Below are 54,849 nucleotides of genomic sequence, written 5' to 3' on the forward strand. Positions count from 1 at the left end.
GACGTTCAAGCAGATGCCGATGATCTTCGAGAAGCGGCAGGCCGGTGGCGTCATCGGCTGGACCGCGGCCATCGCCGCCTTCGGGCCCTTCTTCTTCGGGATCGGTGTCACGACGCTCGGACCGACCACGTTCTACGCCATCGGGATCGCGTGGGCCGTCATGTGCGTGGCCATCACCTGGGTCCGCTACGCACGCAAGGGCGCGCCGAAGCCCGGGTGACGTCGGGCTGCGTCAGCCCGGGAATGCCTCGGCGTACATCGCCTCGAGCTCGGGTGTCGTCTCGGACGTGAAGCCGCAGAGGGTGACCCGGTCGCCGTCGGCGCTGACGAGGTAGGTCCTGCCCTCCTGGAAGTCGACGGCCAGCAGCAGGTCCTCGAGGACCTTGCTGGGCGCCTCGACCGTGACCGTCGACGCCTCGTCGCCGGCGTACCAGCGGTCGACGTCGAGCGTGACCGTGCCGTCGTCGATCGACGTCACCGTGCCCTCGAAGGCGGTGTCGAAGGTCGCGAGGACCTCTGCGGACGGCATCGCGCACCTGGCGGTGGTCGAGCCGTCGGCGGTCAGGGCGAGCGTCTGCTCGCCGGCCGGGCCGGAGCTCTCGCTCGTGGCCGTAGGTTGCGGGGCGGCGGTCTCCTCGTCGGCGCCGCATCCGGAGACGACGAGGGCGAGGCTCGCGGCGAGGGCGGGCAGCACCCGGGCGGACAGGGGTCGGATCAGGTGACGGCTCATGGCTGGAGTCCTTCCACGGTCGGCGTACGTCAGTGGGACGGCCCGGAGGCCGGACCGGTTCCCGGGCGGGAGGTCACCTCACCGTCTCCTCGGTGGCGTCCTCGCCCTCCTCCTCGTCGATGCGGCGCTTGATCCGCCCCAGCCCGGGGACCTTGGCGAGCATGTCGTTGAGCTCGCGGGCGACCGTCAGGAGGTCGTGCATGTCGGGCGCCACCGTGCCCAGCGTCGTCAGGACCGGCAGGACGTCGCCCTCGACGCGCGCGGTGAGCTCGGGCAGGTGGTCGACGAGCTGCACCAGCGCCTTCACCTCGTCGGGGTGGGTGGTCTCGGCGAGCGTCTCCAGCGTCGGCTGCAGCCGGAGGAGCGACGGCTCGGTCGCGTCGAGGAGCGACGTCACCCGGGTGACCTGGGTGTCGGCGTCCTCGACGACCGCGCCGGCACGGACGACGACGACGTTGGCCGCCTCGGTGACCTCACGGACGCGGTCGATCGCGGCCGACGCGCGGACCAGGAGCCGCTCGGCGTCGTCGAGCAGCGCCAGCGTCCGCGGGACCGCGCCGAGGAGGGCCTCGACCTGGTCACCGCCTCGCTCGAGGGCGGAGATCACGTCGCGGGGGCCGGGGACGGGTAGGCGCATGGGGCATTCCTACCAGCGCCTCCCCTGCCGAGCCGCCCGGAACGGCACAGGGCCCCCGCCGGAGCGGGGGCCCTGCTGGTGGTGCTGGTGGAGCGGTGGACGATCCAGGGATCAGAAGTCCATGCCGCCCATGCCGCCCATGTCGCCACCGGGCATGGCCGGCGCCTTCTCGGGCTTGTCGGCCACGACGGCCTCGGTGGTGAGGAACAGCGCGGCGATCGACGCGGCGTTCTGCAGCGCGGAGCGGGTGACCTTCGCCGGGTCGATGATGCCCTCGGCGATCATGTCGACGTACTCGCCGGTCGCGGCGTTGAGGCCGTGACCCGCGTCGAGGTTGGCGACCTTCTCCGCCACGACGCCGCCCTCGAGGCCGGCGTTGACCGCGATCTGCTTGAGCGGGGCCGAGGTGGCGACGCGCACGATGTTGGCGCCGGTGGCCTCGTCGCCCGAGAGCTCGAGCTTGTCGAACGCGGTGGCAGCCGCCTGGACGAGCGCCACGCCGCCGCCGGCGACGATGCCCTCCTCGACCGCAGCCTTGGCGTTGCGGACGGCGTCCTCGATGCGGTGCTTGCGCTCCTTGAGCTCGACCTCGGTGGCCGCGCCGACCTTGATGACGGCCACGCCGCCGGCCAGCTTGGCGAGGCGCTCCTGGAGCTTCTCGCGGTCGTAGTCGGAGTCCGACTTCTCGATCTCGGCGCGGATCTGGTTGACCCGGCCCTCGATCTGGCCCTGGTCGCCCGCGCCCTCGACGATGGTGGTCTCGTCCTTGGTGATGACGACCTTGCGCGCCTGGCCGAGCAGCTCCAGACCGGCGGACTCGAGCTTGAGGCCGACCTCCTCGGAGATGACCTGGCCACCGGTGAGGATGGCGATGTCCTGCAGCATGGCCTTGCGGCGGTCACCGAAGCCCGGGGCCTTGACGGCGACGGACTTGAAGGTGCCCTTGATCTTGTTGACCACCAGGGTCGACAGCGCCTCGCCGTCGACGTCCTCGGCGATGATCAGCAGCGGCTTGCCGGACTGCATGACCTTCTCCAGCAGCGGGAGCAGGTCCTTGACCGTCGACACCTTGGAGTTGACGATGAGGACGTAGGGGTCCTCCAGCACGGCCTCCATGCGCTCGAGGTCGGTGGCGAAGTAGGCCGAGATGTAGCCCTTGTCGAACCGCATGCCCTCGGTCAGCTCGAGGTCCAGCCCGAAGGTGTTGGACTCCTCGACGGTGATGACGCCTTCCTTGCCGACCTTGTCCATCGCCTCGGCGATGATCTCGCCGACGGTGGTGTCAGCGGCGGAGATGGAGGCGGTGGAGGCGATCTGCTCCTTGGTCTCGACGTCCTTGGCCATCGCGAGCAGCTGCTCGGACACGGCGGCGACGGCGGCCTCGATGCCGCGCTTGAGACCCATCGGGTTGGCGCCGGCCGCGACGTTGCGCAGGCCCTCGCGCACCATGGCCTGGGCCAGGACGGTGGCCGTCGTCGTGCCGTCACCGGCGACGTCGTCGGTCTTCTTGGCGACCTCCTTGACCAGCTCGGCGCCGATCTTCTCGTAGGGGTCCTCCAGCTCGATCTCCTTCGCGATCGAGACACCGTCGTTGGTGATCGTGGGGGCGCCCCACTTCTTCTCCAGGACGACGTTGCGGCCCTTGGGGCCCAGGGTGACCTTGACCGCGTCGGCGAGGGTGTTCATACCCCGCTCGAGGCCGCGGCGGGCCTCCTCGTTGAAAGCAATCAGCTTCGGCATAACTCTTCGCGATTCCTGTCGACGTGAGTTCTGTGGGTACGACTCCCGGCGGGCTGCCCGCGACGGACGACCCGCTCCGCCGACGATCCATTCCCGTCGGCTTCTGCGGACCTCAGCATCACCTGGGTCGTTGTCACTCTCATGACGAGAGTGCCAACGTCATGTTTAGCACTCGCCCCTTGAGAGTGCAAACGCATCGGCACCGTCACAGACGCGCGAGCCGGGCCTCGAGCAGGTCGGCGAAGGGCCGGGCGTTGGCCGGCGAGACGTCGAGGTAGAGCCCGGGCTCGATCAGCTCGAGCTCGCTGACCGCCCATCCGCCCTCCCACTGCAAGAGGTCGACGCGCAGGTAGTCGACCGGTCGTCCGAAGCGCTCCGCCAGCGCGTCGTACGCCTGCAACGCCAGGTCGCCCACGTCGCCGGTCGCCGCGGCCCGCACCCGGCCGCCGAACTCCTCGTTGACGCGGACGTCGCCCGCACCGGGCAGCTTGTCGAAGCGCTGGCCGACACGCCCGTCGATGACGTAGACCGACGCCTCGCCGTGGGTGCGGATCGACTCGACCAGCGGCTGGACCACCCAGGGGCCGCCGACCTCGGGGTAGTCGGGGTGGCTCCGGACCGGGCGGCCCAGGCGCGGGTCGTCGGGGTCGGTGACCACGAGCAGCCCCGCGCCGCCGGCGCCGACGCGCGGCTTGACCACGGCGGTGCCGAAACGGCGTACGCCCGCGGCGAGCCCGGCGCGGTCGTCGGCCAGCACCGTCGGGACGACCGGCAGCCCGTCCAGCTCGGTGAGGTAGCGCTTGTCGTGGTTCCAGGCGAAGACGTCCGCGCCGTTGAGCAGCCGGGACTGGTCCAGCGAGGCGGCCCACGCGAGGAACTCCGCGTGGCGGGTGACGTAGTCCCACGTCGACCGGACGGCGACGAGCTCGGCCGCTGCCCAGTCCACGGTCGGGTCGTCCCACCGCGCCCACCCGGCGTCGACTCCCCGCTCGCGCAGGACCGCGTCGAGCGCGACCGCGCCGGGCTCGCCCCGGGGCAGGTCGCCGCTCGTGGCGAGCAGGACCGTCATGCCCGGTGGGGCTCCGCGGGCAGCTCGGAGGACCCGTAGAGCTCGTGCGCGACGTCGTCGCGGTTGGTGCCCTCGCGGTTGTCGCCCTTCTCGATGATCACGAGGTTGTGGTAGCAGTGCACGGCCCGCACCCACTGGTCGGTGTAGGTGGGCTCGTAGCCCTCGACGAGGAACTCCTCGTGGTTGAGGCCGTCGACGAGGTCCTTGACCAGGTCCATCGACGTGCCGGGGGCGCGCGGGTCGAGCTGGCCGCCCCACGCCGGCCAGTAGGAGGTCTGCGTGTCCTCGATGCAGTAGATCGCTCCATCGGGGAGCAGCGGGAACAGGATCCGGAACGACTCGCGCACGTGGGCCGGGATGTGGCTGCCGTCGTCGATCACCACCAGCGGGGCGCCCTGCTCGTCGATGATCCGCTTCAGGACCTCCGGGTCCGTCTGGTCGCCGTGGTAGGCGTGGATGTGGCCCCGCGTGAGCCAGGTCTTGTCCTCGATGTCCAGGCCGACGATCCGTGCCTTGGGGAAGAACCAGCGCCACATCTTCATCGAGGCCCCGCTGCGACGGCGCTTCTTGTAGCCGCCGATCCCGAGCTCGAGCAGCGTGAAGGACTCCCCGCGCAGGTGCTCGAGGTGGCGCTCGTAGTGCGGGGTGTACTTGTGGACGCCCCACTTGTCCGTGCGGAACTCGACTGCGAGCTCGGTCAGGTTGCTGGCCAGCAGCCTCCGGCGGCGCTCGGCCTTGGGATCGGCCGGACGCTCGGCCGCCTCGGGCTCGGCGGATGCCTGCATCCGACCGGCCTTGCGGGCCGCCTTCTTGACGGCCTGGCCGGCTCGTCGAGCAGTGGTGCGCACCCCGGAACCCTAGCCTGACCCGCCGCCCCCCGGCGCGTGGTGCCCGAAGGGCACGTCCTCGACGACGCCGAGTGCGGCCAGGACCGAGGGCAGCATCGCCTTGGCGGTGCGCTTGTAGCCGTGAGCACTGGGGTGGAACCGGTCCAGGCTGAACATCTCGTCGGGATTCGTGATGAAGAACGGCCCGACGACGTGCGCGAGTGACACCACGCGCGCGCCGTGCTCGAGTGCGGCGGCGCGCTGGGCGTCCGCGAGCTGGCGGGAGGCCCGCGAGCCCAGCGCCCGCAGCGGCTGGGGAACGGGTCGCAGCGCCCCCAGGTCGGGGCAGGTGCCGACCACGACCTCCGCCCCTCGCGCACGCAGGTCGTCGATCGCCGCTGCGAGGTGGCGCACCGACTCCGCCACCGGCACCCGGTGGGTGACGTCGTTGCCGCCGACGACGATGACGGCGACGTCCGGGCGGTACGTCGGTGGCAGCGAGGCGAGCTGGGCGGCGAGCATGCTGCTCTCCGAGCCGACCACCGCCGCGGTCCGCAGCCGCACCGAGCGCTCGGCGCCCGCGGCGATCCCGCGCGCGAGCCGCCCGCCGAGCGTGTGCTTGGGCTTCTCCGCCCCGAGTCCCGCCGCGACCGAGTCGCCGAGCAGGAGCAGGTCCACGGGAGCGCCGTACCTCTTCCTCCAGTGTCGGTCGGCGGCCGGCGCCTGCTCGCCGAGCGGCTTGCCGATCGCGCGTCTGGCCTGTGCCGCCTGGCGCCGCAGGAGCTCACGGGCGGCGTACGTCGTGCCTCCCGCGGCACCGGCGAGGAAGACCAGCGCGATGCCGGTCCGGGTCAGGTGCTTGCTCGCCACGACCCCTGTTGGACCACGGCGACCTGAACGCCCGCACAAGCGGGCGTGTCCGGTGGCCCAACGGCACCCGCACATGGGTCGATGTACTCAGGACAAACCCTCCTCACGGCGTCACGCTGAGGGCATGAACGACACCCCCGCACCGGGTTCGGCGACCGCCGTCGCCACCCGCCCCGTCGCGCCGCGCCAGCTCGACTGGCTGCGCACCGAGCTGGCCGACTGGACCTCGCAGGGCATCATCAGCGAGGACCAGGCCACGCGCATCTCGACCCGGGTCGCGACCCGGTACCCCGCCGAGCACCACGCCCGCCTCGGGATGGGCCGCGTCTTCCTCTACCTCGGCGCCGCCTTCGTCGGCGTCGGGCTCATCTGGCTGGTCGCCGCCAACCTCGACGACCTGTCGCCCCTCGCGCGGTTCCTGACCATCGCGGCGTTGTGGCTGGCCTTCCTCGTCGGCGGCGAGGTGCTCGCCTCGCGCCGTGCATCCGCGCCCGTGGTGGGTGCCGTACGGCTGCTGGCCGCCCTCGGCGCCGGTGCCGTGATCTTCCAGGCCGCGCAGTCGCTCCAGGTCCCGGCCTACGAGCCCCGCCTCGTCGGCCTGTGGGCCGTCGGGACGCTGCTGCACGCCTACGTGACCCGGGCGGTCATGCCGTTCCTCGTCGGCGTCGGCACCGGTGTCACGTGGTGGTTCATGCAGCCCCTGTGGGACGCGCCCAACGGCCTCACGGTCGTGATGCTCATGGGGGCGGGGGCGGTCCTGGCCGCCGCGCTGGCGGTGCTGCACGACCGGTGGATCGAGGCCTTCGCCTGGACCTGGCGCACCGTCGCGGGCGGCATGGCGCTGCTGGCGCTGTTCGTCGCCGCCATCCCGGACGTCGGCAGCGACGGGATCTCCTGGAGCACCTGGCTGGTGGTCGCGCTGGTCCTCGCCGGCGTCGCCACGCTCGCGGCAGCGCTCGTACGTCCCGGCGCGCGCATCCTGGAGCCGCTGGGCGCGGTGGTGGTCCTGGTGGCAGCGACCTTGATCGGTCTCTGGACCACTGGCACAGACACCTCCGACATCGACGCTGCCGACTGGGCGCACGCTGCGATCTCGGTCCTCGCCTACGTCGTCCTGGCTGTGGGCCTGGTGGCCCTCGGCACGCTGCGTGACCACCCGCCGCTCACCTGGATGGCGATGATCGGGCTCGTCGGGTTCACGACCTTCCAGAGCTTCGCCGTCTTCGCCCCCATCGTCACGGGGGCCTGGCTCTTCGTCGTCCTGGGCACGGTCTTCCTCGGCACCGGCTTCCTCTTCGACCGGGCGCGCCGCGAGCTCGCCTCAGCCCTCGAGCCCGGCTCCGACGCGGGCCCCGGCTCGCGCCCCACCTCACCGAAGGGAACCGAGCGATGAACCGCACCGTGACCACCGGCCTCGTCGCCGTGAGCCAGCTCGTCCTGGTCGGGCTGGGCGTCGCGCCGCAGCTGTCCGCCCGGGTGGCGGGCGACTCCTACCTCGTACGGGTGGCGCCGCTGGACCCGATCGACCCGTTCCGGGGGGCGTACGTCGCGCTCGACTACCCGGACCTGCGCCACGACGACTCGCAGTCCATGGTCGAGCCCGGGCTCGGCGCCCTGGACGACGGGGAGTCCGGCGACCTCTACATCAGCCTCGCCGAGGCCGACGGCGTCTGGAAGGCCTCGGACTGGTCGCGCGAGCGCCCCGAGGACGGCCCCTACCTGGCCTGCGACGACCGCTCGTGGCAGATCCGGTGCGGCATCGAGAGCTTCTTCCTGCCGCAGGACCAGGCGCGCGAGACCGAGGACCTGCTGCGCGACGGCGCCGTCGCGGAGCTCCGCGTCGACGGACGCGGCAACGCAGCCGTGGTGGACGTGCGCGAGCCCTGAGCCGCCGTCACGACCTCAGCCGCCGGCGACCGCCGGGATCACCGAGACCTGCACGCCGTCGGGCGTCGCGGTCTGCAGCTCGTCGAGGAAGCGCACGTCGTCGTTGCCGACGTAGACGTTGACGAAGCGCCGCAGCTGGCCCGCCTCGTCGAGGATCCTGCCCTTGATCCCGGCATAGCGGGCGTCGAGGTCGTCGAGCACGGCGGCGAGCGTGTCACCCTCCGCGGCGACCTCGGACTCGCCCCCGGTGTAGGTGCGGAGGATGGTGGGGATCCGTACGGAGACGCTCATGACTGGGGTCCTGCCTCTCGGAGGATGCCGGACGCCACGAAGGCGTCGTAGCTCGGGGCGATGGTGGCGGCGGCGCCGACCCGGTCGGACACCGCGTCGAGGGTCTTGAGGCCGTGGCCGGTGTTGATCACGACCGTCTCGAGGGAGGTGTCGAGCTGGCCGGTCTCCACGAGCTTCTTGAGCACGCCGACGGTGGTGCCGCCGGCGGTCTCGGTGAAGATGCCTTCCGTACGGGCCAGCAGCACGATCGCGTCGCGGACCTCGTCGTCGGTGATGTCCTCGACCGCCCCGCCCGTGCGGCGGCAGATGTCGAGGACGTAGATGCCGTCCGCGGGGTTGCCGATCGCCAGGCTCTTGGCGATGGTGTCGGGCTTGACCGGGCGGATCGCGTCGGTCTCGGCCTTGTAGGCCACGGACACCGGCGAGCAGCCGGTCGCCTGCGCGCCGAACACCTTGTAGGGCTTGTCCTCGACGAGGCCGAGGGCGATGAGCTCCTGGAACGCCTTGTCGACCTTGGTCAGCTGCGAGCCCGAGGCGACCGGGATGACGATCTGGTCGGGCAAGCGCCAGCCGAGCTGCTCGGCGATCTCGTAGCCGAGGGTCTTGGAGCCCTCGGCGTAGAACGGGCGCACGTTGACGTTGACGAACGCCCAGCCCTCCTCCTCGCCGGCGATCTCGGAGGCGAGCTTGTTGACGTCGTCGTAGTTGCCGTCGACTGCGACGAGCTTCTCGGTGAAGACCGCCGAGTTGACCTTCTTCGGCGTCTCGAGGTTGCTCGGGATGAAGACCACGGTGGGGATCCCGGCGCGGGCACCCGCCGCGGCGACGGCGTTGGCGAGGTTGCCGGTCGAGGGGCAGGCGAAGACCTTCGCGTCGAGCTCGCGGGCGGCGCTCAGGGCGCACGCGACCACGCGGTCCTTGAACGAGTTGGTCGGGTTGGTCGAGTCGTCCTTGACCCACAGCTTCTCGAGGCCGAGCTCGCGGGCGAGGTTCTTCGCCTCGAGCAGACGCGTGAACCCGGGCTCGGTGTTGGGGCTCTGCTCGATGTCGGTGGGCACCGGCAGCAGCGCCTTGTAGCGCCAGATGTTGCGGGGTCCGGCGGCGATCTCCTCGCGGGTCACCGTCGGGAAGTCGTAGGCCACCTCCAGTGGCCCGAAACACTCGGGACAGGCGTACGACGGGCCCAGCTCGACCTCGTGGCCGCACTCCCGGCAGGCCAGGGAGCGGGCGTTGCCGAAGGCACCCTCCCGGAGTCCGTGGCGCCGGGTCGTGCTCGTGGTCTCGTCCAGCAGGGTGCTCATGAAGTCCTCCTTCTCATCTGTCCCCGCGACTCTCGCGTGGGCCGGATTTGGCACCTGCTCCCGCGACTGCCGGACGATTCCGGACAGGAGGCTCGCGAGTGGTTGCCGGGACTTCGACGGGCCGTTCCCTCAGTCCCTCATGATGAGCAGGCTCAGCCTAGGCGCGTCGTCTCACGATGCGCACATCGAGTCCAGCATGTGGTCGCCGCACCATGGCGCCGCCGCCCCGGGCGACGGGTCAGCGGCGGCGGGCGAGGTCGCCCAACAGCTCGACCACGCCGGGCGGACCGTCGACGACGACGTCGGCGAGGCGTACGAGGTCGGGCTGCTCCTGCGAGGCCGAGCACACCACCAGTCCCGGCAGCCCGTCGGCGCGCAGCGCGCGGACGGCCTCGAAGGCCTCGACGTCGCCGAGGTCGTCCCCACCGAAGACCACCCCGACCGCCTCCTGCTCGGCGACGAAGGCGCGCAGGGCCTGGCCCTTGTGCATGTCTCCCGAGCGCACCTCGATGACGTTGCGGCCGGGCTCGATGGTGAGGCGGTGACGCTCGGCCAGGGCCGCGATCGGCTTCACGAGGCGCTCGAAGGCTCCGGCGGGGTCGTCCATCCGCCGGGTGTGCACCGCGACGGCGAGCCCCTTCTCCTCGACGTAGGCCTCGGCAGCGCCGGCGCTGCGGAGCACCTGGGGCAGCTCGCGCTCGAAGCTCGCCAGCCCCGCCGGCGGGCGCGGCGAGCGGATCCGCTGCTCGGTGGCCGACCACCTCTCGTTGCCGTACTGGCCGAACACGAAGAGCTCGGCCCCCCGGTCGAGCATGGCGTCGCCGAGGGCGTCGAGGTCGCCCATCGCGATCGCCTGGCGGGCCGGACGACCGGTGATCACCGCGACGGCACGCACCGCCTCCGCGAGCTCGAGGAGGGCACCGGGCGCACCGGGGTGCAGGCGCGCCGCCTCCGGGTCGTCCACCACCGGTGAGAGGGTGCCGTCGAAGTCGAGGCCGACGACCACTCCGTCCAGGACGTCGCGCACGGCGTCGTAGTGGGCGCGCGCGTCGTCGGAGGTGAACTCCATGGACTCACCCAACCACGCGGGGCCCGCGCACGCCGAACCGTCCCGGCGACCGGGCGCCTCAGCGGGGCGCGTCGGCGGTGAGGATGACCGTCAGCCGGTCGCGCTTCATCACGCCCACGGCGGGTGCCGTGCGCTTGATGCCGAGGTCGAGGGCGAGCTGCTTGCCGGCCGCCTCGAGCCGCGGCGGGAAGTAGACGGTGCTGGTCGGGATGAGCCCCTGCCAGTTGTCCTCACCCACGACCGACCAGCCGACGCCGGTGGCCCGGGCGGCAGTGGCGGCCGCGAGGCCCTTGATGCCGGAGTTGTTGTAGACCTCGACGTAGACCTCGCCGCGCTGGACCCGCGGCTTGGGCTTGGCGGCCTTGGTCTCGGTCGGGGTCGCCTCGGGCTCGACCGAGGGCGACTGCTCGGCGCTGGCGATCGTGGCGGTGTCGACCCGACGCTCGGTCGGCGCCTGGTCGCGTGTGGCGATGAAGGTGATCGACGCCATGGCGACGGCCAGGACGGAGAGCATCACGAGCGGCGACGGGAACGCCACGCCGCGCTCGTCGCGAGCGCGGCGGTGCGGGGAACGGCCGGGACTGGGGAAGGAGGCCATGGGGAAGGTGACCAATCGTGAGTGGGTGGGTCTTCGCGTGGGTCAGATCTCGAAGCCGAGGCGGCGCGCGGAGCGCTGCCGCTGGCGCGACGCGCGGAGCCGGCGCAGTCGACGCACGAGGAGCGGGTCGGCCTCGAGGGCCTCGGGACGGTCGATGAGGGCGTTGAGGACCTGGTAGTAGCGGGTCGAGGACATGTCGAACTTGTCGCGGACGGCCTGCTCCTTGGCGCCGGCGTACTTCCACCAGTGGCGCTCGAACTCGAGGATGTCGCGGTCGCGCTGGCTCAGCCCGGCAGCAGTCTCCTGCTCGGTTGGGACGTGCTTCGCTGCGTCCATGCGTGTGCTCCTCCTCGACCCCACGTCCGCCCGTGGCCGGGTGGACTGGGTCCAGTCTAGGCGACGAACCACAACGATGTCATTCGCCTCCGGCGAGTCGTCTGGACAAACCGGAGCCCGTCCACGAGGGACACCGCGGGGTGGTCTCGGTGTCACCACGCGTCGATAGGGTGGCGACGTGAGCCAAGCGCCCCAGGCAGACCTCGTGATCGTGGCCAACCGCCTGCCCGTGGACCGGGTGCGCCAGCCGGACGGCACCGATTCCTGGCGTCGCTCCCCCGGCGGCCTGGTCACCGCGCTCGAGCCGGTGCTGCGCGCCAACGACGGCGCGTGGATCGGCTGGCCCGGATCCGCCGACGACGACGACTTCGAGCCGTTCGTCGAGGACGGGCTCTCCCTGGTGCCGGTGTCTCTGAGCGCGCAGGAGGTCGAGGAGTTCTACGAGGGGTTCTCCAACGGCACCCTCTGGCCGCTCTACCACGACGTCGTCGCCAAGCCCGAGTTCCACCGGGAGTGGTGGGACTCCTACGTCACGGTCAACCAGCGATTCGCCGACCGGGCCGCCGAGGTGGCGGCCGAGGGGGCGACGGTCTGGGTGCAGGACTACCAGCTCCAGCTGGTGCCGCAGATGCTGCGGGCCCGCCGCCCCGACCTGAGGATCGGCTTCTACCTCCACATCCCGTTCCCGCCGGCCGAGCTGTTCTCCCAGCTCCCGTGGCGCCGCCAGATCCTCGAGGGCCTCCTCGGGGCGGACCTCATCGGCTTCCAGCTGCCCGGCGCGGCGGCCAACTTCGTACGCCTCGTGCGCAGCCGCGTCGGTCACAAGACCCACCGCGACACCATCTACCTGCCCGACGGGCGGCCCGTGAAGGCGACCGCCTTCCCCATCTCGATCGACACCGCGGGCTTCGAGGAGCTCGCCCGGTCCGAGGACGTCGAGAAGCGCGCGGCCGAGATCCGTGATGCCCTGGGCAATCCCCGCCGGATCTTCCTCGGCGTCGACCGCCTCGACTACACCAAGGGCATCCACTCGCGCCTGCGCGCCTTCGGCGAGCTGGTCCGCGACGGCCAGCTCGACGTCGAGGACGCCGTGTTCGTCCAGGTCGCCACGCCCTCGCGCGAGCGCGTCGAGCAGTACCGCGTCCTCCGCGACGAGATCGAGCTCCTCGTGGGCCGGATCAACGGCGACCACGGCCGCATCGGCCGCCCGGCCATCTCCTACATGCACTCCTCCTACCCCCGCGAGGAGATGGCCGCCCTCTACCGGGCCGCCGACGTGATGGTGGTGACGCCCTTCCGTGACGGCATGAACCTCGTCGCCAAGGAGTACGTCGCCTGCCGGTTCGAGGACGACGGCGCGCTGGTGCTCTCGGAGTTCGCCGGTGCGGCCCAGGAGCTGCGCCAGGCCTGGCTGGTCAACCCCTACGACATCGACGGGATGAAGTCCGCGCTGCTCGAGGCCTACGCGGCCGACGCGAAGGAGACCGCGCGGCGCATGCGTGCGATGCGCAAGACCGTCGTGGCCAACGACGTCGCCAAGTGGGCGGCCGACTTCCTGCGCGAGCTCGAGGCACTGCCCGACCACCACGACAAGACGGTGCGCCAGTCGCGCGTGCGCTGAGCCCGTACGCGCCGGTCAGGCGCGCTCGCTCGTCCCGACGCCGGCGCCGTGGGTGGCGTCCTGGGCCACCATGATCGACTCGATCTCCTCCGCCAGGTGCGGGCCGAGGCGCCGCCAGGACGGGTCGTAGCCGTAGATCGAGCCGAGGCCGACGGCCGAACGGGTGCCGTCGAGGAGGTCGACGTCCGCCGGAGCGATGAGTCCCGGGTGCACGACCCCGACGGCCTCGGCGACCTTGAGCAGGTCGCGGCGGAAGGAACGGATGTAGTTCGCGGCCCGCACGCTCTTGAGGCCGACGTCGAGACCGCGCGTGTAGCGCGGGTTCTGGGTGGCCACGCCCACCGGGCAGTGGTCGGTGTGGCACTTCTGCGCCTGGATGCAGCCGATGGCCATCATGGCCTCCCGGCCGACGTTGACCATGTCGGCGCCCAGGGCGAACGCGACCACCGCGTTCTCCGGGATGCCGAGCTTGCCGGCGCCGACGAAGACCACGTCGTCGCTCAGCCCCGCGGCGGCGAAGCGCCGGTAGACCTCGGCGAAGGCGATGCGGAAGGGGTAGGCGACGGAGTCGGCGAAGATCATCGGCGCGGCACCGGTGCCGCCCTCACCGCCGTCGATGTTGACGAAGTCCACCCCGCGCCCGCCGCGCGCCATCTCCTCGGTCAGCTCGTCCCACATCGTGAGGTTGCCGACGGCCGACTTGATGCCGACGGGCAGGCCGGTGGCCTCGGCGACCGTCTCCACGAAGTCGAGCATCGAGTCGACGTCGGAGAAGACCTCGTGCCGGCTCGGCGAGGCGCAGTCGCGGCCCTCGGGGATGCCGCGGATCTCGGCGATCTCCCGGCTGACCTTCTCCCCGGGCAACATGCCGCCGAGCCCGGGCTTGGCGCCCTGGCTCAGCTTGATCTCGATGGCCCGCACCGGAGCGGAGTGCACGAGGTCGACGAGCCGGGCCAGGTCGAAGCGACCGCGCTCGTCGCGGCAACCGAAGTAGGCGGTGCCGACCTGGAAGACGATGTCGCCGCCGTGGCGGTGGTGTGCCGACAGCGCACCCTCGCCGGTGTTCTGCAGGCAGTCGGTCATCGCAGCGCCCTTGTTGAGCGCCTCGATCGCCTTGCCCGACAGCGAGCCGAAGCTCATGCCGGAGATGTTGACCACCGATCCGGGACGGAAGGCGTGCCTGCGTCCCCGGGCGGCCCCCATCACCTTGGCGCACGGGAGCGCGATCTCCTCCTGCGCGTGCGGCATCGTCGCCGCCCCCGGTCCGGCGAAGGTGCGGTGCTTGATGATCGGGTAGCCCTCGACGCGCTCCACGTCGTTGTCGGTGCCGAAGCCGAAGTAGTTGTTCTCCAGCTTGGAGCTGGCATAGACCCAGCGCCGCTGGTCGCGGCTGAACGGGCGCTCCTCGTCGTTGCTCGTGACGATGTACTGGCGCAGCTCGGGACCGAACCGCTCCACGAGGAACCTGCCGTGCCCCACGACGGGGAAGTTGCGCAGGATCGCGTGCTTGCGCTGGACCAGGTCGTGGACCGTGGTCGCCGCGGCCGCGGCCGCGGTGCCGCCCAGGATCGCGTACCTCCACCTCATGGGGTCGTTCCTAGCCGCCCCCGGCCGCGATGTCGAGGAAGCCCACCCCTGCGGGCCGGTCGGGCGGGGTCAGGCGAGCTCGCCCCGCGCCAGGCTGACGCCGGAGTGCGTGGGGTCGCCGTCGTCGGGCTCGACGGAGATGTCGACGATCCGGTAGCCCTGGTCGACCAGCTCCATGGGGACGTCGAACTCTCCCTCGGTGCCAGAGGCGAGGAGCCCGATCGAGATCATCCGTACGCCGTCGACGTTGATCAGCCACACCTCGTGCACGCCCGGCGCGTCGCCGAGCTCGGTGGCGCTCACCCGGATGGTGAAGGTGTCCTCCGAGCGCACCGCGCTCGCCCGGCCGCGGTCGGCGTCGCTGTCGAGCGCGGTGAGGGTGGCCGCAGCCACGACCGTGCCGGTGTCGACCGGGGGGGCGACCGCCTCGGGCGTCTCGGTGTCCGCGCCCCACCGGCCGAGGCCGAGGCCGGCGACCAGCGCCAGTGCCGCCGCGACCGCGGCGAGCCAGACAGGGACGCCGCGCCGGGACGCACGCGTCTCCACGGACGGGGAGGACACCATGGCGACGTCGCCTGCCCGCACCTGGGCCAGCACCTGGGCCCGCACGTGCTCGGGCGGTGCGACGAGCGCATCGGCGCCCGCGCGCCGGCGTACGCCGGTGAACGAGGCCACCAGCCCGGCGCACTCGGGGCACGTCGCGGCGTGCTCTCGGACGTCCTCGGAGGCGTCGGCGGGGTCGAGCGCGAGCCCGGCCAGCCGGTCGGGATCAACGTGATCCATGGCGCACCCCCTCGAGCTGCTGGTGGAGCTTCATGAGGCCACGACGGACGTGGCTCTTGACGGTGCCGAGTGGCAGGCCGACGGTCTCGGCGATCTCGGCGTGGCTGCGCTCCTCCCAGAAGGCGAGGAACAAGATGGTGCGGCGCGGGTCAGGCATCTCGTCGACTGCCTGCCGTACGACAAGTCGTTCGGCGACGTCCTCGTCGACGGATGGGTCGACGCCGTCGTGGGCGCCGGGCAAGGACACGACGGCCGCCAGGCGATCGGCGTCCCGGGCCCGTGCCGCCCGTACGTCGGAGACCTTGTGCCGGGCGATTCCGAGCAGCCAGGCGGGCAGTGCGGACGGGCTGGGGGTCAGGGTGTGGCGACTGCGCCAGGCTGCGACGAAGACCTGCTGGGTCACGTCCTCGGCGTCGTGCTGGTCGTGCAGCGCCCGCAGCGCATAGGTGTGGACCAGCGCCGACCACCGGTCGTAGATCGACTCGAGGGCTCCCTCGTCCCCGGCGACGAGCCGCGCGGCGAGCGCGCGGACCCCGTCGTCCTGCTCGTCGGCGAACGTCAGTGCCTCGGTGACCACGCGGTCACCGTACCGGCGGGGCGAGCGGGCGGGGAACGGGATGATGGTCATCGCCGCTCCCCGCCCGTCAGGCCTCGCGTCGCCGTCGGTGGATCAGAGGTCGATCGGGCGCAGGACGCGGTCGATGCCGTGCGCGACCTGCTTGTTGCCCTTGTTGAGGTCGAGGGCCTTCAGCACGACGCGCGGGTCGCGGTCGTTGCGGTCCTTGTCCTTGAGCGTGATGCGCAGGGACGGCTTCATGCGGACCTTGACCTTGACCGTCTCGCCCGCGGCCGTCATCAGCTTCGCGTTGTTGGCCTTGAGCACCTTCTTGCTCGTGAGCGTCTTGCCCGGCACCACGTGGTAGAGCAGGACGGTCTCGATGGTGTCGACGCCGGCGAGCTCGACCAGCGCGTCGAAGATCTTCTTCTCGCTCTTGATGGTCTGGCCGGTGAGGTCCTTGACGAGCAGGCGGAAGGCCTGGTCGGTGGGAGCGAAGACGGTGGCGCGCTTCGTGCCGTCGGCCAGGATGGCGACCGGCGACTCCGGCTTGGCGCCGACGATGGCGAGAGCGGCCTCGGTGACGATGTCGAAGTCGTTCTTGTTCTTGTCGAAGTTGTTGCCGTCCGAGGTGAGCAGGCCGGCGAGGCTGTCCTCGCCGACCGCCTTGGCGCTGGCGGCCGGAGCGGCGGCCATGGTGCCGAGGGCGAGCGCCGAGGCGGCGAGGATGGCGGGTACGCGACGAGCCATGGGAAGTCCTTCCGTCAGGGGCGCCCGGTGGCGCCCGTCACCCCCTTCTCCGGCCGAGGGCGCCCGGTGGATGCACCCGGCCCGTAGATTTCTTCCATGGACCTGATCCCCACACCCGAACAGGTGGTCGCCGCAGCCGGGAACGTGGCGCACACGCTGCTCTACGGCGGGCTGGCCGACCTGCGTCCCATGCCCCGCACGTTGATCGACGACGGGGAGCTGCGCGAGGTCTACCACTACCGCCCGGCCAAGGACGTGCCTGCGAAGGGCGACCCGGTGCTGCTGGTCACACCGCTGGCCGCCCCGTCGCTGTGCTTCGACCTGCGCCGCGGGTGCTCGCTGGTCGAGCACCTCGTCACGGAGGGCCGCCCGACCTACCTCCTGGAGTACGGGCAGGTGTCCTTCCGCAACCGGTCGCTGGGCATGGAGCACTGGGTGGACGAGGTGGTCCCCGAGGCCGTCCGGGCCGTGCACGAGCACTCCGGCGGTCGCGGCGTGCACCTCGTCGGATGGAGCCTCGGCGGCATCTTCACGCTGCTCGTCGCCGCCGACCGGCAGGACCTGCCCATCGCATCCATCACGGTTGTCGGTTCGCCGGTCGACGTCACCAAGGTCCCCCTCGTCGCGCCCGTACGCCCCCTGCTCAACCTGACCCAGGGCCGCGGCGCCATCACCCGGGCCTACCGCGCGCTGGGCGGGATCCCCCAGCCGTTCGTCAACTGGGCGTTCACCGCGGCCTCCGCCCAGAAGGTCGTCACCAAGCCGCTGGCGGTGCTGACGCACCTCGACGACACCGACTACCTCGCCCAGCTCGAGGCGGTGGACCGGTTCCGCGCCAACATGTTCGCCTATCCCGGCCGGACGTTCGGGCAGCTCTACCACCGCTTCGTCAAGGGCAACTCCCTCGCGGGCGGCACCATGGAGATCGGCGACCGGACCGTCGACCTGGCGGAGGTCTCGGTCCCGACGCTCGTCTTCGCCGGCAACACCGACGGCATCGCGCCGCTCCCCGCCGTACGCGCGGTGGTGCCGCTGCTGACCGGTGCCTCGCAGGTGCGCTTCGAGGTCGTGCCGGGCGGCCACCTCGGCATGCTCACGGGCCGGGCCGCGCGCGGGACGACGTGGACGGTCATCGACGAGTGGGTCGACGAGTGGTCGGGCGCAGCCCCGGCGACAGCGCCGACCGCCGCGCGCACCGCTCGCACGGCGGCCGCGCGGAAGGCACCCGCGAAGAAGGCACCGGTGAAGAAGGCACCCGCGAAGAAGGCGCCCGCGGCGAAGAAGCCATCCGCCGACACGATCGGCTCCAACCCGTCCCGGCGCTACGGGTCGGCGGGCTCGCGGGCCCTGGGCCAGCGATGACCAGCCCGATGGGCGCGCTCGCCGGGCTCGTCGACAAGGGACTGGTGGCCGAGGACTGGGCCGAGGCGCTGGCACCGGTCGACGAGCAGATCGCGGGCATGGGCCGATTCCTGCGCGAGGAGCTGGCGTCCGGCCGGGACTACCAGCCGGCGGGCGACCGCGTCTTCCGAGCGTTCGAGCGCCCGCTGGCCGACGTACGAATCCTGGTCGTGGGCCAGGACCCCTACCCCAACCCCGACCACCCGATCGGGCTGAGCTTCGCCGTCGAACGGCACGTCCGCCCCCTGCCGCCGAGCCTGCGGAACATCTACGCCGAGCTGCGCGACGACCTCGGGATCGGACCACCCGGCCACGGCGACCTGTCGGCCTGGTCCGACCAGGGGGTCATGCTGCTCAACCGGGTCCTCACCGTGCGTCCGGGGGACTCCAACTCCCACCAGGGCAAGGGCTGGGAAGCCGTCACCGAGCGGGCGGTCGTCGCGCTGGCGGAGCGGGGTGGGCCCTGCGCGGCGATCCTGTGGGGGCGGCACGCCCAGTCACTCAAGCCCCTGCTCGGTTCGATGCCGGCGGTGGAGTCGGCACACCCGTCGCCGCTCAGCGCGCGCCGCGGATTCTTCGGGTCGAAGCCTTTCAGCGCGGTCAACCGGTTGCTCGAGGAGCAGGGCGCGGACCCGGTCGACTGGGCCCTTCCGGAATATAATTGAAGACTGCACTATTGGGGTTGTCATGAACGCACGCATGCCTGCCCTCTACATCGGCCACGGCGCACCGCCCCTGCTCGACGACCCCACCTGGTCCGGACAGCTGGCCGCCTGGGCGGGCGACCTGCCGCGCCCGAAGGCGATTCTCATCGTCTCCGCGCACTGGGAGTCGGCGCCCGTCAGCCTGTCCGCGAGCGGCGCCCCGCTGGTCTACGACTTCGGCGGGTTCGCGCCGAAGTACTACCGGATGACCTACGAGACGCCGGACGCCTCGGCGCTGGCCCAGCGGGTCGCGGCGATGATGCCGACCGGCGAGCCCGTGCACCAGCACACCTCGCGCGGGCTCGACCACGGCGCGTGGGTGCCGCTCAAGATCATGTACCCCGAGGCCGACGTGCCGGTGCTCCAGATGTCGCTGCCGACCGACGACCCGCACCGGCTGATGAAGCTCGGCGAGCGGCTGCGCCCCCTGCGCGACGAGGGCGTGCTGATCATCGGCTCCGGCTTCTTGACCCACGGGCTGCCCTTCCTCACCGAGTGGCGGATCGACGCCGCCGTCCCCGGCTGGTCGCGCGACTTCGACCTGTGGGCCGCCGACGCCCTGACCCGCGGCGACGTCGACACGCTCTCCGACTACCGGGCCAAGGCGCCCGGCATGCCGTACGCCCACCCGACCGTCGAGCACTACACACCGCTGTTCGTGACGCTGGGCGCCGCGACGACCCCCGACGACCCCGGCGCCCAGGTCATCGACGGCTACTGGATGGGGCTGTCCAAGCGGTCCCTCCAGGTCGCCTGACCCACGCCGCGAGCTCCTTCGTCGCTCGCAGCTAGAGTCGTGACGTGCGCGTCCTCTCCATCCAGTCCCACGTCGCCTACGGCCACGTCGGCAACTCAGCGGCCGTCTTCCCCCTCCAGCGGCTCGGCCACGAGGTGTGGCCGGTGCTGACGGTCAACTTCTCCAACCACACCGGCTACGGAGCATGGCGGGGACCGCTGATCGCGGCCGAGGACGTCGCCGCGGTGATCGCCGGCATCGGCGAGCGCGGCGCCTTCGAGACCTGCGACGCGATCCTCTCGGGCTACCAGGGCTCGCCGGAGATCGCCGACGTGATCGTCGACGCCGTCGCGCAGGTCAAGGCTGCCAACCCGCGCGCGACGTACACCTGCGACCCGGTCATGGGCAACGCGACCTCGGGCTGCTTCGTGAACCCGGCGATCCCGCCGAAGTACCGCGAGACCGTCATCCCGGTCGCCGACGTGCTGACCCCCAACCAGTTCGAGCTCGGGTTCATCACCGACCGTGACGCGCTGAGCGGGCCGTCGTCGCTCGGCGACGTCCTGGCCGCGGTCGAGGAGGTGCGTGAGCTGGGTCCGGCGACGGTGCTCGTGACCTCCGTCGACCGCGAGGGCGCGGCCGACGACGCCATCGAGATGCTCGCCGTCACCGGCGAGGGCGCCTGGCTCGTGACCACCCCGCGCCTGCCGATGAAGGCCAACGGCTCCGGCGACATCACCGCAGCCCTGTTCACCGCGCACCTCGAGGCGTCCGGCTCCCCCGCCGACGCGCTCGCCCGTACGGCTTCGTCCGTCTTCGCCGTGCTGAAGGAGACCCTGGACTCCGGCGAGCGCGAGCTGCGGCTGATCGCGGCCCAGGAGGCCATCGCGTCCCCCGCGTGCGAGTTCGAGGTCGAGCAGGTCCGCTGACCTCCGCCGCGCAGCACCAGGAAGGCAGTTCGCCCGATCACCGCGGCGTTCCACGCTCGGGACCGGGTCGCAGGACGCCAACTGCCTTCATGGTGCAGAGCCGGTGACAGGAATCGAACCCGCGACATCATTATTACAAGTAATGCGCTCTACCAACTGAGCTACACCGGCGTGCGCCCGAGGGCGCGGCGGCCATCCTAGGTGAGGGAGGATGGGGTCCGTGCGCCTCCTCCACCTCCCCCACCACGACGGCTCGCCGCTGCACGTCTCCGACGGAGCGCCGGCCCTGGGCGACACCGTCACGGTCCGCGTGCGCACGCACGTGGACGACGCCCCGGTGGAGGGCATGTGGCTGCGCACGACGTACGACGCCGAGCCGGTCTACGTCGAGATGCGCCCGAGCGCGGCGGGGACCACCACCTGGTGGGAGGCGGGCCTGCTGGTGCACAACCCGGTGACCCACTACCGGTTCCTCCTCCAGCGGGCCGACGGGTCGCAGGACTGGCTGACCGGCGCCGGCCTGGTCGGGCACGACGTGCCCGACGCCTCCGACTTCCGGCTCACCGCCCACGCTCCCGCGCCCGACTGGGGGCGCGACGCCGTGGTCTACCAGGTCTTCCCCGACCGCTTCGCCCGCTCGGCCGCGGCCGACGCGCGTGAGACGCCGGACTGGGCACTGGCGGCCGAGTGGGACGACGAGGTGGCCTTCGAGCCCGACGACCCGCGCACGCCGATGCAGCTCTTCGGCGGCGACCTCGACGGCATCACCGAGCACCTCGACCACGTGGCGGCGGTCGGCGCCGACGTCCTCTACACGACCCCCGTCTTCCCGGGGGAGAGCAACCACCGCTACAACGCCACCACGTTCACGGAGGTCGACCCGCTGCTCGGCGGCGACGAGGCGTACGCCCGGCTCAGCGCAGCCGTGCACGAGCGGGGCTGGCGGATCCTGGGCGACCTGACGACCAACCACACCGGCGACACCCACGAGTGGTTCCTCGCCGCGATCGACGACCCCGAGGACCCGCACCGCTCGTTCTACCACTTCGACGACGACGGCACCTACGCCTGCTGGATGGGTCACGGCACGCTGCCCAAGATCAACCACGCGGACCGCGACGTGCGCCACGCGATGGTCGAGGGGCCGGACTCCGTGGTCGGCCGCTGGCTCCAGCCGCCCTTCGACGTGGACGGCTGGCGCATCGACGTCGCCAACATGACGGGCCGCCTCGGCGCCACGGACGTCAACCACGAGGTCGCCCGCGCCGTGCGCGCCACCTCGGAGGCGCTCCGCGCGGACGCGTGGGTCATCGGGGAGCACAACCACGACGCCACCGGCGACGTCGACGGCGACGGCTGGCACGGCACGATGAACTACTCCGGCTTCTCGTGGCCCGTGTGGTCGTGGCTGCGCGACCCCGCCACCCCGGCGCGCGCCTTCGGCCGGCCGGTGCAGGTCGCGCGCCGCGACGGACCTGCGGTGCTCGACACCTTCCGGGCCTGGCAGGGCACGCTCGGCTGGCGGGCGACGGAGTCGAGCTGGAACATCCTGGGTTCGCACGACTCGGCCCGCATCCGGACGATCGTCGGCGACCCGGCCGTGCACCGGGTGGCGGCCGGGCTGCAGTTCACGATGCCCGGGGTGCCGATGGTCTTCGCCGGCGACGAGATCGGCCTCGAGGGCGTGACCGGCGAGGACGCCCGCCGCACCATGCCGTGGCACCGCCGCGACGAGTGGGACACGACCACCCTCGCGGCCTACGCCGACCTGGCCTCCCTGCGGCGCAGCCGGGTCGCGCTGCGCCGCGGCGGGCTGCGCTGGGCCCACGTGGACACCGACGTCCTCGCCTACCTGCGCGAGCACCCCGCGGGCAGCGTCCTGGTGGTGGCACGGCGCGGCCCCGGCGACGCGTTCCCGCTCCCCGTGGGCCCCGGACGGCACCTGTTCGGCTCCGAGCCCGGCGGAGCGGACCTGGTCGCCGACGAAGGTCGGGCGGGGGGCGAGGTCGAGGTCCCGGCCTGCGGCGGCCCCCGGTTCGACGTGTGGGAGCTCGACGCCCCGTAGCCGCTAGGGTCTCCTCCATGGCCATGCGGATCGTCGCCAGCCGGCCCGACCCGGCGATCCTCACGCTGCCGTGGGACCTGCCGCTCGAGGAGTGGCCCGACGACGTCGTCGTCCCGCTGCCCCGCGGCCTGTCGCGCCACGTCGTACGGATCGTCCGCCTCGGCAGCAACGTCTACGCCGTGAAGGAGACCAACGACGACATCGCCTTCCGCGAGTACCGGATGCTGCGTGACCTGCAGCGCATGGGGATGCCCTCGGTGGTGCCACAGGGCGTCGTGACGGGGCGCGAGGGCAGGGACGGCGAGGAGCTGCCGGCGGCGCTGATCACCCGCCACCTCCAGTTCTCGCTGCCCTACCGCAGCCTCTTCAGCCGCGGCATGGACGCCGAGCACGTCCCCACACTGATCGACGCGATCGTGGTGCTCCTCGTGCGACTGCACCTGGCCGGCTTCTACTGGGGGGACGTCTCGCTGTCCAACGTGCTCTTCCGGCGCGACGCGGGCGCCCTCGCGGCCTACCTGGTCGACGCCGAGACCGGTGAGCTGCACGAGACGGTGGGCGACCGGCTCCGCGAGTACGACATCACGGTCGGCTGCGAGAACATCTTCGCCGAGCTGATGGACCTCAGCGCGAGCGGCGCGGTGAAGCGGCCGATCGACGGCTTCGAGATCATCGAGCACCTCCGCTCCCGCTACGAGACGCTGTGGCGCGAGCTCACCGACCTCGAGGAGTTCGGCGCCGACGAGATGTGGCGCATCGAGCAACGGGTCGAGCGGCTCAACGACCTCGGCTTCGACGTCGACGAGCTCGACATCGTCACCGACCTCGGCGGCGACACCATCCGGATCCAGCCCAAGGTCGTCGACCTCGGCCACCACACGCGCGAGCTGCGCGACCTCACCGGGATGTCCGTCGAGGACAACCAGGCCCGCCGCATCCTCAACGACCTCGCCTCGTTCACCGCGCACCACGACCTGGGCCGCGAGGACCGGCACCTGGTGGCGAGCCGCTGGATGCACGAGATCTTCGAGCCGATCATGGCGATGGTCCCGCCCGACGCCACCGGCAAGCTGGAGCCGGCCGAGGTGTTCCACGAGATCCTCGAGCACCGGTGGTACCTCTCCGAGCAGGCGGGGCACGAGATCGACATCCACGCGACCGCCCGCGACTACATCGACCGCTTCCTCACCGCCAAGCCGGACGAGGCGATCACGGGGCAGGAGTGACCGGGCTCCACTCGCCGACCCGCCAGGACCCGTCGGTGCGCAGCCGCACCCACTGCAGGCCCACCGGCCGCCCCTCGGCATAGGTCACCAGGCTCACCTCGGCGTCGCGCCGCGGCTTGCTGCCCAGCGCGATGGCGTACGCCGCCCCGCCCGTCGTGCCGGTGGTCCAGGTGTAGCCGATGGCGCCGTCCTCGCCCTCGACGGGATCGGGCCCGGACTGCACGTGGGTGTGCCCGCCCACGACGAGGTCGACGCACCCGCGCGCGAGGGCCTCGCGCCCGAGGTTGGCGTCGTGGACGAGCACGGTGCTGATCCGCTCGTCGTCCTCGGCGGCCGCGCAGGCGTCGTCGGCCAGCCGGTCCCCGACCTCGGAGAAGCTGAGCCCGGTCTCGTCGCGCCAGTTGCCCAGACCGCTGCTGCGGGGGTCGTCGACCCCGAGGACCGTGCCGCCCCACGGGGCGTCGACCGCCTCGCCGTCGAGCATCGTCCAGCCCTGGTCGGCGAGGTAGGTGCTGACGAAGGTGCCGTGGTCGTGGTTGCCTGCGACGCCGAAGCGCTCCCAGTCGGCGAAGGCCGACTGCACCGAGTCGAGGCTGAACGCCTCCCACGGCTGGCCGGTGGAGGTGTCGTCGCCGGCGTTGAGCACCACCGTCGCCCCCGCGGCCTCGCCGATGGCCCGCGCGACGCGGTCCATGCCGATGTTGTCGTGCCGGTCGCTGACGAGGAGCGCGACGGTCTCACCGTCCTCCGGCTCGCGCAGGCCGAGGTCGACCAGCCCTGCCGCCCCCTCGGCGGCCGCGGAGTAGAACTCGCGGCTGCGGTCGTAGGTGTCGATCGCGCTCAGCACGAGCCGACGGCTCTGCGTCGTCACCGGGCCGGTGCGGACCTCGATGTCGCGCACCTCCTCGGGGAGCACGACGTCGTCGCCGGCGAGCTCGGCCAGGGTCTGCCAGCTGCCCTGGTCCTCCTGGGTCTCCTCATCGGACTCCCACGGCTGCCAGACCAGGACCGGCAGCACCAGCAGCAGGGCCAGCGCGACCACGCCCTGCCGCGTCCGTACGCCCCGGAACAGCTCGCCGCGACGGTGCCGGCCGAGCAGCAGGAAGAACGCGACCGGGACGAGGCCGACCCCCACTCCGCGCAGCGCGGCGGAGAGCGCCATGTCGAGGACGACGTCCTGCACCTTCTCGATCGGCGCGCGGGGGTCACCGGCGATGAGGGCGTAGCGCTCGACCAGCTCCTCGATCGAGCCGACCTCGGTCTTGCCGAGGCTGAGGGTGACGCCCAGCGGGCCGACGTCGCGGAAGCGGAAGTCCGGCAGCAGCGGACCGGTCTCGACGACCGCGTCCTTCGCCAGCGTGGGGCGCACGACGGTGTCGTGGCCCACGAGCACCACGGTGCGGCTGCTGGTGAGGAACAGCGACACCGCCACGACCAGCCCCAGCGCCACGCTGACCGACGCCAGGGCGGCGCCGACGAGCAACCGCCGGGGGACGGGCCTCACGCCGTACGGGCCTGCGAGATCGCGTAGAGGGCGACCGAGGCGGCCACTCCGGCGTTGAGCGACTCCAGCTGCCCGGCCATCGGGATCGACACGATCTGGTCGCAGGTCTCCGCGACGAGCCGGCCCAGGCCCTTGCCCTCGGAGCCGACCACGACGACCAGGGGTCCCTCGGCGAGCCCGCCGGGCGCGACCAGCTCGGGCAGGGACAGGTCGCCGTCGGCCGCGAGGCCGACGACCATGCAGCCCGCCTCCTGGTAGGCCTTGAGCTGGCGGACGAGGTTCACCGTCTGGGCGACGGGGACCCGGGCGGCCGCCCCGGCGCTGGTCTTCCACGCCGAGGCCGTCATGCCGGCGGCACGCCGCTCGGGGATGAGCACGCCGTGGGCACCGAAGCCGGCGGCCGACCGGATCACCGCGCCGAGGTTGCGCGGGTCGGTGACAGAGTCGAGCGCGACGACGAGTGCCGGCTCCTTGGCCTCGTCGGCCCGCTCGAGCAGGTCGTCGGCGTGGGCGTACTCGTAGGCCGGGAGACGCGCGGCGAGGCCCTGGTGCACGGCTCCGCCGGTCATCCGGTCCATCTCGTTGCGGGTGACCTCGAGCAGGGTCAGGCCCTGCTCGGCGGCCAGCTTGAACGCCTCGCGCATGCGGCCGTCACGCTCGGCACCCTCGGCGACGTAGATCCCGGTGACCGGCACGCCGGCCTGGAGCAGCTCCACGACCGAGTTGCGCCCCGCGGCCCACTCGGCGTCCGCGGTCGTGCGGCGCTTGGGACGGGTCTCGCGCGCCTTCTCGGCGCGCTTCGCGGCCTTGTGGGCCTGGTGGTAGGGGCGGTCCTTCGCCTTGGGCGTCGGCCCGCGGCCCTCGAGCCCGCGCCTGACCCGGCCGCCGGAGCCGGCGGTGGGGTTGCCCTTGCCGGTCTTCTTGATGGCGCCCTTGCGCTTCGAGTTCCCTGCCATGTCTCACACGCTCCACTTCGGGCCGGCAGGGGTGTCCTCCACCTCGACGCCGGCCGCCTTGATCCGGTCACGGATGGCGTCGGCGCGGACCCAGTCCTTCGCCTCGCGCGCCGCCGTCCTCTCCTCGAGCAGTCCCCTCACCAGGGCGTCGACGACCTCGGTCAGCCGGTCGTCGGAGCCGCGGCCCGCCCACGCCGGGTCGGCCGGGTCGAGGCCGAGCACGCCGAGCATCGCGCGCACCTGGGCAGCGATCCCCGCGGCGGCGGAGTCCCCCGTCGACAGCGCTGAGTTGCCCTGACGCACGAGGTCGTGGACGACCGCCACGGCAGCCGGCGTGCCGAGGTCGTCGTCCATCGCGGCGGCGAACGCCGCTGGGACCTCCGACGCCACGGCCGAGACACCGGCGCGGTCGAGGAAGTCCTCGATGCGGCGGAACGCCTTGGCCGCCTCCTCGAGCGCCTCGAAGCTGAACTCGACGTGCGAGCGGTAGTGGGCTGCGACGATGTAGTAGCGCAGCTCGATGCCGCGCACCCGCTCGAGCACCGACGGGATGAGCATCGAGTTGCCCAGGGACTTGCTCATCTTCTCGCCGGCGGTGGTGATCCAGGCGTTGTGCAGCCAGTAGGACGCGAAGGGGCGCCCGGCCGCGCGCGACTGGGCCTGCTCGTTCTCGTGGTGCGGGAAGCGGAGGTCCACGCCACCGCCGTGGATGTCGAAGGCGGGGCCGAGGTACTTGCCGGCCATCGCGGAGCACTCGATGTGCCAGCCGGGACGACCGGGACCCCAGGGCGACGGCCACGCGGCGGTCGCGGGCTCGGTCTCCGACTTGTGGCCCTTCCAGAGCGCGAAGTCGCGCGGGTCGCGCTTGCCGCGCGGGTCGGCGTCGCCGGCGGGCTCCATGTCCTCGACCCGCTGACGCGTCAGCTCGCCGTAGGACGGCCACGACCGGACGTCGAAGTAGACGTCGCCGCTGCCGTCCTCGGCGGCGTACGCGTGGCCGCGGGCCACGAGCTGCTCGATGAGCTCGACGATCTCCGGGACGTGGCCGGTGGCGCCCGGCTCGTACGTCGGGGGCAGCACGTTGATCGAGGCGAGGGCGGCGTCGAGCTCGCGCTTCATCGCGGCGGCGAGGGCGTACCAGTGGACGCCCTGCTCGGCCGACTTGGCCAGGATCTTGTCGTCGATGTCGGTGACGTTGCGGATGAAGTCGACCTCGTGGCCGGTGGCGGTCAGCCAGCGGCGCAGCACGTCGAAGTTCACCGCGGACCGCACGTGGCCGACGTGGGGCTCGGACTGGACGGTGAGGCCGCACACGTAGATCCCCGCCCGGCCGGGGGTGAGCGGGACGAAGTCGCGGGTCTCGCGCGTCGCGGTGTCGTGGAGCCTCAGGGTCACCGGGCAAGTCTAGGGGCGGAGGACCGATCCACCGGCTTCGGCGGGCAGCCCCGCGGGACGAGGGCTGTGACTCCTGAGACGTGTGGGACTTCTCGGGTTATCGTCGAGCGGTGCTCCGACGTGCCGCCACCCTCGCCCTTGCCCTGCTCCTCGCCACTGCGCTCGTGCCCCCGGCGGGCGCGACGCCACAGGCGGAGACGCGCAAGCGCGCCACCCCGCAGGTCCAGCTGACCTCCTGGAGCAGCTACGCCGAGCTCAAGACCGGCGCCCGCAGGGGCCTCAAGATGGGCCGCGGACACGTCGCGCTGCGCAAGGCCAAGCCGCGCACGGTCGCGGGCAAGGCGTACGAGGCCGGCACCTGGACCTCGCCGTGGGCGACACCCGGCTTCGGCGCGACGTCGCTCGTCCCGAGCTGGGAGGCCACCACACCGGGCCGGAGCCTGGTCCGCGTCGAGGTCCGGGCGCGCGACGCGAGCGGAGGCACCGGCACCTGGGACACGGTCGCCGACTGGAGCCTGCGCAACCGCCCGGTGGCGCGCCGGACGTACACCGGCCAGACCGACGACCTCGGTCGGGTCAGCGCCGACACGTGGGTCGCCGCAGGCTCCGTCACGTCGTGGCAGGTGCGGGTCACGCTGATGCGGCCCCGCGGCTCGAGCCTCGCCGTCAGCCTCGAGCGCGTCGGCGCCGTGGCCTCGGCCGACGCCAGCGCCCCCCGGCCGACCTCGAGGCCGGGCCCGGGCGCCGGCACAGTGCTGGCCGTCCCGACCTACTCCCAGATGACGCACACCGGCCACTACCCGCAGTGGGGCAACGGCGGCGAGGCGTGGTGCTCGCCGACCTCCACCGCGATGGTGCTGGCCTGGTACGGCATCTCCCCGACCCCGCGGGGCATCACGGCCGGCCACGCCGACGCGGTGGTGGACCACACCGCGAAGATGGTCTACGACCACGGCTACCGCGGCACCGGCAACTGGGCGTTCAACACCGCGTACGCCGCCACGCTCGTCGGCGGCGACTCCTACGTCACCCGGATGCGCGACCTCCGTGAGCTCGAGGACCACATCGTCGCCGGGGTGCCGGTCATCGTCTCGGTGGCCTTCGGGCGCAACCAGCTCACCGGTGCCCCGATCTCGGCCAGCAACGGCCACCTGCTGGTGGTCGTCGGGTTCGAGGCCGACGGCGACGTCGTGGTCAACGACCCGGCCGGGGCGACCAACGCCGAGGTGCGACGCGTCTACGACCGCGCGCAGTTCGAGCGGATCTGGATCGCGGCCTCCGGCGGCACGGCGTACGTCATCCGCAACTCCTGACCCGCGGGGTCACACCGCGCTGAACCGGACCGTGTGCCAGCCCGTGGCGCCGTCGGGGTCAGGCGCTCGCAGGACGCTCGTCTGGGTCTCGCCGTCCTTGCCGGTGGCACGCACGCGGACCTCGTGGTCGCCCGCCGGTACGTCGAGGGTGACGGCCCACTGGACCCACGTGTCCACCGACGGCACCACGCCCAGCTCGGCGCGGGCCCACGCGCCGCCGTCGACCTGGACCTCCACCGCCTCGATGCCGGTGTGCTGGTGCCACGCGACGCCTCCGAAGGAGACCGGCCCGGCGGGCACCTCGTCCCCGCCGCGCGGGACGTCGACGCGCGAGGCGATCTTGACCGGGCCCTCCGCCGACCAGCCCCGCGTCGTCCAGTAGCCGGTGGACTCGGCGAAGGTGCTGACCTGCAGGTCGACGACCCACTTCGTGGCCGAGACGTAGCCGTAGAGGCCGGGCACGATGGTGCGCACCGGGAAGCCGTGCTCGATGGGCAGCGGGCGACCGTTCATCGCGACCGCGAGCATGGCGTCGCGGTCGTCGGTCAGGGCCGCGAGCGGGGTGGCGCAGGTCCAGCCGTCGTGCGAGGTCTGCAGCACGCAGTCCGCCTCGTCGGACACGCCGAGCTCGGCGAGGATGTCGGCGATCCGTACGCCGCTCCAGCGGGCGTTGCCGACCAGCCCCCCGCCGACCTCGTTGCTGACGCAGCTGAGGGTGACCCACGACTCGGTCATCCGGCGCCTGACCAGGTCGGAGTAGCTGAGCGTCAGCTCCCGATCGACCAGCCCGTGGATGCGCAGCGACCAGTCGTCGGGCTCGATGGCGGGCTTCGCGATGGTCGTGTCGATCAGGTAGAAGTCGTCGGTGGGGGTCTGCCACGGTGAGACCCCGGCCAGGCCGACGGACGTGTCGGCCGGCGGCTGGCGCCGTGTGACGCCCGGGATCCGGAGGAGCCGTCGGCTGACCTCGACGTGCCGGCGGCCTGCTCCCACCAGCCGGCCGGCGACGGCGATGCCCACCGCGGCGACCGACACCACGCCCGCCACCACGAGGAAGACCCGCCGCTCGTGGGACTCCAGGTCCGGCCTGCTCAGCCCCCGGTGCAGCGCGTCGGTGAGCGCCGAGTGGAGCGTGACCCACGTGACCAGGCCGACGGCGACCGGCAGGACGTCCACCGGTCCTGCCCCTCGCTGCAGCAGCACCGCGGTGAGGCCCACACCTGCGAGCGGCACCCACACCAGCAGCGGCGCCCACCAGCTGCGCCGCGCCAGCATCCCGGCCGTGGCGAAGCACGCCAGCAGCACGAGCAGGATGACCCCGACGAGGAAGGGCTTGTCGAAGAGGCCAAGGACCGAGATCGCGCTCTCGACCACCGGCCCCGGCGTGAGCCTGATGACCAGCTCCGCCACGGCCACGACGGGCGCCTCGCGGATGGTCAGGACCATCGCGGTGGCATAGCTGGTGGCCAGGCCGGCGAGCCCGGCCAGGACTCCGGCCAGCACCCAGGGCGGACGACGTGTGGTCACGCTCCCATTGTGACGGGCGTCGGGCATGATGCCGACGTGACCTCTCCCTCCCCCGTCCCGCGGATCGGCATCGGCACCGACGTGCACCGACTGGTCCCGGGCGTGCCGATGCACCTCGGCGGCCTCGCATGGCCGGACGAGCCCGCCGGGCTCGAGGGCCACTCCGACGCCGACGTCGCCGCCCACGCCGCGTGCGACGCGCTCTTCTCGGCAGCCGGCCTCGGCGACCTCGGCAGCCACTTCGGCACCGCCGAGCCGCAGTGGGCGGGCGCCTCCGGCGCCACCCTCCTCGCGGAGACCGCGCGGCGCGTGCGAGCCGCCGGGTGGGAGATCGGCAACGTCGCCGTGCAGGTCATCGGCAACGTGCCCCGGCTCGGGCCGCGGCGCGACGAGGCAGTGGCCGCGCTGACGGCGGCAGTAGGTGCGCCAGTGAGCCTGTCGGCCACGACCACGGACGGCCTGGGCCTCACCGGTCGCGGAGAGGGCGTGGCGGCGATCGCCACCGCGCTGGTCACGCGCTGATGGAGGTCGTGCCGACGGCCGTGGTGATCCTGGCCGCGGGATCGGGGAGCCGGGTCGGCGCCGAGGTCAACAAGGTCCTGCTCCCGCTGCGCGGGGTCCCCGTCCTGGTGTGGTCGCTGCGTGACGCGCTCGCCCTGCCCGGCGTACGCCGCGTCGTGCTGGTCGTGCGCCCCGAGGACCGCGAGGCCGTGGGCGAGGCGGTCGCTCCCCACCTCGGCGACCGCGAGGTGCTCCTCGTCGACGGCGGCTCGTCCCGGCACGCCTCGGAGTGGGCCGCGCTGCAGGTGCTCGCCGCGGACGTCGAGGCGGGCGAGGTCGAGGTCGTCGCGGTCCACGACGGCGCCCGCCCGCTGGCCGGCCCGGCACTGTGGCGCGCGGTCGTCGCGGCCGCCCACGAGTCAGGCGGGGCGGTGCCGGTGGTGCCGGTGGCCGCGCTGGTGCACGACGACCTCACGGCGGTCACCGAGACGGTGGGCGGCGTCCAGACCCCGCAGGCCTTCCGCGCCGGCCTCCTGCTCGCGGCCTACCGCGCCGCGGCACGAGACGGCTTCGAGGGCACGGACACCTCGGCCTGCGTGGCGGCCCACGGGGAGGTGAACGTCACCGCGGTGCCCGGCAGCGTCCTGAACCTCAAGGTCACCTTCCCCGAGGACGTCGCCCTGGCCGAGGAGCTCAGCCCGCCCCGCCCAGCGGCTGGGTGAGCGCCTCGAGGAGGCGTACGTCGTCCTCGCCCGACACCCGCCGGGCCTCCGGGGGCGCCTGGAGGGTCTCGGCGGAGTGGCCGGCCGCGGCCAGGGCGGCCACGGCTCGCGCCAGGTCCCCGGGCGGGCAGTGCGCGAGGGTCACCAGGACGGCCGCCGGGAGGACCAGTGGCGACGCGACCGCGAGGAGCCGGTCGCGGTCGAGGGTCGCCCCGAGGTGGCCGTCGGTCACCACCTTGACCGTGTCGGTCACCGGGCGTACGCCGACGACCGGGCGTCCGGTCTCCCGGGCACGCTCGAGACAGACGGCGATGAACGACGGCGGGGTCATCGGGCACAGCGAGTCGTGGAGGACGAGGTCCTCCCCCGACTCGACGATCCCGGCCCACGGCACGGTGGCGTCGACCAGGTCGACGCCGGACTCCCCGAGCGCCCACGCCGCGCAGGCCACGAGGGCCTCACCGTGGAGCAGGGCGTAGGGCAGCGACCCGCGGCCCTCGTCCAGAACGAGACCGAGGCCCCGGGGAGCATCGTCCCAGGGGCCTCGGTCTGCGTGGACCACGCTCAGGAGGCGAGCACCTCGTCGAGCATGGCCTCTGCCTTGTCCTCGTTGGTCTTCTCCGCCAGGGCCAGCTCGGAGACCAGGATCTGGCGCGCCTTGGCCAGCATCCGCTTCTCGCCGGCCGAGAGACCGCGGTCACGCTCGCGGCGCCACAGGTCGCGCACGACCTCCGACACCTTCATCACGTCACCGGAGTGCAGCTTCTCGAGGTTGGCCTTGTAGCGCCGCGACCAGTTGGTCGGCTCCTCGACGTGGGCCGCGCGCAGCACGTCGAAGACGCGGTCGAGGCCCTCCTTGTCGACGACGTCGCGGACGCCGACGAGGTCGAGGTTGCAGGCCGGCACGCGAACGACCAGGTCCTGCTGTGCGACGATCCTGAGGACGAGGTACTGCCGGTCCTCTCCCTTGATCGTCCGCATCTCGATGTCCTCGATGACCGCGGCCCCGTGATTGGGATAGACGACCGTTTCGCCAACGGTGAAAGTCATATGTTCAGTTCCCCTTCCTAGGTGACCATTCTAACACGGGTTCGAACCTGCTCCCGACGCGTTTGTGCAGGTCAGAGGCCCTGTCCGGGCTTGACAGAACCCGGGGTCATGTGGTCCGCACCCGTGTCGGAACGGTGAAGCGGCCCCGCCGCGGGCCATACTCCGTCCCATGTCCCGGGCCCTGTCGACGCTCCCGTCGCTGCTCCTCGTCCGGTCGGCCCATCCCCGGCAGGCCGTGGTGACCGCTGCGGCACTCGCCGCGGCGGCGGCCGTCGCCGGGAGGCCGCTTCGTGAGGTCGGGCTGGTCGCCGCGACGGTGCTCGTGGGCCAGTGCGTCCTCGGTTGGGCCGACGACCTCGCTGACCGCGGGCGCGACGCGCGGCTCCGCCCCGACAAGCCGCTGGCGAGCGGGCGGCTCGACCCCTGCACCGTCTGGTTCGCCCTCACCTGCGCCGTCCTCCTGGTCGTGCCGCTCGCGATGGCGCACGGGCGACGGGCCGGCGCGACGTACCTGGCGCTCCTCGCGGTGTCCGCGGTCGGCGACCGGTTCCTCCACGCCCGGCCCCTCTCGTTCGTCCCGTGGGTGGTCAGCTTCGCGCTCTACCCGGCGTTCCTGGCGTACGGCGGGTGGGGCGGCATCGGCGCCCCGACGCCCCCGGAGGTGGCCATGGTGGCGCTCACGGCGGCGCTCGGCCTGGGCGTGCACGTGCTCGTCGCGCTCCCCGGCCTTGTGGACGACCACGCGGAGGGTGAGCGGTCCCTCCCGATGCTGCTGGCGCTGCGCACGGGCACCCCGCGCCTGCTCGTCCTGGCCGGCGCCTGCACCGCCGTCGTCGTCGTCGCGATCCTGATCGCAGGCCGGTCCGTCGGGCTGACCTGAGCCGACGCTAGGCTGTGCGCCATGCGACTCCGACCCCTCGCGACCGCCGCCGCGGTCATCGCGCTCGCCGCACCGCTGACCTCCTGTGGCTTCGACTACGCCACCGAGCGCGACTACACCCCCGGCAGCGGCTCCAACTCGCGTGAGGGCGAGGTCGACGTGCTCTCCGCGGTGGTCGTGTCGGCCGCCGAGGGGTCGGGCACCTTCATCGCCTCGCTGTCCAACAACGACCAGTCCGAGGAGCAGTCCTTCACCGGCATCTCGGGCGCCGAGGGGACGACGGTCGAGGTCCCCGAGTTCGAGCCCGTCACCGTCCCGGCCGGCGGCCTGGTCAACCTCGCCGACCCGCCCGCCGAGATCGTCGTGACCGGCGACTTCACCGCGGGCGACTTCGTCCCGCTGTCCTTCGACTTCGGCAACGGCGAGCGCGTGCAGCTCAACGTCCCGGTCGTCCCCGACGACACCGGCTACTGGGAAGGCATGGACGCCTCGTGACCCACACCCTGGTCCTGCTCCGCCACGGCGAGAGCGAGTGGAACGCCAAGAACCTCTTCACCGGCTGGGTCGACGTCGCGCTGACCGACAAGGGCGTGCGCGAGGCCGTGCGCGGCGGTGAGCTGATGCGCGAGGCCGGGCTCCACCCCGACGTGGTGCACACCTCGCTCCAGCGCCGCGCGATCAACACCGCGTGCCTGGCCCTCGACGCCGCCGACCGCCACTGGATCCCGGTCAAGCGGTCGTGGCGCCTCAACGAGCGCCACTACGGCGCGCTGCAGGGCAAGGACAAGAAGCAGACCCTGGAGCAGTACGGCGAGGAGCAGTTCATGCTCTGGCGCCGCTCCTTCGACACCCCGCCGCCGCCCATCGAGGACGGCGACGAGTGGTCACAGGCCGGCGACCCACGCTACGCCGACCTCGGCGAGGAGATGCCGCGCACCGAGTGCCTCAAGGACGTCATCGCGCGCTTCCTGCCCTACTGGGAGGGCGACATCGTCCCCGACCTGCGGGCCGGCAAGGTCGTGCTGGTGGCCGCCCACGGCAACAGCCTCCGCGCCCTGGTCAAGCACCTCGACCAGATCAGCGACGAGGACATCGCCGGTCTCAACATCCCGACCGGCATGCCGCTGGTCTACCGCCTCGACGAGGACCTGCGTCCCACCGTCGCGGGCGGCGAGTACCTCGACCCCGAGGCCGCTGCCGCAGCGGCAGCGGCCGTCGCCAACCAGGGTCGCTGAGGCCTGCCCCCCTCGGGCGGTGAGTGACACAGGTTCCCGGGTCGCGGAACCTGCGTCACGCACCGCCGCCCCCGACAGCGGTGGGTGACGCAGGTTCTCCACGCCCGGAACATGACTCACGCACCGCTCGACGGAGCGCGAGAGACGGAGCCCGGCGTACGTCAGTCGCGCGCCGGGACCTGGCCGGTCACCACGAAGACCACCCGGTTGGCGACCGACACCGCGTGGTCGGCGATGCGCTCGTAGTAGCGCCCGAGCAGGGCGATGTCGACCGCGGCCTCGACCCCGTGCTGCCAGTCGGTGGAGAGCAGCTCGGTGAAGCTGCGCCGACGCAGCCGGTCCATCACCTCGTCGTCGCGACCGAGCTCGATGGCGGCCTCGACGTCGCGGTCGATGATGATGCTGCGGACCCGACGCACCATGTCCTCCGCGGTGGCGGCCATCTGCTCCATCGTCGGGCGCAGCTCGTCCGGCACGGCGACCGACGGCACGCGCAGGCGCGCGATCTTGGCGACGTGGACCGACAGGTCGCCCATCCGCTCGAGCTCGCTGACCATCCGCAGCGCCGAGACGATGACCCGCAGGTCGCCGGCGACCGGCTGCTGGAGCGACAGCAGCGCGAACGCGGTGTCGTCGACCCGCTCGCGGGCCGCGTCGATCGTCTTGTCGTTGCCGATCACCTGGTCGGCGGTGTGCACGTCGCCGGTCATCAGCGCCTTGGTGGCCTCGCGTACGGCGACCTCGACCTGGCCGCAGATCTCGGACAGGTCGGCGAAGATGCCGTCGAGCTGGTCATGGAAAGCCTCACGCATGACCGGCACTCTAGGCAGCCGAAGCGAACAGTTGTGCGCGCTCGATGAACGAGGGGTGAACTCTGCGTGCCGGGCTCGGGGCCGGGCGTCCAACCGGGCCGGTCGCGGCTGCGCGGTGCGTACGATGTGAGCGTGGATCCGACGATGCAGGCCGCCCTCGCGGCGGTCATCGGGGCCGTCGTCGCAGGAGGCGCGGTGCTCGCGTGGCACATCAGCGACCGCCAGCGCCACCAGCTGCCGGAGGTCGAGGAGCCCGTCGTGCAGGCGGGCGTCGCCGCCGTGCTGAGCATCCTGCGCTCCAGCGCGGTCGTCGTCGACGAGTCCGACCACGTGCGCAAGGCCTCCGCCCCGGCGTACGCCTTCGGGCTGGTGCGCGGCGACACGGTGCTCGTGCAGGAGCTTCTCGACCTGATCGCCCAGGTCCGTCGCGACGGCCAGATCCGCGAGAGCGACATCGACATGCCCGCGACCGACGGCGGGCCCAGCCGTACGCTCACCGCGCGCGTCGCACCGCTGGGTGCGCGGCTGGTCCTGGCGCTGGTCGAGGACCGCACCCGCGAGCGTCGCGTCGAGGCGGTGCGGCGCGACTTCGTCGCGAACGTCAGCCACGAGCTGAAGACCCCGGTCGGCGCCATCCGGCTGCTCGCCGAGGCCGTCACCGACGCAGCCGACGACCCCGAGGCCGTGCAGCGCTTCGCCGGCCGGATGCGCACCGAGAGCGACCGGCTGTCCAAGCTCGTGCAGCAGATCATCGAGCTGTCCCGGCTGCAGGGCCACGACCCGCTCGAGACCCCGGTGATGGTCGACGTCGACGCCGCCGTCGCCACCGCAGTCGACACCAGCGCCATGGAGGCGGCCGCCAAGGACATCGTGGTCGAGTCGCGCGGCGAGCCCGGACTGGAGGTCTTCGGCTCGCAGGAGCAGATCGGGGCGGCGATCAGCAACCTCGTCGCCAACGCCGTCGCCTACTCCAACGAGGGATCGCGGGTGATCGTCACGACCCGCGCCGAGGGCGACAAGGTGCAGATCTCGGTCGTCGACCAGGGCATCGGCATCCCGGCCGAGGACATCGACCGGATCTTCGAGCGGTTCTACCGCGTCGACCCCGCCCGGCACCGCTCGACCGGTGGCACCGGTCTGGGCCTGTCGATCGTCAAGCACGTCGCGGCCACCCACGGCGGCGACATCTCCGTCTGGTCGGTGCAGGGCCAGGGCTCCACCTTCACCCTCACCCTCCCCCACCACGCCGAGCCCGGCCAGGGCTCGGGCCAGTCGACCACCCCGGTCGAGGTCGTCGCGCCCGCGCGGCCCGAGAGCACCTCCGCACCCACCCCGCCCCGCAGAGCACAGCAGGAGACCAGAAGATGACCCGCGTACTCGTCGTCGAGGACGAAGAGAGCTACAGCGACGCCCTCGCCTACATGCTCCGCAAGGAGGGGTACGAGGTGGCGATCGCCGCCGACGGCAACACAGCCCTCGCCGAGTTCGACCGGTTCGGCCCCGACATCGTGCTGCTCGACCTGATGCTCCCCGGCGTGCCGGGCACCGAGGTGTGCCGCCAGATCCGTCAGTCGTCCTCCGTGCCGGTCATCATGGTCAGCGCCAAGGACGACGAGGTCGACAAGGTCGTGGGCCTCGAGCTCGGGGCCGACGACTACGTCACCAAGCCCTACTCCCCCCGCGAGCTCGTCGCGCGGATCCGCGCGGTGCTGCGGCGCGGCTCCGAGCCCGAGCTGATGCCCGACACGCTGGAGGCGGGCCCGGTCCGGATGGACGTCGAGCGCCACGTCGTCACCGTCGACGGCACCGAGCAGCGGCTGCCGCTCAAGGAGTTCGAGCTGCTCGAGATGTTCCTGCGCAACCCCGGCCGGGTCCTCACCCGCGGCCAGCTCATCGACCGCGTGTGGGGCTCTGACTACGTCGGTGACACCAAGACCCTCGACGTGCACGTCAAGCGGCTGCGCGCCAAGCTCGAGCCGGACCCGAGCGAGCCGAAGTACCTCGTGACGGTCCGCGGGCTCGGCTACAAGCTCGACCTCTGAGGGCCCGCTCGTCCCGGGCGGGATCACCGGTCAACCGGTGGTTCATGAACTTCTAGCCCCGTTGCAACCGGTGATAACCCGACGAACCACCGGGTAACCGGTGGTCGCGACGGCGGGATCTCGGCGTACGCCGTCCGAAATGCGCTGGCGCTCCGTCATGACCGTACCTAGTGTTGACTCGTGACCACTGCCCACGAGACCACGCCGGACGCCGCCACCGCCGGGGGCACCACGCCGGCGCCCTGGCTGCCGGTCGCCGCCGGCGCGGTGACGCTGGTGATGTGGGCCTCGGCGTTCGTCGTGATCCGCCACGTCGCCCACGACGTCAGCCCGGGGGCCCTCGGCTCCGGCCGGCTGCTGGTCGCGGCCCTGGTGGTGCTGCCGCTGGTCCTGCGTCGCGGCTGGGTACGACCCACGCGCCGCGAGTGGACGCTGCTGACGGTCGGCGGCATCGGCTGGTTCGGCATCTACAACCTCGCCCTCAACGCCGGCGAGCGGCACGTCGACGCCGGCACCGCGGCGATGATCATCCAGATCGGCCCCGTCATCGTGGCGCTGCTCGCGGTGCCGCTGTTCGGCGAGCGAATGCACGCGTGGCTGCTCGGCGGCATGGTGGTCGGCTTCGCCGGCGTCGCGGTGATCGCGCGCGGGTCGTCCACGTCGGCCGACGCGAGCCTGCTCGGCGTCCTGCTCGTCGTCGTCGCGGCGGCGATGTACGCCGTGGGGGTCCTGACCCAGAAGGTGCTGCTGCGCCGCATCCCGTCGGTCCAGGTCGTGCTGGTGTCGTTCGTGATGGGAGCGGTGACGTGCCTGCCGTTCTCGGGCGACCTGCCGGGCATCGTCGCGGGCGGCGGCGCCGAGCTGTGGTGGATCGTCTACCTCGGGATCTTCCCGACCGCGGTCGCCTTCACCACCTGGGCCTACGCCCTGACCCACACCGACGCCGGGGCGCTGTCTCTCACCACGTTCCTCGTCCCCCTGATCGCGACGCTGGTGGCGTGGCTGACCATCGACGAGGTGCCGCCGTCGCTGACGTTCGTCGGCGGCGCGCTGGCAATCGTGGGCGTGCTGATGACCCGGCGTCGCCCGCGGGCCGCGCGCCCGGTCAGGGGCTGAGGGACCTCAGCGCTCCGCGGCAGGCTCGGGGTCATTCCCGGCCTCGAGCCAGCCCCGGAAGGCTTCGAGGTTGCGGGTGGACTCACCGCGGGAGATCCGCCACTCCCACTCCTTGCGGATGGAGGAGGCGAAGCCCAGCTCGAGGATCGCGTTGAACGACTCGTCGGCGTTGGCCAGCACGGAGCCTAGGATCCGGTCGAGCTCGTCGGGCTCGGCGCAGGCGAGCGGCAGCCGGGCCTCGAGGTAGATGTCACCGTGGCGGTCGACGGCGAACGACACGGCGTACATCCGCAGGTTGCGCTCGAGCAGCCAGCGGTGGACGCGCGCGTGGTTCTCGTCGGGGTTGCGGCACACGAACGCGTGGACGGCGAGCGCGTGCGCGCCGACGTCGAGGCGTACGGGCGTCTGGAGCTTCTTCTCCCCCGGCAGCGTCAGCGAGAAGCTGGCGCCCTCGACGCCCTCGCGGGTCGTCTCCTCGTGCTCGATGCCGTTGTCGGCGAGGTAGGTGCGGACGGTCTCGACGTGGTCGGACGTGCGGTGGGGGCTCACGCGCCCATCATGCGGCACCGGTCATGAGGCGAGCTCGGCGCCCATCCGGCCGGCGGCCCGCTCGTACGCCTCGAGGGTGCGCTCGGCGGTCCGCTCCCAGGAGAAGTCCTGGGCGTGTGCGACCGCGCCCTGCCCGAGCCGCTCGACGAGGTCGGGGTCGTCGACCAGGCGTCGTAGCGCCGCGGCCCAGTCGCGGGGCTCGTGGGTGTCGACCAGCAGCCCGCTCACGCCGTCGCGGACGACCGTGGTGAGGCCACCGACGGCCGCGGCCACCACCGGCGTGCCGGTGGCCTGTGCCTCGACGGCGACCAGGCCGAAGGACTCGTTGTAGGACGGCACCGCGACCGCGGTCGAGGCCGAGGTCCACACCGCCAGCTCGGCCTGGCCGACCGGCGGGACGAAGCGGACGACGTCGGCGATGCCGAGGTCCGCGGCGAGGTCGGCGAGTGCCGTCGGGTGCTCGAGGCCGGAGCCGGAGGGCCCACCCACGACGGGGACCACGAGGCGGTGGCGCAGTGACGGGTCCTGCTTCAGGAGGACTGCGACGGCGCGCAGCAGCACGTCGGGGGCCTTCAGCGGCTGGATCCGGCCGGCGAAGAGCAGGACGACGGCGTCCTCGGGCAGCCCGAGCTCGCGGCGCGCACGAACCCGCCCACGCGGGGCGAAGACGTCGAGGTCGACGCCGGGGTGGATGACCTCGACCGCGTGCGGGCTCGCACCGTAGAGGTCGACGAGCTGGCGGGCCTCGGTGTCGGTGTTGGCCACGAGCAGGTCAGCGGCCTCGACGACCTGCTCCTCGCCGATGACCCGCGACAGGGGCTCGGGGGTGTCGCCGTCGGCCAGCGCCTCGTTCTTGACCTTCGCCATGGTGTGCATCGAGTGCACGAGCGGCACGTTCCACCGGTCGCGGGCCAGGGCACCGACCTGCCCGGAGAGCCAGTAGTGGGAGTGGACCGCGTCGTAGTGGCCGAGCGGCTGCATCGCCTCGGCACGGAGCACCTCGCGCGCGAAGGTGCACAGCTGGCCGGGCAGCTCGCCCTTGGTGAGGCCCTCGAACGGACCGGCGGCGACGTGCCGCACCAGCACGCCGTCCGCGGCCTCGACGACCTGTGGCAGCGCCGAGGACGTCGCCCGGGTGAAGACGTCGACGGCGATCCCCTGGGCGGCGAGGCGCCGGGACAGCTCGATGACGTAGACGTTCATCCCACCCGCGTCGCCCGTGCCGGGCTGGTCGAGGGGTGAGGTGTGCAGGCTGATCATCGCGACCCGCTGACCCACGCTGCCTCCTCCTCGGTGTACGAGCCGGCGTCCCGGCTGGTGCCACACGGCACCTCGGGCACAACCCCGCGCGGGCCCCGGAGATTCCCGGGACCTCCCGCGAGTCAGCGCGCGTGCGCGCCGGTGGAGGGCCGGCGGGGCGTGTCGCCCCGGCCGCGCAGCAGGGCGACGCCGCCGATCAGCGCGGCGAGCACGCCCCAGAACGCGTCGTACCACCGGCTGTCGGCGGGCCGGAAGGCCTCGATCAGCGACAGCGTCAGCAATCCGGAGGCGAGGGCGACCACCACGCGCATCGCCACGGCGTCGCTCTTGACGAGGGTGGCGCCGAAGACCGCGGATGCCACGAGCAGGCACGCGAGACCGATGAGGCGCAGCGTGCCGGCGAACGCGTCCCCTCCTCCGAGCAGCGCATGGACGATCCACAGCGCGCCTCCGAGGAGGGCGAGGACGGCGGCCGGCCTGGCAGTGGACACCCCGCGAGTGTCCCACACCCGTACGGGCGGGATCGCGACCGGTGGGAGCCGTGCTCGAGCGGGTCAGGCCTCGTCGGTGCCCTGGTGGAACCGCGCCTGCCAGTGTCCTCCGGAGCGCACCCACAGGGTGCTGCGGAGGGTGGTGCGGTCGTCGGTGGACGTGCGCCACAGCAGCAGGATCGTGTCGGGCCCCAGCCGGTCGGTCGAGACCACCTCGAAACCCACCGGGTCGATGGGGCCGATCACGGCGAGGGTCTCCTCGCGCGTCCAGAGCCGGCCCGAGCGGCCCACCTCCTGCCAGTCCGGGTGCAGCAGCGCGGCGACGGCGGCGCGGTCGGAGCGCACCTCGTCGCTCAGCAGCGCACGCTCCATCGCCACGACGTGCTCCTCGTCGGTGGGCACCGCGTCGAGGTCGTCCGCCGCGAGCCCCGAGAAGAGGTCGGGCTCCTCCTCGACCTGGCCGACCTCAGCCGCCGGGTGGGCGGTCGAGCTGCCTGTGAAGCCCGGGCCGTGCTCGGGCTCGACGCCACGCTGGTAGGCCGTGGCCGCGGCGTTGGCGCGCCGGTCTGCCGCCTCGTTGAGGTCGTGGCCGGCGTGGCCCTTGACCCACTCGAAGCGGACGCGGTGGCGCCGGCCCTCCATGGCCGCGTCGATCGCCTTCATCAGCTCGACGTTGAGGACGGGCTTGCCGTCGCTCTTCTTCCATCCCTTGCGCTTCCAGCCCGGCATCCACTTGGTGACCGAGTCGATGACGTACTTGCTGTCGCACAGGACGTGCAGGTCGTCGTCGAGGTGGGCGGTCTGCTGGAGGAGGTCGAGCACGGCCATCAGCTCACCCATGTTGTTGGTCCCGTGGGGCCAGCCGCCCGAGGCCCAGCAGTCGTCGTCGACGTACCACGCCCAGCCGGCGGGGCCGGGGTTGCCGAGTGCCGAACCGTCAGCCGCCGCGATGATCACCCGGACATCTTGGCAGGATGGCCCCATGAGCGATGACAGCACCCGGCCCCGCACCGCGGTCGTCACCGGAGCCTCCAGCGGCATCGGGGCGGCCACCGCGCGCGCCCTGGCCGCCGAGGGTTTCCGGGTCGTGTGCGCCGCGCGGCGCACCGACCGCATCGAGGGGCTCGCGGCGGAGATCGGCGGGGTCGCGGTCACCTGCGACGTCACCGACGACGCGTCGGTCGCGACCCTCGCCGCCGCGGTCGAGGAGTGTCACGTGCTCGTCAACAACGCCGGTGGCGCTGCGGGGCTCGACAAGGTGGAGGCCGCGGACCTCGAGGGCTGGCGCTGGATGTACGACGTCAACGTGCTCGGCCTGGTCCGGGTGACCAAGGCGCTGCTGCCGGCGCTGCGCGCCAGTGGCGACGGCCTGGTCGTCAACGTCGGGTCGACTGCGGGGCGGTGGGCGTACGAGGGCGGCGCGGGCTACACCGCGGCCAAGCACGCGGTGAAGGTCGTCACCGAGACGCTGCGCCTGGAGCTCAACGGCGAGCCGATCCGGATCAGCGAGGTCGCCCCGGGCATGGTGCGCACCGACGAGTTCGCCCTGGTGCGCTTCGGCGGCGACCGGGAGCGGGCCGAGGCGGTGTACGCCGGGGTGGACCAGCCGCTGCTCGCCGAGGACGTCGCCGACGCGATCGCGTGGGTCGCCACGCGGCCCTCCCACGTCGACATCGACGAGCTCGTCATCAAGCCGCGTGCCCAGGCTGCGGCACACAAGGTGCACCGCACCTGAGGCGTGGCAGACTGCCGCGCGTGAAGACCATCGGACTCGTCGGCGGCATGAGCTGGGAGAGCAGCGCGGTCTACTACCGCGACCTCAACCTCGGGATGCGGGAGAGGCTGGGCGGGTTGTCCTCGCCGAAGCTCGCGTTGACCACGGTCGACTTCGCCGAGGTGACGCACCTCGAGGACGACGAGCGGTGGGACCAGGTCGGCCAGCTGCTCGCCGAGGCGGCGCGCGGCGTCGAGCGCGCCGGCGCCGACTTCCTGCTGCTGTGCACGACGACCTTCCACAAGGTGGCCGCCCAGGTCGAGGAGGCCGTCGACATCCCCGTGCTGCACCTCGCCGACGTCGTCGCCGAGGCCGTCAAGGCCTCCGGCGTGGAGACCGTCGGGCTGATCGGCACCAAGGTCGCCATGTCGGAGTCGTTCTTCGTCGACCGGCTCCGGAGCCACGGGCTCACGGTGCTGGTGCCCGACGCCTCGCACCACGACTTCCTCAACGACGCGATCTACGAGGAGCTCGTGCACGGCGTGGTGCTGCCGCGCACGCGCAGCCGGGTCGTCGCGATCATCGAGGAGCTGTGGGACGCCGGGGCCGGTGGCGTGCTGCTCGGCTGCACCGAGCTCGAGCTGCTGGTCAAGCAGGCCGACGTGGAGCTGCCGGTCTTCCCGTGCACCACGCTCCACGTGCAGGCCGCGCTCGATGCCGCGCTGGCCGAGGACACGCCCAGGGACCGGGCCGAGAGCTAGAGCGGCACGCCGCGCGCGACGGCGAGCGCGCGCAGCGCCGTCCAGGCCGGACCGGCCAGGTCGGTCGGACCGGCCTCGGTCGGCAGGTCGGCGGCGAGCACCTCCGACCGCGCGCCCTCGGTGCTGACCAGCACCTGCCCCAGCGCGTACGCGATCCCCTCGCCCTGGTCCTGGGTGGGCAGCTCCCACGTCGTCACGGGTCGCCACGACGGGTACGCCGTGAGGTGGGCCGAGGAGTAGGTCCGCAGGACGACGCCCCCGCCGCCCGGCAGGAACGTCGCGTCGGTGACGAGGCCGGGCGCCTCGGCGACCTCGACCAGTCGGTTGGGCCGATCGGTCCGCAGCCGGCGCGGCGCGGCGTACACGGTCCCGGCGAACACGCCCTTGGTGACCACGTGCAGCCGTCCGGTCAGCGGGTCGGCTAGCAGTGCCTCGGCGTCGCGTGCGCCGTCCGGGTAGCGGAGCTCGTACGCCGCCGGGGTGACCGTCCGGTCCCCCGGTCCGACCGGGACGCGCAGCACCTCCACGGAGTCGCGCACGCGCCGGTTGTCGCCGACGTCGGCCACCCAGACGTGCCCGCCACCGGCCGGGGCGAGCGCCTCGACGTCGACCGGCTCGGCGTCCCACGACGTCACGCCGACGGTGCTGCCGGTGGCGGTGTCCACGGTGAACACGCGACCCCGGTCGCCGGAGTCGTTGACCGTGTGCACGAGCCCCCCGCGCGTGGTGGGGGTGAAGGCGAGACCGCTGGACTCGACGATCTCGGGGTCGCCGAAGCGGAGGACGGGTGTGCCCGTGGTGTCGGGGGTCCCCGCGGCCGCGCCCAGCAGGAAGGGCAGCGCCACGACCGCTCCGACCCACCGGCCGCCCGTCACCCGCCCTGCTCGCACCTCGCCACGGTAGTCGCGCACGGGTGGCGGCGCCGCTCGTCCCGCGCAGCCGACCGTTCGCCGTACGCCCTCCCCAGGGGTAGGTGACACCTCAACCACCCGGTCCGTAGCGTGACGGTGACGTCTCGGGAAGGGAAACGCATGTCGCCTCTCGACAAGCAGGCCATCGTCGCCGGTCCGGGCTACAGCCGATGGCTGATCCCGCCCGCCGCGCTGGCGGTCCACCTCTCCATCGGCCAGGTGTACGCGTTCTCGGTCTTCAAGAACTCGCTGGTCGCCAGCTTCGACACGAGCCTGACGGCGATCGGGTGGGTCTTCTCGATCTCCATCGTGATGCTCGGCCTGTCGGCGGCGGTGCTCGGCACGTGGGTCGAGCGCTCCGGACCGCGCAAGGCGATGCTCACGGCCGCCCTGTGCTGGGGCGTCGGGTTCGTGGTCGGCTCGGCCGGCATCGCGTCCGGGCAGCTGTGGCTGCTCTACCTCGGCTACGGCGTGATCGGCGGCATCGGCCTGGGCATCGGCTACATCTCGCCGGTGTCGACGCTCATCAAGTGGTTTCCCGATCGCCCCGGGCTCGCCACGGGCATGGCCATCATGGGCTTCGGCGGTGGCGCGCTCATCGCCTCCCCGCTGTCCAACCGGCTGATGGGGCTCTACGACCCCGACTTCGTGCCGACCGACTCCGGCGCGGTCGCGTCGGCCTCCGCCCTGGCCCAGACCTTCCTCACCCTCGGCCTGGTCTACACCGCCTTCATGCTGGTCGGCGCGGCCCTGGTCCGCGTCCCGCCCGGCCACGGCGACGACAGCACGGCCGAGCACTCCCCCGGCACCAACGGAGCGCTGGTCCGGGCCTCGCAGGCCATCCGGACCCCGCAGTTCTGGCTCCTCTGGGTGGTGCTCTTCTGCAACGTCACCGCCGGCATCGGCATCCTCGAGCAGGCCGCGCCGATGATCCAGGACTTCTTCCGCGAGGGGGGCGACAGCTCGGTCTCCGCCGCGGCCGCGGGCGGGTTCGTCGGCGTGCTCTCCCTCGCCAACATGATCGGCCGGTTCGTCTGGTCGAGCCTGTCGGACCGCATCGGTCGCAGGACGACCTACGTCATGTACCTCGGGGTCGGGCTCGTGCTCTACCTGCTCCTCGCCCTGTTCGGCAGCTCCAGCACCGTCGTCTTCGTCGCGCTCGCCGCGGTGATCATCTCCTACTACGGCGGCGGGTTCGCGACTGTCCCGGCCTACCTCAAGGACCTCTTCGGGACCCTGGAGGTCGGCGCGATCCACGGCCGCCTGCTCACCGCGTGGGCCGCCGCCGGCGTCGCCGGTCCGCTCATCGTCAACGGGATCCTCGACCGCGTCGGCGAGCCCGGCAACCTGGTGGCCGCCGACTACCGGCCGGCGCTGCTGACGATGGTCGGCGTGCTCGCGGTCGGCTTCGTCGCCAACCTGCTGATCCGTCCGGTTCCCGACGAGCACTTCGACCACGACGCGCACAGCGCCAACGAGGACCGCATCTCCGCACGGCAGGAGGCCACCCGATGAGCACCACCGACTCCACCCGACCCGCCCCGATCACGTCCGGGTCGACGACGCCACCGGTCCTCGTCGCGCTGGCGTGGCTTCTGGTCGGCGTGCCGCTGGCCTACGGGCTATGGCAGACCCTGGTGCGGGCCTCGGCGCTGTTCACCGGTTGAGCAGCTCGCCCAGCCGGGGTCGTACGCCCCACGCGGCGAGCAGCTCGTCGTACTCGCGGGACGCGGCCGTGCCGTCGGCGCCGGTCCGCACCGCACGCAGCAGGGTGTTGCGGGGCGTGTGGGCGCTCTCGACGAACTCCACGACGTCCACGCGGTAGCCCTCGCGGCGCAGCAGCGAGGCGCGCAGCGCGTCGGTGAGGGTGTCGGCGAACCGCTCGCGCAGGATGCCGTGGCGGGTGAGCATGGCGTAGGGCTCCGGCGCCTCGGCGGTGCGCAGCTGTGCGGCGATGTCGTGGTGGCAGCAGGGGGCGGCCAGCACGAGCGGCGCCTGCCACTCCAGCGCCCGGTGGAGCGCGTCGTCGGTCGCGGTGTCGCAGGCGTGGAGGGCGAGCACGACGTCGGGCGCGAGGGCGAGCCGCGCGTCGGCGATCGAGCCGACGACGAACTCGGCCTCGATCCCGAGCCGCTCAGCGACCCGGGCGTTGTGGTCGGCCGACTGCTGCTTGACGTCGACGCCGGTCATCCGCACGGGCCAGCGACGGCTGAGGTGGGCGTGCGCGGCGAACGTGAGGTAGGCGTTGCCGCACCCCAGGTCCACGACCCGCAGCGGCTCCTCGGCGGTGGGCGTGCGCACCCGCCCCTGCGCGACAGCGTCGTCGAGCGCGGCGTCGAGCAGGCGTACGAACTCCTCCACCTGCCGGTACTTCGCCTGGCGGGTGGGCTTGACGCGACCCTGCGCGTCGCTGATCCCGAGCGCGACCAGCACCGGGTCGTCCTCGGCGAGCAGCCGGTCCTTGGGGCGGTCGTGGCCGCGCACCGGCTCGACCTCCTCGACACGCGCCGAGGTGTGCAGCAGCGGCACGCCCTTCTTGGTGACCCGCAGCTGCAGGGTCGCGGTGGTGGTGTCCACGTGCCAGTTGGCGAACGGCTCGGCGAGCAGCGCGTCCACGGCGGCCTCGGCGACCTCGCCCAGCCGGTGGTTGGCCGTGTGCGCCTGCGTCGCGTCGTACGACGTCACCTGCAGGTGCCGACCGCCCTTGAGGTCGACGGCGCGGACCTCGACGCGGCGCACGTCGCGGCCGCCCACGTGCGGCACCGGCTGGCCCTTGCGCCGGCCGGTGGCCAGCGCCCGCACGAGGTGGTCGGCGTCGAGGACCGCGGCCCGGACGGTGGCGAGCTCGTCGGCCCGGCTCACGGGACCGCGCTCACAGGACGGCGGCGAGGACGACGATGAGGATGAGGGCCCCCAGCGCGACCGGGATCACGAGCCGGCGGTGACGGGGGTTCATGCCCTCATCCTAGTGACCGGCGCGGCAGCCGCTCATTCCCCGACGCCCCCGCGCGGGGTCGTCACCAGTGCTCGAGGGACTCCCGGAACACCAGCGCCAGGTCGTCGGGCGTGACGTCGACGGGCGCCGTGGCGAGCAGGCGCTGCTGCTGCATCGCACCGGCGACCAGGTCGTCGACGTCGGCGTCGCCGTAGCCGAGCTCGGCGAGCCCGCTCGGCAGCCCGACGTCGCGCATCAGGCCGCGCAGCACCTCGGGCAGCGACCCGCCCGTCCCGCCGAGCAGCTCGGCCGCGCGCCGGTGCCGCTCGGGCGACGCGTCGTGGGTGAGGGCGAAGGCTGCGGGCGCGGTCATCACGACGGCCATCCCGTGCGGCACGATCGGCTCGTCGGCGGGGTAGCCCTCGGGACGGTAGTCGCGCACCCGGCCGGCGATGGGATAGGCGCAGGCGTGCGGGACGTGGACCCCGGCATTGCCGAACCCGAGCCCCGCGAAGGTTGCCGCGAGAGCCATCTGCTCGCGCGCCTCGACGTCCCCGCCGTCGCGGACCGCCCGGCGGAAGGCACCCGCCAGCAGGGTCATCGACTTCTCGGCCCACATGTCGGCGATCGGGTTGGCCCCGCAGTAGGGCACCCGCTGCTGGGGCTGCTTGGCGTCGAAGTCGGCGTACCACCGCGCCGTCCAGCTCTCCAGCGCGTGGCACAGGATGTCCATCCCGGCCGACGCCGTCACCATCGCCGGCTGCGTCATCGCGAGGTCGGGGTCGACCACGGCGAGGGTGGGGCGCAGCCGGGCGTGCGAGATGCCGGTCTTGACCTTGAGCGCGAGCACGTCGAGCACGCAGATCGTCGTCGACTCCGCCCCGGTGCCGCTCGTGGTCGGCACCGCGACGAGCGGGAGGAGCGGGTGCTCGGGCGCCCGGCCGCCGCCGACCGGCGCGTTGACGTAGTCGAGGAGCGTGCCGGGGTTGGTCAGCATCAGGTCCACGGCCTTGGCCGTGTCGATCGACGACCCGCCGCCGACCGCGACCACGGCGTCGAAGGGGCCGGCGTCGCGGGCGAGGGCGACGGCCGCCTCGAGGGAGGCGTCGGTGGGCTCGACCCGCGCGCTCGTGTGCACGACGACCTCGAGGCCGTGCGCCCGCACCTGCTGCGCGATCCGGTCGGGGTGACCCGTGGCGGCGACACCGGGGTCGGTCACCAGCAGCACGCGGCGCGTGCCCCCGGTCGCAGCCCCGGTCGCAGTGCCGCCGCACAGCTGCTGGACGTCCCAGCCGATCTCGTGGCTGGCGCCCCGACCGAACTTGAGGCCGGGCGCGGCGTAGGTGAAGACGGTCTCGCTCATGCGTGCTCCCGTTCGGTGTCGACCGGCTGCTCCCGGACCCATCGGACGATGTCCAGGACGTCGATCGCGCCGTCGTCGACGTCGCGCACCGGCACCCACGCGACGTCGTCGGTCGTGCCGTCGTGCTCGACCACGCGTGGGTCCCCCTCCGCCACGGTGGCGCGGAAGACCAGGTGGACGCCGTGGTAGTCCTCGATGCGTCCCGACGGGGCCGTGCCCGAGAAGTGGGTGTCGTGCACTCCCACCAGTCCGTCGACACTGCAGGGCAGCCCGCACTCCTCCTCGACCTCGCGGGCCAGCGCCACCGACGGGTGCTCGCCGTGGTCGACTCCCCCGCCCGGGAGGGTCCATCGGCCGGGATGCGCGGCACGGGCGGACAAGCGGGTGAGCAGCAGCTGCTCGTGCCCGTCGTGAAGGCGGGTGACGAGGGCGTACGCCGCGACGCGCTGCAGGCGGAACGGCTGGTGGTCGACCAGGGCCTCGGTGACGACGGCGGTCACCGGCACGACGCCGGACGCGACGTCGTCGAGGGCGCGCCAGGCGGCTTCACTGGTCGAGCCGTCCACCTCCAGGACACGCGGCGTCGGCGAGTCCGGCGAGACCCAGCCCTCGTAGACGAGACGGATGGCGTGGGCGTCGACGAGCTGGCCGTCGCGCGGGGAGCGCGGCATGTGCGCGCTGTAGACGCGCGCCCGGTCGCCGACCGTGGCGTCGAGACCCGTCTCCTCGACGACCTCGCGGATCAGCGCGTCACGCGGGTCCTCGCCGTGGTCGACGCCGCCGCCGGGCAGCGTCCACAGCTCGGCCCGCGAGATCCGCGGCGCGAGCCTGCTCAGCAGGATCTCCACGCGGCCGTCGCGCTCGCGCAGGATGACGGCGTACGCCGCCACTCGCTGTCGCCTCGGCAGGGATCCCATGCCCCCAACCTAGTGAAGTACGGTGAGCGCCGTGCCCCCCACGTCCCGCGACCCGTGGCTCGACAACGTCAAGATGGTCCTGGTCACCCTCGTCGTGGTCGGGCACGCCATCGGGCTGGTCGAGGAGACAGCCGGCAGCCACTGGGTCTACGACTTCATCTACCTGTGGCACATCCCCGCCTTCGTCTTCATCAGCGGCTACCTCTCGAAGTCCTTCGAGTGGGACCGGCGGAGGCTCAAGAGCCTCGTCTACACGCTCGCCATCCCCTACCTCCTCTTCGAGCCGGCGCTGTTCTACTACCGCCGCGAGGTGGTCGGCGAGGGGGTGACGGGGCCACTGTGGTTCGAGCCGCACTGGACCATGTGGTACCTCATCGTGCTGCTGATGTGGCGCCTGGTGACGCCGATCCTCAAGCGGCACTGGATCTTCCTGCCGGTGTCGGTCATCGTCAGCCTGGTCGGCGGGATCTGGGACACCGAGGCCCTGATGTTCCCGCGGTTCCTCGGTCTGCTGCCGTTCTTCGTGCTCGGCCTGCACCTCAAGCCCCGACACCTCGCGCGCCTCGACGACGTGTGGGTGAAGGTCGCGGCGGTGCCGATGCTCGTCGGCATCGGGGTGATGGCGCTCTACACCGACGCGTGGACCGAGTCGGCCCTGATCTGGTACGACACGGGCTACTCCGAGATCCCGATCGACAGCGAGTTCGTCTTCCAGACCCGGCTGACGGTGATGATGGTCGGCCTGGTCGGCGCCTTCGCGGCGATGTCGCTGGTGCCGCGACGCAGCCTCGGCTGGTTCACCACGATGGGCACGGCGACGATGGTGGTCTACCTGTTCCACGGCTTCGTCATCAAGACGGCCAAGGCGCTCGGGTGGCCGGACGTCACCGCGTCCTACCCGATGACCGGGCTGGTCGTCACGGTGGTCGGGGCAGTGGGCCTGGCGCTGCTCCTCGCCTCCCCGCCCGTACGCCGGGTGCTGGAGCCGTTCACCAACCCGCTCGGCTGGCTGGAGGCACGTCGCGACGCGCGACGGCGTCGGGACGACTCGGCGACCTCGGCCCCCACGTCGGCCTGACCGCCGACCTGGGCACCACGTCGTAGGGCTCCGCCTCGACCCGGGTGGGAGCGTGCCCGCCGAGGTGCGCGGGGTACCACGGGGCGTGCTCGCCCGGTGCCGGCACGTGGTGCGGGAGCCGCTGCAACGCCTCGAGCTGGACGGTCAGCACCTCCCCCAGCCTGCGCGTGAAGGCGACGAGGTCCTCGTGCGGGCCGATCGTCAGCGGCTCGCCGAACGACACGTCGACCCGCCTGCCGCGGGTCAGGTCGGGTCGCGGCCCCCTGCCGCGCTCGTCGGGCAGCCCGACGGACCAGACCCGCTGGGCACCCCACAGAGCCACCGGCACCACGGGTGCGCCGGTCTCGCGCGCCAGTGCGGCCACGCCGGGCATCAGCGACCGGACGGTGTAGGACCAGCTGATCCCGGCCTCGGGGAAGGCACACACCGCCTCGCCCCCGCGCAGCAGCCGCCGCGCCATGACGTACGCCCCCGCGGGCGCCTCCCGGTCGACGGGGACGTGCCGCATCCGCGTCATCGCCCGCGCGACGACGGGGACGTGCCAGACGTCGTGGCGCGTCATGAACCGCAGCAGCCGGCCCGTCGGACCCGCGGCGCCCTGGACGAAGAGGAAGTCGGGGTAGGACACGTGCGTGGCGGCCAGGATCACCGGCCCCGTCGGTGGTATGTGCTGGACCCCGGTCTGCTCGAGGCGCAGGCGGAGGGCACGCAGGCCGGCGCGACCGATCCGGACGGCCGCCCGGTAGGTCCGCTCGCGCGGCATCAGGAGAAGGGCGGGCGCGCGTCCCGGGCCACCGAGCGGCGGCCGGCCCAGCGCCAGACACGCGCGGCCCGGTCACGGTCCGCGTCGTCGACGAGGTTGCCCATCCAGCGCAGGGCCAGCGTCATCAGCCAGTCGGACCTCATGCCGGCGGGACCGAGCGTGGCCACGACCCGGGGCTGGGTGGCGATGCCGGCGAGACGACGGGCGATCGAGAAGGCCTCGCCGTAGTGCTCGACGAGGGTGGTCCGCCACGCCTCCCCGAGCCCGGCGCCACCGGCGATGTGCTCGGCCACCAGGCGGCCCGTCTCGAGCCCGTAGTCGATGCCCTCGCCGTTGAGCGGGTTCACGCAGGCGGCGGCGTCGCCGATCAGCGCCCAGTTGGGGCCGGCGACGTTGCTCACCGCGCCGCCCATCGGCAGGAGCGCCGAGGTCGGCATGCGCAACTCGCCCGAGAGGCCGAAGTCCCGGCCGATCGTGTCGGCGTAGGTCTGCATGAGCGGCTTGATGGCCACCTCGGCGGGACGCCTGCTGGTCGCGAGGGTGCCGGCGCCGAGGTTGACCGTGCCGTCGCCGAGCGGGAAGATCCAGCCGTAGCCGGGGACGAGCTCGCCCTGCTCGTCGCGCAGCTCGAGGTGCGAGCTGATCCACGGGTCGTCGGACATCTCGGAGTCGACGTAGGACCGCCCGGCCACGGCGTACACGGTGTCGCGGTGCCAGTCGCGCCCGAGCAGCTTGCCGAGCGGCGAACGCACCCCGTCGGCGACCACGAGCCAGCGGCAGGCCACCTCGTAGGTGCCCTCCGCGTCGCGCAGCTCGACTGCCGCCACCTGCTCGCCGTCGCGGCGTACGCCGACCGCGCGCGCCCCGTCGACCGCCCGGGCGCCGCTCTTGATCGCGACCGTGCGCAGGTGGTCGTCGAGCTCGGTGCGGGCGACCGCCGAGCCCCAGTCGGGCAGTGAGCCGCCCGGCCACGGCAGCAGCAGCGTCTGGCCGAAGCCGTGCGCGCGCAGGCCCTCGTTGACGGTGTGGGCACGCAGCCAGTCCTCGAGGCCGAGCTTCTGCATCTCGCCGATCGCGCGCGGTGTGAGGCCGTCGCCGCAGGTCTTGTCGCGCGGGAACGTCGCAGCGTCCGCAAGGACGACGTCGAGCCCGGCGCGCGCCGCCCACGCCGCGGCCGCGGAGCCCGCGGGGCCGGCGCCGACGACCAGGACGTCGGCGGAGGAGGGTCGGGTCACGCCGCGATTCTCTCAGGCGGGCCCAGCGCCCCCAAACCGGCGGCGGGCCGGTCCCCGGAGTCGCAGGTCAGTAGCTGAACGTCGTCGCTCCCTCGTCGCCGATCCAGTCCCACATGGGGACGGTGCCGCCCTTCTCGGCGCCCTTGACCAGCGTGTGGTCGGTCAGCCCCTTGGCGTCCACGCAGATCGGGCAGACCAGGTAGGTCCCACCCGCGACGACGTACCGCTCCATCAGGCTCTCCAGGGACGGACACCCCTGGCAGGCGGTGGCCGTGGCCACTCCCTCCATCGCCAGGCGCACGGCCTCCTTGGTCAGGAACATGAGCGTGGGACGCCCGGACTCCGCGGCGCCGACGGCGACTAGGAAGGCGACGGTGACCTTCTCCGCGTCCTCCAGTCCGGTCGTGAGCGAGATGACGGCCTTGCCCATGGTGGGCTCCTTCCGTGAGGTCGTGGACCCGGGGTGTCCCGGTGTTCCCTGTGTCCTCATGGAAGACCCGAGGACCGGTCCAGCGCACTTCACGATCTGTAGCGTCCTGGCGCTGCCCGGTCTAGCGTGGTCACATGCCCACCTACGGTCAGTTCTGCCCCGTGGCCAGGACCGCCGAGCTCGTCTGCGAACGCTGGATGCCACTCGTGCTGCGCGAGCTCATGCTGGGCAGCACCCGGTTCAGCGAGATGCAGCGCGGCGTACCGCTGATCTCCCCCGCCCTGCTGTCCAAGCGGCTGCACCAGCTCGTCGCTGCCGGGGTGGTCACCGCGCACGGCGAGGGTCGCAGCCGGACCTACGAGATGACGCCGGCCGGGTGGGAGCTCTACCCCGTCATCGAAGCGATGGGCGTGTGGGGTCAGCGCTGGGCACGCAGCGAGTACGGTGCCGACGAGCTCGATCCCTCCCTGCTCATGTGGGACATGCGCCGCATGCTGCAGCCCCACGGACTGGCGGAGCGCCGCACGGTCATCGAGTTCTGGATCCGCGGCGGGCCGCCGCGCAAGAGCACCTACTGGCTCGTCGTCGACGGCGCCATCGACCTGTGCCTGGTGGACCCCGGGCAGCAGGTGGACCTGCGCGTCAACGCCGACCTGCGCGCGCTGACCCAGGTGTGGATGGGTGACCGCACCATGGTCGAGGCCCGCGAGGCGGGCCTGATCGAGGTCCTCGGCCCCCCGCGCCTCGCCGAGCGCTTCCCGACCTGGCTAGGTCACCACCCCGTGCTGGGCGGCGTGGCCCGCGCGGACGCCGGCTGAGCCGACGGGCCCCGACCTCGCCCCGGGCCGGGGCTGCTTCGCACACCGATCGATCTCGGTACGCACAACGCCCGCCCTCGCAAGCGAGGGCGGGCGTTGGTGCTACTCGATCCGGTTCCTGGCACCAGACCTGATCGCACCGCGATCAGTTCTGGTAGGAACCAAAGTCGAAGTCGTCGAGCGCGACGGCCTGCGACGACGGACCGAAGTCGTAGTCGTAGGAGTCGTAGCCGGTGACCGAGTAGGCCGCGGCGCGGGCCTCCTCGGTCGGCTCCACCCGGATGTTGCGGTAGCGCTCGAGGCCGGTGCCGGCCGGGATGAGCTTTCCGATGATCACGTTCTCCTTCAGGCCACGCAGGCTGTCGGAGCGGCCGTTGATCGCGGCGTCCGTGAGCACCCGGGTGGTCTCCTGGAAGGAGGCCGCCGAGAGCCACGACTCGGTCGCGAGCGAGGCCTTGGTGATGCCCATGAGGACCGGGCGACCCGAGGCCGGCTTGCCGCCCTCGGAGACCACGCGACGGTTCTCCTCCTCGAACCGCACCCGGTCGACCAGGTCGGACGGGAGCAGGTTCGTGTCACCGGACTCGATGACCGTCACGCGGCGCAGCATCTGCCGCACGATGATCTCGATGTGCTTGTCGTGGATCGCCACGCCCTGCGAGCGGTAGACCTCCTGGACCTCGTCCACGAGGTGCTCCTGGGCCTTGCGGACACCGAGGATGCGCAGCACGTCCTGCGGGTCGGGCGTACCGGACGTGATGTGGTGACCCACGTCGATGTGGTCACCGTCCTCGACGTTGAGGCGCGAGCGCTTCGAGACCGGGATCTCCTGGACCTCGGAGCCGTCGTCGGGGGTGA

At 72.5% G+C, this 54,849-nt stretch carries 59 protein-coding genes, 1 tRNA gene and 1 riboswitch (2 of these 61 running past the window's edge); of the genes, 25 read left to right on the forward strand and 35 right to left on the reverse strand.

The window, feature by feature from the left end; all coding sequences use genetic code 11:
• On the forward strand, positions 1 to 220 hold the final stretch of the coding sequence (locus tag IE200_RS05005) for an MFS transporter (RefSeq protein WP_191278268.1). 1,178 nt of this gene lie to the left of the window's left edge; the window shows 220 of its 1,398 coding nt (coding positions 1,179-1,398); its start codon lies off the left edge, out of view; it ends in the stop codon at positions 218 to 220.
• 12 nt (positions 221 to 232) lie between these two features.
• On the opposite strand, the gene IE200_RS05010 is transcribed toward IE200_RS05005, so the two are convergent.
• The 6 genes from IE200_RS05010 to IE200_RS05035 form a co-directional block, all read right to left on the reverse strand.
• Complete coding sequence (locus tag IE200_RS05010) at positions 233 to 730, reverse strand: hypothetical protein (protein ID WP_191278269.1); 498 nt, start codon at positions 728 to 730, stop codon at positions 233 to 235.
• A gap of 73 nt (positions 731 to 803) precedes the next feature.
• Positions 804 to 1,367: a hypothetical protein gene (locus IE200_RS05015; RefSeq protein ID WP_191278270.1), complete on the reverse strand. Its 564-nt coding sequence runs from the start codon at positions 1,365 to 1,367 to the stop codon at positions 804 to 806.
• A 111-nt stretch (positions 1,368 to 1,478) separates the two neighbouring features.
• Positions 1,479 to 3,107, reverse strand: a complete 1,629-nt coding sequence (gene groL / locus IE200_RS05020; RefSeq protein ID WP_191278271.1) for a chaperonin GroEL — start codon at positions 3,105 to 3,107, stop codon at positions 1,479 to 1,481.
• 205 nt (positions 3,108 to 3,312) lie between these two features.
• The gene (locus IE200_RS05025; protein WP_191278272.1) at positions 3,313 to 4,176 is read right to left on the reverse strand and encodes an ATP-grasp domain-containing protein; all 864 of its coding nucleotides are present in this window, start codon (positions 4,174 to 4,176) and stop codon (positions 3,313 to 3,315) included.
• Positions 4,173 to 5,024, reverse strand: a complete 852-nt coding sequence (locus IE200_RS05030) for a class I SAM-dependent methyltransferase (protein WP_191278273.1) — start codon at positions 5,022 to 5,024, stop codon at positions 4,173 to 4,175. The genes IE200_RS05025 and IE200_RS05030 overlap by 4 nt, the downstream gene beginning before the upstream one ends.
• Positions 5,025 to 5,033: 9 nt before the next feature.
• Positions 5,034 to 5,873, reverse strand: coding sequence for an SGNH/GDSL hydrolase family protein (locus tag IE200_RS05035; protein ID WP_229856132.1), 840 nt, complete (start codon positions 5,871 to 5,873; stop codon positions 5,034 to 5,036).
• A 124-nt stretch (positions 5,874 to 5,997) separates the two neighbouring features.
• On the opposite strand from IE200_RS05035, the gene IE200_RS05040 reads away from it, so the two are divergent.
• Complete coding sequence (locus IE200_RS05040) at positions 5,998 to 7,266, forward strand: DUF2157 domain-containing protein (protein ID WP_191278275.1); 1,269 nt, start codon at positions 5,998 to 6,000, stop codon at positions 7,264 to 7,266.
• Positions 7,263 to 7,760 (forward strand): GDYXXLXY domain-containing protein, encoded by a 498-nt coding sequence (locus tag IE200_RS05045; protein ID WP_191278276.1) that lies wholly within the window; start codon positions 7,263 to 7,265, stop codon positions 7,758 to 7,760. The genes IE200_RS05040 and IE200_RS05045 overlap by 4 nt, the downstream gene beginning before the upstream one ends.
• Positions 7,761 to 7,775: 15 nt before the next feature.
• Here the strand turns inward: IE200_RS05045 and IE200_RS05050 are convergent, their stop codons facing one another.
• The 5 genes from IE200_RS05050 to IE200_RS05070 form a co-directional block, all read right to left on the reverse strand.
• Complete coding sequence (locus IE200_RS05050) at positions 7,776 to 8,051, reverse strand: MoaD/ThiS family protein (RefSeq protein WP_191278278.1); 276 nt, start codon at positions 8,049 to 8,051, stop codon at positions 7,776 to 7,778.
• Complete coding sequence (thrC, locus tag IE200_RS05055) at positions 8,048 to 9,352, reverse strand: threonine synthase (RefSeq protein WP_191278280.1); 1,305 nt, start codon at positions 9,350 to 9,352, stop codon at positions 8,048 to 8,050. The genes IE200_RS05050 and thrC overlap by 4 nt, the downstream gene beginning before the upstream one ends.
• A 10-nt stretch (positions 9,353 to 9,362) precedes the next feature.
• Positions 9,363 to 9,501: riboswitch (SAM riboswitch) on the reverse strand.
• 89 nt (positions 9,502 to 9,590) lie between these two features.
• Entirely contained in the window at positions 9,591 to 10,421 is an 831-nt protein-coding gene (gene otsB, locus IE200_RS05060) for a trehalose-phosphatase (protein WP_191278281.1), read from the reverse strand.
• Between the two features lie 58 nt (positions 10,422 to 10,479).
• A complete protein-coding gene (locus IE200_RS05065; RefSeq protein WP_191278284.1) occupies positions 10,480 to 11,019 on the reverse strand; it encodes a LytR C-terminal domain-containing protein in 540 nt (179 codons plus the stop codon).
• A gap of 42 nt (positions 11,020 to 11,061) precedes the next feature.
• A complete protein-coding gene (locus IE200_RS05070; protein WP_191278286.1) occupies positions 11,062 to 11,355 on the reverse strand; it encodes a DUF3263 domain-containing protein in 294 nt (97 codons plus the stop codon).
• Positions 11,356 to 11,533: 178 nt separating this feature from the next.
• Between IE200_RS05070 and IE200_RS05075 the strand changes: the two genes are divergently transcribed.
• Positions 11,534 to 12,976 carry an alpha,alpha-trehalose-phosphate synthase (UDP-forming) gene (locus tag IE200_RS05075; RefSeq protein WP_191278288.1) on the forward strand — a complete coding sequence of 481 codons (1,443 nt, stop codon included), beginning with the start codon at positions 11,534 to 11,536 and terminating at the stop codon, positions 12,974 to 12,976.
• A 15-nt stretch (positions 12,977 to 12,991) separates the two neighbouring features.
• Here the strand turns inward: IE200_RS05075 and IE200_RS05080 are convergent, their stop codons facing one another.
• The 4 genes from IE200_RS05080 to IE200_RS05095 form a co-directional block, all read right to left on the reverse strand.
• Positions 12,992 to 14,563: an FMN-binding glutamate synthase family protein gene (locus tag IE200_RS05080; protein WP_191278289.1), complete on the reverse strand. Its 1,572-nt coding sequence runs from the start codon at positions 14,561 to 14,563 to the stop codon at positions 12,992 to 12,994.
• 69 nt (positions 14,564 to 14,632) lie between these two features.
• Positions 14,633 to 15,346, reverse strand: coding sequence for an anti-sigma factor (locus IE200_RS05085; RefSeq protein ID WP_191278290.1), 714 nt, complete (start codon positions 15,344 to 15,346; stop codon positions 14,633 to 14,635).
• Complete coding sequence (locus tag IE200_RS05090) at positions 15,333 to 15,974, reverse strand: RNA polymerase sigma factor (protein WP_191278292.1); 642 nt, start codon at positions 15,972 to 15,974, stop codon at positions 15,333 to 15,335. Before IE200_RS05090 ends, IE200_RS05085 begins: the two co-directional genes overlap by 14 nt.
• 42 nt (positions 15,975 to 16,016) lie before the next feature.
• Positions 16,017 to 16,652 (reverse strand): fasciclin domain-containing protein, encoded by a 636-nt coding sequence (locus IE200_RS05095; protein WP_191278294.1) that lies wholly within the window; start codon positions 16,650 to 16,652, stop codon positions 16,017 to 16,019.
• A 96-nt stretch (positions 16,653 to 16,748) separates the two neighbouring features.
• On the opposite strand from IE200_RS05095, the gene IE200_RS05100 reads away from it, so the two are divergent.
• Genes IE200_RS05100 through pdxY form a run of 4 tightly spaced genes read left to right on the forward strand, consistent with a single transcriptional unit; the run spans position 16,749 to position 20,422 of the window.
• Positions 16,749 to 18,014 (forward strand): alpha/beta fold hydrolase, encoded by a 1,266-nt coding sequence (locus IE200_RS05100; RefSeq protein WP_229856134.1) that lies wholly within the window; start codon positions 16,749 to 16,751, stop codon positions 18,012 to 18,014.
• 8 nt (positions 18,015 to 18,022) lie between these two features.
• Positions 18,023 to 18,718 (forward strand): uracil-DNA glycosylase, encoded by a 696-nt coding sequence (locus IE200_RS05105; protein WP_191278653.1) that lies wholly within the window; start codon positions 18,023 to 18,025, stop codon positions 18,716 to 18,718.
• Positions 18,719 to 18,740: 22 nt separating this feature from the next.
• Positions 18,741 to 19,514, forward strand: coding sequence for a dioxygenase family protein (locus IE200_RS05110; RefSeq protein WP_191278296.1), 774 nt, complete (start codon positions 18,741 to 18,743; stop codon positions 19,512 to 19,514).
• Between the two features lie 44 nt (positions 19,515 to 19,558).
• Positions 19,559 to 20,422, forward strand: a complete 864-nt coding sequence (pdxY, locus tag IE200_RS05115) for a pyridoxal kinase PdxY (RefSeq protein ID WP_191278298.1) — start codon at positions 19,559 to 19,561, stop codon at positions 20,420 to 20,422.
• Positions 20,423 to 20,520: 98 nt separating this feature from the next.
• On the opposite strand, the gene IE200_RS05120 is transcribed toward pdxY, so the two are convergent.
• A tRNA-Thr gene (locus IE200_RS05120) sits at positions 20,521 to 20,593 on the reverse strand.
• Between the two features lie 49 nt (positions 20,594 to 20,642).
• Between IE200_RS05120 and IE200_RS05125 the strand changes: the two genes are divergently transcribed.
• Positions 20,643 to 22,487, forward strand: a complete 1,845-nt coding sequence (locus IE200_RS05125; protein ID WP_229856136.1) for a glycoside hydrolase family 13 protein — start codon at positions 20,643 to 20,645, stop codon at positions 22,485 to 22,487.
• Between the two features lie 17 nt (positions 22,488 to 22,504).
• Positions 22,505 to 23,713: a DUF4032 domain-containing protein gene (locus IE200_RS05130; protein WP_191278301.1), complete on the forward strand. Its 1,209-nt coding sequence runs from the start codon at positions 22,505 to 22,507 to the stop codon at positions 23,711 to 23,713.
• Here the strand turns inward: IE200_RS05130 and IE200_RS05135 are convergent.
• The 3 genes from IE200_RS05135 to cysS are packed head-to-tail and all read right to left on the reverse strand — an operon-like array spanning position 23,697 to position 27,568.
• Positions 23,697 to 25,217, reverse strand: coding sequence for a metallophosphoesterase (locus tag IE200_RS05135; RefSeq protein ID WP_229856138.1), 1,521 nt, complete (start codon positions 25,215 to 25,217; stop codon positions 23,697 to 23,699). The two genes, IE200_RS05130 and IE200_RS05135, sit on opposite strands and share 17 nt — an antisense overlap.
• Positions 25,214 to 26,173, reverse strand: coding sequence for a 23S rRNA (guanosine(2251)-2'-O)-methyltransferase RlmB (rlmB, locus tag IE200_RS05140; protein WP_191278303.1), 960 nt, complete (start codon positions 26,171 to 26,173; stop codon positions 25,214 to 25,216). The genes IE200_RS05135 and rlmB overlap by 4 nt, the downstream gene beginning before the upstream one ends.
• 3 nt (positions 26,174 to 26,176) lie before the next feature.
• Positions 26,177 to 27,568, reverse strand: a complete 1,392-nt coding sequence (gene cysS / locus IE200_RS05145) for a cysteine--tRNA ligase (RefSeq protein ID WP_191278304.1) — start codon at positions 27,566 to 27,568, stop codon at positions 26,177 to 26,179.
• Positions 27,569 to 27,678: 110 nt separating this feature from the next.
• Between cysS and IE200_RS05150 the strand changes: the two genes are divergently transcribed.
• On the forward strand, positions 27,679 to 28,881 hold the full coding sequence (locus tag IE200_RS05150) for a peptidase C39 family protein (RefSeq protein WP_191278305.1): 1,203 nt from the start codon (positions 27,679 to 27,681) through the stop codon (positions 28,879 to 28,881).
• A gap of 9 nt (positions 28,882 to 28,890) precedes the next feature.
• On the opposite strand, the gene IE200_RS05155 is transcribed toward IE200_RS05150, so the two are convergent.
• Entirely contained in the window at positions 28,891 to 30,408 is a 1,518-nt protein-coding gene (locus tag IE200_RS05155; RefSeq protein ID WP_229856140.1) for a molybdopterin-dependent oxidoreductase, read from the reverse strand.
• A 36-nt stretch (positions 30,409 to 30,444) separates the two neighbouring features.
• Between IE200_RS05155 and ispF the strand changes: the two genes are divergently transcribed.
• Positions 30,445 to 30,930: a 2-C-methyl-D-erythritol 2,4-cyclodiphosphate synthase gene (gene ispF / locus IE200_RS05160; RefSeq protein WP_191278307.1), complete on the forward strand. Its 486-nt coding sequence runs from the start codon at positions 30,445 to 30,447 to the stop codon at positions 30,928 to 30,930.
• Positions 30,930 to 31,631, forward strand: coding sequence for an IspD/TarI family cytidylyltransferase (locus IE200_RS05165; protein ID WP_191278309.1), 702 nt, complete (start codon positions 30,930 to 30,932; stop codon positions 31,629 to 31,631). The genes ispF and IE200_RS05165 overlap by 1 nt, the downstream gene beginning before the upstream one ends.
• On the opposite strand, the gene IE200_RS05170 is transcribed toward IE200_RS05165, so the two are convergent.
• Both IE200_RS05170 and IE200_RS05175 read right to left on the reverse strand, forming a co-directional pair.
• Positions 31,603 to 32,193 (reverse strand): 2-C-methyl-D-erythritol 4-phosphate cytidylyltransferase, encoded by a 591-nt coding sequence (locus IE200_RS05170; RefSeq protein WP_191278310.1) that lies wholly within the window; start codon positions 32,191 to 32,193, stop codon positions 31,603 to 31,605. The genes IE200_RS05165 and IE200_RS05170 overlap by 29 nt on opposite strands.
• 2 nt (positions 32,194 to 32,195) lie before the next feature.
• Positions 32,196 to 32,681, reverse strand: a complete 486-nt coding sequence (locus IE200_RS05175; protein WP_056602200.1) for a CarD family transcriptional regulator — start codon at positions 32,679 to 32,681, stop codon at positions 32,196 to 32,198.
• Between the two features lie 169 nt (positions 32,682 to 32,850).
• Between IE200_RS05175 and IE200_RS05180 the strand changes: the two genes are divergently transcribed.
• From IE200_RS05180 to IE200_RS05190, 3 genes are read left to right on the forward strand one after another with little or no spacing between them, the layout of a single operon-like run.
• Complete coding sequence (locus IE200_RS05180) at positions 32,851 to 33,561, forward strand: UbiA family prenyltransferase (protein ID WP_191278312.1); 711 nt, start codon at positions 32,851 to 32,853, stop codon at positions 33,559 to 33,561.
• A gap of 21 nt (positions 33,562 to 33,582) precedes the next feature.
• A complete protein-coding gene (locus tag IE200_RS05185) occupies positions 33,583 to 34,056 on the forward strand; it encodes a copper chaperone PCu(A)C (RefSeq protein WP_191278314.1) in 474 nt (157 codons plus the stop codon).
• A complete protein-coding gene (locus IE200_RS05190; protein WP_191278317.1) occupies positions 34,053 to 34,796 on the forward strand; it encodes a phosphoglyceromutase in 744 nt (247 codons plus the stop codon). Before IE200_RS05185 ends, IE200_RS05190 begins: the two co-directional genes overlap by 4 nt.
• A 161-nt stretch (positions 34,797 to 34,957) precedes the next feature.
• Here IE200_RS05190 and phoU read toward each other — a convergent pair whose 3' ends face one another.
• Positions 34,958 to 35,608, reverse strand: coding sequence for a phosphate signaling complex protein PhoU (gene phoU, locus IE200_RS05195; RefSeq protein ID WP_191278318.1), 651 nt, complete (start codon positions 35,606 to 35,608; stop codon positions 34,958 to 34,960).
• 132 nt (positions 35,609 to 35,740) lie between these two features.
• Here phoU and IE200_RS05200 point away from each other — a divergent pair, with 132 nt between their 5' ends.
• From IE200_RS05200 to IE200_RS05210, 3 genes are all read left to right on the forward strand, one after another.
• The gene (locus tag IE200_RS05200; RefSeq protein ID WP_191278320.1) at positions 35,741 to 36,976 is read left to right on the forward strand and encodes a sensor histidine kinase; all 1,236 of its coding nucleotides are present in this window, start codon (positions 35,741 to 35,743) and stop codon (positions 36,974 to 36,976) included.
• Positions 36,973 to 37,650 (forward strand): response regulator transcription factor, encoded by a 678-nt coding sequence (locus IE200_RS05205; RefSeq protein ID WP_191278322.1) that lies wholly within the window; start codon positions 36,973 to 36,975, stop codon positions 37,648 to 37,650. Before IE200_RS05200 ends, IE200_RS05205 begins: the two co-directional genes overlap by 4 nt.
• A gap of 180 nt (positions 37,651 to 37,830) precedes the next feature.
• Positions 37,831 to 38,766 carry a DMT family transporter gene (locus IE200_RS05210; RefSeq protein WP_229856142.1) on the forward strand — a complete coding sequence of 312 codons (936 nt, stop codon included), beginning with the start codon at positions 37,831 to 37,833 and terminating at the stop codon, positions 38,764 to 38,766.
• Between the two features lie 6 nt (positions 38,767 to 38,772).
• Here IE200_RS05210 and IE200_RS05215 read toward each other — a convergent pair whose 3' ends face one another.
• The 4 genes from IE200_RS05215 to IE200_RS05230 all read right to left on the reverse strand — a co-directional run bounded on the left by IE200_RS05215 (position 38,773) and on the right by IE200_RS05230 (position 42,023).
• Complete coding sequence (locus tag IE200_RS05215; RefSeq protein WP_191278324.1) at positions 38,773 to 39,315, reverse strand: type III secretion system chaperone family protein; 543 nt, start codon at positions 39,313 to 39,315, stop codon at positions 38,773 to 38,775.
• A gap of 21 nt (positions 39,316 to 39,336) precedes the next feature.
• Positions 39,337 to 40,593 carry a D-inositol-3-phosphate glycosyltransferase gene (gene mshA, locus IE200_RS05220; protein ID WP_229856145.1) on the reverse strand — a complete coding sequence of 419 codons (1,257 nt, stop codon included), beginning with the start codon at positions 40,591 to 40,593 and terminating at the stop codon, positions 39,337 to 39,339.
• A 104-nt stretch (positions 40,594 to 40,697) separates the two neighbouring features.
• Positions 40,698 to 41,066, reverse strand: a complete 369-nt coding sequence (locus tag IE200_RS05225; protein ID WP_191278326.1) for a hypothetical protein — start codon at positions 41,064 to 41,066, stop codon at positions 40,698 to 40,700.
• Between the two features lie 63 nt (positions 41,067 to 41,129).
• Positions 41,130 to 42,023, reverse strand: a complete 894-nt coding sequence (locus tag IE200_RS05230; protein ID WP_229856147.1) for a ribonuclease HI family protein — start codon at positions 42,021 to 42,023, stop codon at positions 41,130 to 41,132.
• Between the two features lie 25 nt (positions 42,024 to 42,048).
• On the opposite strand from IE200_RS05230, the gene IE200_RS05235 reads away from it, so the two are divergent.
• Complete coding sequence (locus IE200_RS05235) at positions 42,049 to 42,801, forward strand: SDR family NAD(P)-dependent oxidoreductase (RefSeq protein ID WP_191278331.1); 753 nt, start codon at positions 42,049 to 42,051, stop codon at positions 42,799 to 42,801.
• Positions 42,802 to 42,821: 20 nt separating this feature from the next.
• Positions 42,822 to 43,541, forward strand: coding sequence for an aspartate/glutamate racemase family protein (locus IE200_RS05240; RefSeq protein ID WP_191278333.1), 720 nt, complete (start codon positions 42,822 to 42,824; stop codon positions 43,539 to 43,541).
• Here IE200_RS05240 and IE200_RS05245 read toward each other — a convergent pair.
• Entirely contained in the window at positions 43,538 to 44,431 is an 894-nt protein-coding gene (locus IE200_RS05245; protein ID WP_191278334.1) for a hypothetical protein, read from the reverse strand. The two genes, IE200_RS05240 and IE200_RS05245, sit on opposite strands and share 4 nt — an antisense overlap.
• 141 nt (positions 44,432 to 44,572) lie before the next feature.
• Between IE200_RS05245 and IE200_RS05250 the strand changes: the two genes are divergently transcribed.
• Both IE200_RS05250 and IE200_RS05255 read left to right on the forward strand, forming a co-directional pair.
• Entirely contained in the window at positions 44,573 to 45,967 is a 1,395-nt protein-coding gene (locus IE200_RS05250) for an OFA family MFS transporter (RefSeq protein WP_191278336.1), read from the forward strand.
• A complete protein-coding gene (locus tag IE200_RS05255) occupies positions 45,964 to 46,119 on the forward strand; it encodes an MFS transporter small subunit (protein WP_191278338.1) in 156 nt (51 codons plus the stop codon). The genes IE200_RS05250 and IE200_RS05255 overlap by 4 nt, the downstream gene beginning before the upstream one ends.
• Here IE200_RS05255 and IE200_RS05260 read toward each other — a convergent pair.
• The 3 genes from IE200_RS05260 to IE200_RS05270 form a co-directional block, all read right to left on the reverse strand.
• Positions 46,109 to 47,314, reverse strand: coding sequence for a class I SAM-dependent methyltransferase (locus IE200_RS05260; protein ID WP_191278340.1), 1,206 nt, complete (start codon positions 47,312 to 47,314; stop codon positions 46,109 to 46,111). The two genes, IE200_RS05255 and IE200_RS05260, sit on opposite strands and share 11 nt — an antisense overlap.
• A gap of 155 nt (positions 47,315 to 47,469) precedes the next feature.
• Positions 47,470 to 48,750: a hydroxyacid-oxoacid transhydrogenase gene (locus tag IE200_RS05265; protein WP_191278342.1), complete on the reverse strand. Its 1,281-nt coding sequence runs from the start codon at positions 48,748 to 48,750 to the stop codon at positions 47,470 to 47,472.
• A complete protein-coding gene (locus IE200_RS05270; protein WP_191278344.1) occupies positions 48,747 to 49,667 on the reverse strand; it encodes an NUDIX domain-containing protein in 921 nt (306 codons plus the stop codon). Before IE200_RS05270 ends, IE200_RS05265 begins: the two co-directional genes overlap by 4 nt.
• Positions 49,668 to 49,698: 31 nt before the next feature.
• Between IE200_RS05270 and IE200_RS05275 the strand changes: the two genes are divergently transcribed.
• Positions 49,699 to 50,745 (forward strand): acyltransferase family protein, encoded by a 1,047-nt coding sequence (locus tag IE200_RS05275; protein ID WP_191278346.1) that lies wholly within the window; start codon positions 49,699 to 49,701, stop codon positions 50,743 to 50,745.
• Here the strand turns inward: IE200_RS05275 and IE200_RS05280 are convergent.
• The 3 genes from IE200_RS05280 to IE200_RS05290 all read right to left on the reverse strand — a co-directional run bounded on the left by IE200_RS05280 (position 50,657) and on the right by IE200_RS05290 (position 53,173).
• On the reverse strand, positions 50,657 to 51,508 hold the full coding sequence (locus IE200_RS05280; protein WP_191278347.1) for a lysophospholipid acyltransferase family protein: 852 nt from the start codon (positions 51,506 to 51,508) through the stop codon (positions 50,657 to 50,659). The two genes, IE200_RS05275 and IE200_RS05280, sit on opposite strands and share 89 nt — an antisense overlap.
• Positions 51,508 to 52,743: a geranylgeranyl reductase family protein gene (locus tag IE200_RS05285; protein WP_191278349.1), complete on the reverse strand. Its 1,236-nt coding sequence runs from the start codon at positions 52,741 to 52,743 to the stop codon at positions 51,508 to 51,510. The genes IE200_RS05280 and IE200_RS05285 overlap by 1 nt, the downstream gene beginning before the upstream one ends.
• A 67-nt stretch (positions 52,744 to 52,810) precedes the next feature.
• The gene (locus tag IE200_RS05290) at positions 52,811 to 53,173 is read right to left on the reverse strand and encodes a peroxiredoxin (RefSeq protein ID WP_191278350.1); all 363 of its coding nucleotides are present in this window, start codon (positions 53,171 to 53,173) and stop codon (positions 52,811 to 52,813) included.
• A gap of 134 nt (positions 53,174 to 53,307) precedes the next feature.
• Between IE200_RS05290 and IE200_RS05295 the strand changes: the two genes are divergently transcribed.
• Positions 53,308 to 53,991, forward strand: coding sequence for a winged helix-turn-helix transcriptional regulator (locus IE200_RS05295; protein ID WP_191278352.1), 684 nt, complete (start codon positions 53,308 to 53,310; stop codon positions 53,989 to 53,991).
• Positions 53,992 to 54,136: 145 nt separating this feature from the next.
• Here IE200_RS05295 and IE200_RS05300 read toward each other — a convergent pair whose 3' ends face one another.
• A protein-coding gene (locus tag IE200_RS05300) for a DNA-directed RNA polymerase subunit beta' (protein WP_191278354.1) crosses the window boundary here: on the reverse strand, positions 54,137 to 54,849 show its final stretch. Its footprint extends 3,133 nt past the window's final position; the window shows 713 of its 3,846 coding nt (coding positions 3,134-3,846); the start codon falls outside the window, past its right edge; its stop codon occupies positions 54,137 to 54,139.

Origin of the sequence: Nocardioides flavus (ex Wang et al. 2016), from assembly GCF_014653115.1 — a bacterium.
In the GTDB taxonomy this organism is placed as follows: Bacteria; Actinomycetota; Actinomycetes; order Propionibacteriales; family Nocardioidaceae; genus Nocardioides; species Nocardioides flavus.

Bases quoted from the DNA above. Each gene is read 5' to 3' on its own strand.
- IE200_RS05180 (WP_191278312.1), top strand. From the start codon at position 32,851: ATGTCCCGGGCCCTGTCGACGCTCCCGTCGCTGCTCCTCGTCCGGTCG.
- IE200_RS05270 (WP_191278344.1), bottom strand. From the start codon at position 49,667: ATGGGATCCCTGCCGAGGCGACAGCGAGTGGCGGCGTACGCCGTCATC.
- IE200_RS05025 (WP_191278272.1), bottom strand. From the start codon at position 4,176: ATGACGGTCCTGCTCGCCACGAGCGGCGACCTGCCCCGGGGCGAGCCC.
- IE200_RS05255 (WP_191278338.1), top strand. From the start codon at position 45,964: ATGAGCACCACCGACTCCACCCGACCCGCCCCGATCACGTCCGGGTCG.
- IE200_RS05295 (WP_191278352.1), top strand. From the start codon at position 53,308: ATGCCCACCTACGGTCAGTTCTGCCCCGTGGCCAGGACCGCCGAGCTC.
- IE200_RS05070 (WP_191278286.1), bottom strand. From the start codon at position 11,355: ATGGACGCAGCGAAGCACGTCCCAACCGAGCAGGAGACTGCTGCCGGG.
- IE200_RS05045 (WP_191278276.1), top strand. From the start codon at position 7,263: ATGAACCGCACCGTGACCACCGGCCTCGTCGCCGTGAGCCAGCTCGTC.
- groL (WP_191278271.1), bottom strand. From the start codon at position 3,107: ATGCCGAAGCTGATTGCTTTCAACGAGGAGGCCCGCCGCGGCCTCGAG.
- IE200_RS05105 (WP_191278653.1), top strand. From the start codon at position 18,023: ATGGGCGCGCTCGCCGGGCTCGTCGACAAGGGACTGGTGGCCGAGGAC.
- otsB (WP_191278281.1), bottom strand. From the start codon at position 10,421: ATGGAGTTCACCTCCGACGACGCGCGCGCCCACTACGACGCCGTGCGC.
- thrC (WP_191278280.1), bottom strand. From the start codon at position 9,352: ATGAGCACCCTGCTGGACGAGACCACGAGCACGACCCGGCGCCACGGA.
- IE200_RS05065 (WP_191278284.1), bottom strand. From the start codon at position 11,019: ATGGCCTCCTTCCCCAGTCCCGGCCGTTCCCCGCACCGCCGCGCTCGC.
- IE200_RS05280 (WP_191278347.1), bottom strand. From the start codon at position 51,508: ATGCCGCGCGAGCGGACCTACCGGGCGGCCGTCCGGATCGGTCGCGCC.
- IE200_RS05175 (WP_056602200.1), bottom strand. From the start codon at position 32,681: ATGACTTTCACCGTTGGCGAAACGGTCGTCTATCCCAATCACGGGGCC.
- IE200_RS05095 (WP_191278294.1), bottom strand. From the start codon at position 16,652: ATGGCTCGTCGCGTACCCGCCATCCTCGCCGCCTCGGCGCTCGCCCTC.
- IE200_RS05015 (WP_191278270.1), bottom strand. From the start codon at position 1,367: ATGCGCCTACCCGTCCCCGGCCCCCGCGACGTGATCTCCGCCCTCGAG.
- IE200_RS05205 (WP_191278322.1), top strand. From the start codon at position 36,973: ATGACCCGCGTACTCGTCGTCGAGGACGAAGAGAGCTACAGCGACGCC.
- IE200_RS05290 (WP_191278350.1), bottom strand. From the start codon at position 53,173: ATGGGCAAGGCCGTCATCTCGCTCACGACCGGACTGGAGGACGCGGAG.
- IE200_RS05130 (WP_191278301.1), top strand. From the start codon at position 22,505: ATGGCCATGCGGATCGTCGCCAGCCGGCCCGACCCGGCGATCCTCACG.
- IE200_RS05235 (WP_191278331.1), top strand. From the start codon at position 42,049: ATGAGCGATGACAGCACCCGGCCCCGCACCGCGGTCGTCACCGGAGCC.
- IE200_RS05100 (WP_229856134.1), top strand. From the start codon at position 16,749: ATGGACCTGATCCCCACACCCGAACAGGTGGTCGCCGCAGCCGGGAAC.
- IE200_RS05050 (WP_191278278.1), bottom strand. From the start codon at position 8,051: ATGAGCGTCTCCGTACGGATCCCCACCATCCTCCGCACCTACACCGGG.
- IE200_RS05080 (WP_191278289.1), bottom strand. From the start codon at position 14,563: ATGAGGTGGAGGTACGCGATCCTGGGCGGCACCGCGGCCGCGGCCGCG.
- rlmB (WP_191278303.1), bottom strand. From the start codon at position 26,173: ATGGCAGGGAACTCGAAGCGCAAGGGCGCCATCAAGAAGACCGGCAAG.
- IE200_RS05090 (WP_191278292.1), bottom strand. From the start codon at position 15,974: ATGACCATCATCCCGTTCCCCGCCCGCTCGCCCCGCCGGTACGGTGAC.
- IE200_RS05010 (WP_191278269.1), bottom strand. From the start codon at position 730: ATGAGCCGTCACCTGATCCGACCCCTGTCCGCCCGGGTGCTGCCCGCC.
- IE200_RS05085 (WP_191278290.1), bottom strand. From the start codon at position 15,346: ATGGATCACGTTGATCCCGACCGGCTGGCCGGGCTCGCGCTCGACCCC.
- IE200_RS05265 (WP_191278342.1), bottom strand. From the start codon at position 48,750: ATGAGCGAGACCGTCTTCACCTACGCCGCGCCCGGCCTCAAGTTCGGT.
- IE200_RS05040 (WP_191278275.1), top strand. From the start codon at position 5,998: ATGAACGACACCCCCGCACCGGGTTCGGCGACCGCCGTCGCCACCCGC.
- IE200_RS05110 (WP_191278296.1), top strand. From the start codon at position 18,741: ATGAACGCACGCATGCCTGCCCTCTACATCGGCCACGGCGCACCGCCC.
- phoU (WP_191278318.1), bottom strand. From the start codon at position 35,608: ATGCGTGAGGCTTTCCATGACCAGCTCGACGGCATCTTCGCCGACCTG.
- IE200_RS05165 (WP_191278309.1), top strand. From the start codon at position 30,930: ATGGAGGTCGTGCCGACGGCCGTGGTGATCCTGGCCGCGGGATCGGGG.
- IE200_RS05250 (WP_191278336.1), top strand. From the start codon at position 44,573: ATGTCGCCTCTCGACAAGCAGGCCATCGTCGCCGGTCCGGGCTACAGC.
- IE200_RS05185 (WP_191278314.1), top strand. From the start codon at position 33,583: ATGCGACTCCGACCCCTCGCGACCGCCGCCGCGGTCATCGCGCTCGCC.